This window comes from Crossiella sp. NPDC003009 (assembly GCF_053591555.1).
The window spans coordinates 1-55,723 of sequence record NZ_JBSFUA010000047.1; the positions used below are offsets into that span (position 1 = coordinate 1).

The following is a 55,723-nucleotide window of genomic DNA, read 5'->3' on the forward strand; positions in this document are numbered from 1 at the left end:
TTGAGGTTCCCCATGCCCGTCAACCCTCCGAAATCAAACCACATCCCAGCCCACGGCCGCCCTTGCGTTGCGTGGCCTTGGCGGCGGTTGCTGTGTGCGTCCGTGGGCTGGGATGTGGTTCGTTTTCTCCAGGTTGACGGGCATGGGGAACCTCAAGACTTCGGACAGGTTTTCGAAAAGCCAGCCCGCCGCGAGTCCGTCGCTGGTCCTTGCTCGCTACCGCTTCGCTTTTCGCGTGCGGCTAACCAGGAAAACCACTGCGGCCGCGCCAACTCCGGCCAGCAGGATCGCGCCCCAAGACGTGCCGCCTCCGCCGCCCTCTTCTGTGGGTTGGCCCGCTGCCTGGTTCCCGGTGCCGTTCGGTGCCTTCGTCTCCGACTTCTGGGCCGGGGCGGGGGCATTGCCACTGGCGAACTTCACCGCGCCGGGGACCGCTCTGATGGGGTCCATTTCCTCGGAGCCGGAGAGCAGGGTGCCGTCTGGTTCGAATGCGATGGCTTCGCCCTGGGACTCGTTTGGCAGGGGGACTCGCACCGGGTCGCGTTTCAGGGCTTCGGCCAGGTCGCCGTCGGGGGCTGGGAACAGGAGGGCGTCCGTATAAGTGCGCAGGGCGGCCATGGTGCCGTCTTGGTTTACCGCGCCGCCGGTTACCAGGACTGAGCCGATGCCGCCTACTGGGCCGCCGGGGGTGCTGGTGGTGGTGATGCGGATGGTGCCGACCTTTTCCAGCGCGGTGGGGCCGGGAGCCGTCAGTGCCTTGCTGGGGCGGTAGATGCCCGCCGGGGCGAAGGGCTCCTTGGTGACGATGTACGGGGTGCCTTTGCGGTCCAGCAGCAGGGCCTCGGCGTCGTGGGGGCCGTCGGGGTAGGTCAGGCGGTAGAGGGTCGCCTTGCCGTTGGGGGTCAGGGCGTGCAGGGCGATGTTGTCGCGTTTTTTGCCGTTGTCGCCGGTGTCAGCCAGCCAGAGGGTGCCGTCGGCGGCTCGGGCCAGGTCTTCGACGTCGAAGGGGTCGGTGGCGTTGGTGATGGCGCGCTCGACCTTGCAGTCCGGGGTGAGCACCAGGACCTGGAGACGGGAGCCGCCGTCGGCCATGGCGTACCAGCGTTTGCCGTCGCTGGCCAGGCCGCTGAGCTCCTTCAGGCGTTTGTCGGTGTAGCGGCACTTCTCGACCGGGGCTGGGGGGTCGGCGGCCAGGGCCGGGGCCGCCGACATGCACAACAGCGCTGCCATTGTTGCCAGCAGCGCTGTTGTGCGGGTCAGCAGCCTTCTCATCACGCCCGGTGGTCCGCGAACTCGCCGAGTTGACCTGCCAGTTCCGGCTTGACCCTGGCGCGCAGCTCGGTGCCGTCCTCGGTGTGCTTCTCGGTCAGCACCTCGCCCTCGGTGTGCACCCGGGAGACCAGCTCGCCCCTGCTGTACGGGATGAGCAGCTCCACCAGGACCTCCGGCCGCGGGATGCGGTCGGCGAGCAGGGCGCGCAGGGAGTCGATGCCCGCTCCGGTGTGCGCGGAGACGAACACCGCGTCCGGGAACAGGTGGCGCAGTCGCGTCGCGGTCAGCTCATCGGCCTGGTCCAGCTTGTTCACCACCAGGATCTCCGGCGGCATCGGGGTGTCCCGGTTGGCGATGATCTCGGTGAAGACCTCGCGCACCGCGGAGACCTGACGCTCCGGCAGCGGGTCCGAACCGTCCACCACGTGCAGGATGAGGTCCGCGTCGGCGACCTCCTCCAGGGTGGAGCGGAAGGACTCGACCAGCTGGTGCGGCAGGTGCCGCACGAAGCCGACCGTGTCGGTCAGGGTGAAGCCGCGGCCGTCCGGGGTCACCGCGCGCCGGGTGGTCGGGTCCAGGGTCGCGAACAGCGCGTCCTCGACCAGCACACCGGCGTTGGTGAGCGCGTTGAGCAGGCTGGACTTGCCCGCGTTGGTGTACCCGGCGATGGCCACGTTCGGCACCAGGTTGGCCACCCGCATGCCGCGTTTGGTCTCCCTGACCGTGCCCATCGCACGGATCTCCTTGCGCAGCTTGGCCATCCGCTTGGTGATCCGCCTGCGGTCGGTCTCCAGCTTGGTCTCACCGGGACCACGCAGACCCACACCGGCGTTGCCACCGGCGCGGCCACCGGCCTGCCTGGACAGCGACTCACCCCAGCCGCGCAGCCTGGGCAGCAGGTACTGCAGCTGGGCCAGCTCGACCTGCACCTTGCCGGCCCGGGAGCTGGCGTGCTGGGCGAAGATGTCCAGGATCAGCGCGGTCCGGTCGACCACCTTGACCTTGAGCTTCTCCTCCAGCTGACGCAGCTGGCCGGGCGAGAGCTCACCGTCGCAGATGACCGTGTCGGCGCCGGTCGCGATGACCGACTCGCGCAGCTCCAGGACCTTGCCCGAGCCGATGTAGGTGGCCGGGTCCGGTTTCTGGCGGCGCTGGATGAGTCCTTCCAGGACCTCCGCGCCCGCGGTCTCGGCCAGCCGGGCCAGCTCCGCGAGCGAGGCTTCCGCCTCCTCGGCGTCGCCCTCGGTCCACACGCCGACCAGCACTACCCGCTCGAGCCGGAGCTGCCGGTACTCGACCTCGCTGATGTCCGCGAGTTCGGTGGACAGCCCGGCGACCCTGCGGAGCGCGGCACGGTCGGCCAGTTCCATCTCGCCGGTCGAGAGGATGTCCGTCTCGTCGGCCTGTGTCATGAATTCCGTCATACGCCACCCAGTGTCCCACGTTCCGCCAGCGATTTCCGGGGCGAAGCGAGGGTTTTGGGTCACCCACCACCTGATGGGTGACCCAAACGGGTGACTCAGGGGGCCAGCACGATCCGGCCGCGGTACCCACCGGCGGCCAGCTTGGTGTAGGCCTCGGTGACCCGCTCGAACGGCAGCACCTCGGCCACCCGCACGCTCAGCTCGCCCTTGGCCACCAGCTCGGACAGCTCGGTCAGCCGGGCCCCGTCCGCGGTGACCAGCACCGCGAGCAGCCGCACGTCCCGGTCACTCTCCGGCTTGCTGCCGTCCACGCTGACAAAACCGCCGCCGTCACGCACCGCGGCGAGCGCCGCCTCCCCCACCTTCGCCGCGTCGATCACGCCGTCCACCTGCCCGAACGTGGTCAGCGACGCGCCACGCGGGATGAACTCGGCCGCGCCGAAGCCGCGCACCAGCTCCTCGTCGGCCGCGCCGGCGGTGGCGATCACCCGCAGCCCGCGCGCCGTGCCCAGCTCCACCGCGTACCCGCCGACCCCGCCCGCCGCGCCGGTGACCAGCAGCGTGCTGCCCGCCGGCAGCTCCAGCAGGTCGATGGCCTGGTCCGCGGTCAGCGAGTTCAGCGGCAGGCTGGCCGCCTCCGCGGCGGTCTTGCCCGCCGGGAACGGGGCCAGGTCGGTCGCGGGCAGCACCGCGTACTCGGCCTGCACGTCCGGCACCCGGTCCAGCTGGTCGGACAGGCCGATCACCCGGTCGCCGGCCGCGTAGCCGGTGACGCCCTCGCCGACCGCGTCCACCACCCCGGCCACGTCCCAGCCCACGCCGTAGGCATCCAGCTGCGCCAGCCGGTTCAGCTTCACGAAGAACCCGTTCGCGCTGAGCAGGTCCACCGGGTTGAGGGCGGCCGCCTCCACCTTGATCCGCACCTGGCCCGCGCCGGGCTCGGGCACGGCCACCTCCGCGACCTCCAGCACCTCGGGGCCGCCGAACTTCTTGATCAGAATCGCTCGCATGACCCAAAACTTAGAGTGAGCTACTCTCCATCGGGAAGTACGTACCTCAAAGTGCGTACCTAACCCGAAGGAGAGCGATGGCCACGCTGACCGCGGCCCAGCGCAGAGAAGCCGAGCGCGAGGCCTACGACGCCTATCTGTCGGCCTGCCCGACCCGGAACCTGCTGGACCGGATCAGCGACAAGTGGGTCACCCTGCTGCTGTGCGCGCTGGAGGACGGGCCGCGCCGGTACAACGAGCTCTCCCGCAAACTGGCCGGGATCAGCCAGAAGATGCTCACCCAGACCCTGCGCACGCTGGAGCGTGACGGCCTGGTCACCCGCGAGGTGACCCCGTCGGTGCCGGTGCGGGTGGACTACTCGCTGACCCCGCTGGGCGCCAGCCTGCGCGCCACCGTGCAGCAGCTCAAGCTGTGGGCCGAGGCCAACATGGACGAGGTGTACCTGGCCCGCGCGGGCTACGACGCGCGGACCGAGTCCCACCAGGACTGAGCCAGCGCACCCCTGGCGACCTCGACCGCGGGGCCGGTGAGCGTGGCCCGCTGGGCCTCCACCGCGACCCTGACCTGGCCGCCGGGGATGTCCACGGTGACCTCGCCGGTGCTGCGCCCGGTCAGGTGCAGCGCGGCGGCCGCGGTGGCCACCGTGCCGGTGCCGCAGGAGCGGGTCTCCCCCACGCCGCGCTCGTAGACCCGCATGCGCAGCGCGCCGGGGGCCAGGGTGCGCACGAACTCCACGTTGACCCCGCGCGGGAACACCGCGGGGTCGTGGCCGGGCGCGGTGCTCAGGTCGAGCTCGTCCAGCCCGCCGTCCAGCGGGCAGACCAGGTGCGGGTTGCCCACGTCGACCGCGACCCCCGGGTACTCCCGGCCGCCCAGGGTGGCGGTGGAGCGGCCGAACACGGTGACCGGGCCCATGTCCACGGTGACCGTGCCGTCGGCGTGCGTGCGCACCGGCCGGATACCGGCCCTGGTGCCCACCGCGAACTCGCCTGCCTCGGCCAGACCCTGGTCGACCAGGTAGCGGGCGAAGACCCGGACGCCGTTGCCGCACATCTCGGCGATGGAGCCGTCGGCGTTGCGGTAGTCCATGAACCACTCGGCGGCGTCGACCCCGGCCGGGGCGTCGGTGAGCTTGGCGGTGCGCACCACGCGCAGCACCCCGTCCGCACCCAGCCCGCGCTGCCGGTCGCACAGCGCGCGCACCAGCGCCTCGGTCAGCTCCAGTTCCCCGTCCTCATCGGGCAGGACCACGAAGTCGTTCTCAGTGCCGTGCCACTTGGCGAACTCCACACCAGCCACCCGTTCAGACTACGTCCAGCACGGCCTGGTCAAGGCCGGGGTCCGCCGGGTCGAACCAGTGCGTGCGCTTGTCCCTGCGGAACCAGGAACGCTGCCGCCGGACGAACCGCCGGGTGGCCCTGGTGGTGAGCTCGGCCGCGGTCGCCAGGTCGTGTTCGCCGTCGAAGGCGGCCAGCACCTGCTGGTAGCCCAGCGCCCTGGACGCGGTGAGCCCCTCGCGCAGCCCGACCGCCTCCAGCTTGCGCACCTCCTCGACCAGCCCGGCCGCGAACATCCCGGCCGTGCGCTGCTCGATCCGGGCGTCCAGCGCGGGTAACTCCGGGGCCAGGCCGATGATCACCGTGTCGTAGCGGGGCGGCCCCGGCGTGGGCAGGGTCGCGGAGAACGGCTGCCCGGTGAGCCGGATGACCTCCAACGCGCGCACCACCCGCCGCCCGTTGCTGGGCAGGATGGCCGCGGCGGCCACCGGGTCCTGCTCGGCCAGCCGGTCGTGCAGCACCGCCGAACCGGCCTCGGCCAGCTCGGCCTCCAGCTCGGCGCGCAGGTCGGGGTCGGTGCCGGGGAACTCCAGGTCGTCCAGCACGGACTGCACGTACAGCCCGGACCCGCCGACCAGGATCGGCACCCGGCCCGCCGCCAGCAGCTGCTCCACACACGCCCTGGCCGCGCGCTGGTAGGCCGCCACCGCGGCGGTCTCGGTGACCTCCAGGACGTCGAGCAGGTGGTGCGGCACGCCCTCCCGCTCGGCCTCGGTGAGCTTGGCGGTGCCGATGTCCATGCCCCGGTAGAGCTGGGAGGCGTCCGCGTTGACCACCTCGCCGCCCAGCCGCTGAGCCAGCCGCACGCCCAGCCCCGACTTGCCGGAGGCGGTGGGGCCGACGATCGCGAGCGGACGCAGTGGAGGCACCCGGACAGCGTAAATCTAGCTCCAGGTCGCCACGTGGTAGCCGACGCCGTAGGGACAGCCGGAGTACAGCAGCTCGGCCCGCCAGTCCCGCCCGGCGGTGGCCGCCGCGGCGACCTGGTAGGCGGCCCGGCCGTGCGCCCACAGCTCGACGGCCAGCTCCGGGTCCAGCGCGGCCAGCGGGGCCGGGTCGCCCTCGGCCAGCGCGCCGGAGACCGCCGCATCGAAGGCCGGCGCGCGCTCGTCCGGCGGGACCGGGGAGCGCGGGGTGAGCCGGGCCGAGGAGTCGGCGAGCACGAACAGGCCGGTCCGGGCCGGGCCCGCGGCCAGCCGGGTCCCCAGTTCGTGGCACTCGGCCGGGGACAGCTGGGGCGGTAACAGGCGCACCTCCGCTGAACGTGCGCCCGCGTGCGCGCGCAGCCAGCCCGCGACCAGCGCCGGGACCGGCAGCATCGGATCGGCCGGGCCCTCCCCCGCGCCCAGGTCGACCGCCAGCTCGACGCCGAACCCGGCGAAGGTGCCCTTGGACGCGGGCCCGAGGGTGGCGGGTCCGGCCTGGTCAACCGCTATCACCAGCCAGTCCTCGGCCACCTCGGTGAGGGTGCGGGCGGCGCGCAGGCAGGCTTGGCGCAACGTTTCGGTCTCGGTGGCGGCGCCGGTCACCAGTTCGGGTACCAACAGGGGTGGATGGGGCGCGAAGGCGACTCGGGCGATCACGAGCATCAAGGCTAGTGGGGCTCGCCGAGGGCCGACCGTAGGCAAAAGCAAGGTCACAACCTGGCCCAGGAGTACCACGGGCGGCCCTGACCTGTTTGAATGCGGCGTCGAGGACCGCGAGTGCCGGTCCTCGGCGACGTGCACTGGCCCCGCTGCTGCGGGGCGCCCGCGATCAGACGCGGGCGAGCGAGGCGGGCAGTCAAGGAGGAGCCGGCGATGACGGACCAGGACACGAACCTGGCGACTGTAGCTGCGGCCACACCGGCGCAGCACCCAGGCGGCGCGGGCCCGGCACCATCGGTGCCGGTCGCGTCCGACGATCCAGGCCGCTGGGGCAGGGTCGATGCCGATGGCACCGTGTACGTGCGCACCGAAGAGGGCGAGCGTTCGGTCGGGTCGTGGCAGGCGGGCGAGCCCGCCGAGGGGCTGGCGCACTTCGCGCGCCGCTTCGACGACGTGCGCACCGAGGTCGAGCTGCTGGACACCCGGCTGACCTCCGGCGCCGGTGACCCGAAGCAGGCGCTGGCCAGCGTGCGCACGATCAAGGACAGCCTGGCCGAGGCGCACGTGGTCGGCGACCTGGCGTCGCTGGCCGCGAAGCTGGAGACGCTGATCGTCAAGGCCGAGGCCGCGGTCGAGGCGGGCAAGGCCGCCAAGGAGGCCGCGCGGATCGAGGCGGTGGCCAAGAAGCAGGCGCTGGTCGACGAGGCCGAGCAGATCGCCAACGACTCCACCCAGTGGAAGGTGGCCGGGGACCGGCTGCGCCAGATGCTGGACGAGTGGAAGGCCGTGCGCGGGGTCGACCGCAAGACCGACGAGCAGCTGTGGCGGCGCTTCGCCAAGGCCCGCGACGCCTTCAACCGGCGGCGCGGCTCGCACTTCGCGGACCTGGACCGGCAGCGGGCCACCGCGAAGCAGCGCAAGCAGGAGATCGTGGAGGAGGCCGAGCGGATCGCCGACTCCGACGACTGGGGCGACACGGCCACCCGCTACAAGGACCTGATGACGGAGTGGAAGGCCGCCGGCCGGGCGCCCAAGGACGCGGATGACGTGCTCTGGCAGCGTTTCCGCGGCGCGCAGGACCGCTTCTTCGCCCGCCGCTCCGAGGCCTTCTCCGAGCGGGACGCCGAGTTCGGCGAGAACGCCCGGCGCAAGGAAGAGCTGCTGGCCGAGGCCGAGCAGATCGACCCGGCCGGTCCCGGTGGCCTGGAGGCCGCGCGCGCCCAGCTGTACAAGCTGCAGGAGCGCTGGGACGAGATCGGCAAGGTGCCCAGGGAGCGGGTCCGCGAGCTGGAGGGCCGGCTGCGCGCGATCGAGGAGAAGGTGCGCGGCGCGGTGGACGCGCAGTGGCGCCGCTCCGACCCGGAGGCCGAGGCCAGGGTCGCCCAGTTCCGCGAGCGGGTCGAGCAGTTCGAGTCGCAGGCGGCCAAGGCACGCTCGGCGGGCAACGACCGCAAGGCCAAGGAGGCCGAGGCCCAGGCCGCGCAGTGGCGTGAGTGGCTGGCCGCCGCCGAGGACTCCCTCGCGAGCCGCTGACCAGCGACTACTAGACCCCCGGTCCACTGCGGACCGGGGGTCTTTTTAGTCTGCGCCAGTCCGGTTCGAAAACCTATACATCCGATCTCTTACCTGGTCGGCGCATTGACTCGCCGGGGCCACCCTCCTAGCTTCGTGCACGACAATGGGGTCGAAGCCGCCATCGGCCCATCCACGTCAGCGGAAGAGGCTTGTCGATGGATGAGCAGAGATGGGATCTTTCTCGGCGGACCTTCCTGGCGGCCACCGCGGCGGCCGGAGTGGCGGGCGCGGCCGCGCCGGGAGTGGCGACTGCTGCGGCGGTGGCCGACAGCGCTGGGTCCGAAGTGGACTGGGCGAGGTTCCTGGCGGCGCAGGACCCGGTGTGGCGGACGCTGCCCGCCGAGTGGTGGCAGGGGCCGTTCCTCGGCGACGGCAGGCTCGGCTCGATCATCCGCAAGGAGCCCGGCCGCAACGCGATCCGGTTCAGCGTGCAGCACGCCGAGGTGCAGGACCACCGGCCGCAGTTCGGCAGCGGGCACGGGGTGTGCCGCCTGCCGGTGGGCCACCTGACCCTGGAACCGGCGGGCGCCATCACCGGCGTGGACTGGCGGCTGGACCTGTGGAACGGCGAGTTCACCGGCACCATCACCACTTCCGCGGGCACGCTGAAGCTGCGCGCGTTCGTGCACACCACCCGCTCGGTGCTGCTGGCCCAGGTGACGCCCAGCGGCGGTGAGCGGGTGCGCTGGGTCTTCCACCCCGAACCCGCGGTCAGCACCCGGCCCGGCCCGCCGTCGGGCTACACCCCCAACCCGGACCCGGTGCCGGACACCAGCGGCGCGGAAAACGTGGTGCGGCAGGAGATGCTGGCCGGTGGGCAGACCGCGACCGCCTACCGGGACCCGGCCTGGACCTCCGGCGAGCACACCTTGCTGCTCGCGGTGGCGCACAGCTTCCCGGCGCGCACCGCCGAGGCCGAGGCGCTCACGCTGGTCAGGGCGGCGGCCGCGAGCGGGGTCGCCGGACTGGTCGCCAGCCACCGGGAGTGGTGGCACGCCTTCTACCGCAAGAGTTTTGTCTCGCTGCCGGACCAGCGGTTGCAGAGCTTCTGGTGGATCCAGCTGTACAAGACCGCCACCGGCACCAGGGCGGGCGGCACCGTGATGGCCACCTGCGGGCCGTGGTTCGAGCCGACCGGCTGGCCCGCGGTGTGGTGGAACCTCAACGTGCAGCTGGAGTACTGGCTCATCCACGGCAGCAACCACGTCGAGCTGGACGCGATCACCAGCACACTGCGGGACAACCAGGCGCAGCTGATCAAGAACGTTCGCCCGGAGTACCAACATGATTCGGCCGGTGTCGGCCGCAGCACGGACCGCACCACGCTCAAGGGCAGCTACGTGGCCAGGCCCGGCGACGGCGGCGGCAGCCCCGAGGTCGGCAACCTGACCTGGGCGTTGCACAACGTGTGGCTGACCTACCGGCACACCATGGACAGCTCGATCCTGCGCGAGACGATCTTCCCGATCCTGCGCCGGGCCATCAACTACTACCTGCACTTCCTCAAGCCGGGCACCGACGGCAAGCTGCACCTGCCGGAGACCCACTCCCCCGAGTACGGCAACGCGCCGGACTGCAACTACGACCTGGCGCTGATCCGCTGGGGCTGCCGAACCCTGTTGTACGCCAACGAGAAGCTCGGCAAGAACGATCTGCTGGCGGCCAAGTGGCGGCAGGTGCTGCGCGAGCTGGTGCCGTACCCGAAGGACAAGAACGGGTTCATGATCGGCGCGGGGGTGCCGTATGAGAAGTCGCACCGGCACTACTCGCACCTGCTGATGGTGTACCCGCTCTACGAGGTCACCGGCGAGGACCCGGCCCAGCGCGCGCTGATCGAGACCTCCATCAAGCACTGGCACGCCTTGCAGGGCGCGCACCGCGGCTACAGCTACACCGGGGCCGCTTCCATGCTGGCCGGGCTCGGCCGCGGTGACGAGGCGCTGGCCTACCTGCTGAAGTTCTTCGACCCCAGCACCAGGTACCCGGTCACCGAGAACACCATGTACCGCGAGGGCAGCCCGGTGGTGGAGACGCCGCTGTCGGCCGCGCAGTCCTTGCACGACATGCTGGTGCAGAGCTGGGGCGAGCTCATCCGGATCTTCCCGGCGGTGCCGCGCGGCTGGGCCGATGTCACGGTGGACAAGTTCCGCACCGAGGGCGCGTTCGAGGTCAGCGCGGTCCGCAAGGGCGGGCGGACGCGGTGGGTTTTGTTGCACAGCTTGGCGGGTTCGCCGTGCCGGGTGCGGCACGGGATCCTGCGGCCGATCCAGGTCAGCCGCCCGGACGGCTCACCGGTCCTGTTCCGCGAGCGGCCCGGCGGGGTGGCCGAGATCGACCTGCCGCGCGGCGGCACCGCGGTGGTGCACCCGCAGGGCGCGCTGCCGGACCTGACCATCGCACCGGTCAAGATTTCCAGCCCCGGCAAGCCGTGGGGCCTGCCCTAGTCACCTCGCCGCCGCGAAACCCGTTGCCGGACAAGGAGTTATCGTGCGCAGAAGACTGACGGCCGTGCTGGCCGCGGCGTCCACCGTGGTCGCCGCGACCGGGTTCGTGCTGACCACCGTGGCCGCACCGCAGGCCGAGGCACTGGAGAACGGACTGGCCCGCACACCCCCGATGGGCTTCAACAACTGGAACACCACGCACTGCCGCGCGGAGTTCAACGAGAAGATGGTCATGGACATGGCCGACATCTTCGTCAGCAAGGGCCTCAAGGACGTGGGCTACTCCTACGTCAACATCGACGACTGCTGGGCCAAGACCAGCCGCAACGCCCAGGGCGACCTGGAACCCGACCCGAAGCGGTTCCCGCGCGGCATCAAGTTCGTCGCCGACTACGTGCACGGCAAGGGGCTCAAGTTCGGCATCTACACCAGCGCGGGCACCAAGACCTGCAACGCGCTCGGCTTCCCCGGCGGCCTCGGCCACGAGGAGCAGGACGCCAAGCTGTTCGCCTCCTGGGGCGTGGACTACCTCAAATATGACAACTGCAACAACCAGGGCGTGGACGCCAAACAGCGCTACCGCAAGATGCGCGACGCGCTGAAGGCCACCGGCCGCCCGATCGTGTTCTCCATCTGCGAGTGGGGCCAGAACAAGCCCTGGGAGTGGGCGCAGGACGTGGGCAACCTGTGGCGCACCACCGGTGACATCAACGACACCTGGGCCAAGATGGTGCAGATCTTCAAGAAGAACCTGCCGCTGGCCCAGTACGCCAAGCCTGGCGCGTGGAACGACCCGGACATGCTGGAGGTCGGCAACGGCGGCATGACCCCGACGGAGTACCGCTCGCACTTCAGCCTGTGGGCGATCATGGCCGCGCCGCTGCTGATCGGCGCGGACCTGCGCAAGGTCAGCCAGGAGAACTTCGCCACCCTGCTGAACAAGGACGTCATCGACGTCGACCAGGACGTCAAGGGCGTGCAGGGCAGGCAGGTCAAGGCAGCCGGCGGCACGTACGTGATCGCCAAGCCGCTGGCCAACGGCGATGTCGCGGTGGCGCTGTTCAACGAGAACTCCTCGGCCCGGACCATCAGCACCACCGCCGCGGAGATCGGCCTGTCCGGCAACAACTTCCGGCTCAAGGACCTGTGGTCCAAGGCCACCAGCACCAGCACCGGCGCGATCAGCGCCTCCGTTCCCGCGCACGGCACGGTGATGTACCGGGTCAGCAGGACCGGCGCGCAGACCCCGCCACCGGCGGGCACCTCGCAGGTCTCGGACCTGGACTGGCAGGGCGTGGCCAACGGCTGGGGCCCGGCGGAGCAGGACCGCAGCAACGGCAACCAGGCCGCCGGTGACGGCAAGCCGCTGACCATCGGCGGCACCGCCTACGCCAAGGGCCTCGGCGTGCACGCGCGCAGCGAGGTCACGGTGTACCTGGGGCGCAGGTGCTCCACGTTCACCGCGCAGGTCGGCATCGACGACGAGGTGGCGGGCGGCAACGGCTCGGTGGTGTTCGAGGTGCACGCGGACGGGGTCCGGAAGGCGGCCACCGGGGTGCTCACCGGGGCCGGCGGGCCGACCGCGGTCACCGCGGATGTCGGTGGCGCGGAACAGCTCCGGCTGGTGGTCACCGACGGCGGGGACAACATCAACCACGACCACGCGGACTGGGCGGAGGCCAAGCTGACCTGCGCCTGATGCGGATGGCGTAACCACATCACTCGGATGGCCCGCATCGATCGTCGGTGCGCTGGCCCAGGATTGTGGTCTCCCGCCGCCACGGGAGAGCGCATTCCCCGCCGCCACTGGGCCGTCTGGCGAGCCTGGCTGCGTACCTGGCCACCAGGAACGCGGCCAGGCGTCCAGGGACTGAGAGCCCGTTGACACCCCGAAACGATCGCCCCTAGCGTCAAACCCATGGCACCGCAGGCATTCCTGACCACCCGGGGTCACATCGACCTCGTCCGGGTGGCTTCCGCGGCCTGTCGCTGATCCCGTAGCACAAGTCTCCCCTGCCACCAGAGACCCACGGGACCAACTCCATGACGCTGGCCGTTTCCCCCGACCTGCCCACCCTGCTCCGCACCGGCCCGTTCCCGGCCGCGCTGCGCGCCGCGATCCAGGCCAGCGGCCTGAGCCTGGACCGGGTGCAGCACCGATTACGCGCCCGCGGCGCCGCGGTGAGCGTGGCGACCCTGAGCAACTGGCAGTCCGGCCGCCGCCAGCCCGAACGCGAGGACTCCTTCCTGGTGCTGGCGCACCTGGAGTCCGTGCTCGGGCTGCCCGAGGCCGCGCTGCGCATCCTGGTCGGCCCGCCCCGCCCGCGCGGCAGGCACGCCATGACCCCCGTCCCTGCTCCCCCGGTGGAACAGCTCTGGTCCCGCCCGGATCGCCTCGGCGCTCTACTGTCCACTGTGGACACCAACTCGGACGGCCTGCTGACCAGGCTGAGTCAGCACGACCTGGTGGAAGTCGGCGCGGACGGACGGCAGCGGAGCCTGCGGGTCAAGCAGGTGCTGCGTGCCGACGCCGACGGCGCGGACCGCTGGCTGGTGGTCTTCGACCCCCGGCACCCGCGCGGCCTGGCCGCCGGCCTGGTCCCCTTGCGGCACTGCCGGTTGGGCACGGTCGCGGTCGACCCGGAGAGCGGGCTGATGGCCGCCGAACTGCTCTTCGACGCCCCGCTGGCCAGGGGCGAGACGGTGATGATGGAGTTCGAGATCCTCAGCCCGGCAGGCTCGCCGCCCCGCCAGGGCGAGATGTTCTGCCGCAAGTTCCGCCGCCCGGTCCGCGACTACCTGGCCGAGATCCGCTTCCACCCGGACGCCCTGCCACAGCGCGCCTACCAAGTCACCAGCCCGCTCAGCTCGCCAACCGGCACCCGCCGCCGGGCCCTCACCGTCTCGGCCGCCGGCTCGGTGCACGCCACCGCCCAGGACGTCGGCCCCGGCACCTTCGCCATCCGCTGGGACGGCATCCCGGTCTGACCCACGACAACGCCCCCGGGACCGGGTCCCGGGGGCGTTTCCCTTCGTCGTGGCTCAGGAGCCGGTGTGCAGCAGGCGGTTGGGGCTGCCCGCGCCGGGACTGGTGACCTTGTTCGGGGTGGCGGCCGCGACCAGGGCGTCGCGGACCTGTTGCGGGGTGGCGGCCGGGTTGGCGGACAGGTACAGGGCAGCGGCGCCGGTGACGTGCGGGGCGGCGAAGCTGGTGCCGCTGCCGGTGTAGGTGGCGGTGTCGCCGGAGCGCCAGGACGAGGTGATGTCCACGCCGGGGGCGAACAGGTCGACCCTGGGACCGAAGGCGGACCAGCTGGCCCTGGTGTCGGTGCGACTGGTCGCGCCGACCGTGATGGCCTGCTCGACCCTGGCCGGGGAGTTGTTCACCGCGTCCACGCCGTTGTTGCCGGCGGCGATGGAGTAGGTCACCCCGGAGGTGATCGAGCGCTGCACGGCGGCGTCCAGGGCGGCGGACACGCCGCCGCCCAGGCTGACGTTGGCGACCGCGGGCTTCACCGCGTTCTTGGTGATCCAGTCCACGCCCGCGATCACGCCCGCGGTGGTGCCGCTGCCCTGGGCGTTGAGTACCCGGACGCCGTGCAGCCTCACGTCCTTGGCCACGCCGTAGCCGGTGCCGGCCGCGGTCCCGGCGACGTGCGTGCCGTGGCCGTTGGCGTCGTCCGGGTCGGTGTCGTTGTCGACGAAGTCGTAGCCATTTCCGACCCGGCCGGAGAACTGCTGATGAGTGGCCCGAATTCCGGTGTCGAGAATGTAGATGTGCACATTCGCGGCGGTGTTGGAGTAGGTGTAGGAGTTGTTCAGGGGGAGGTTGCGCTGGTCGATGCGGTCCAGGCCCCAGGACGGCGGGTTGGGCTGGGTGGCGGTCAGCGACACCACCTGGTTCTGCTCCACGTAGGCCACGTTCGGGTCCGCGGCCAGGCGGCGGGCGGCGCGGGCGTCGGCGGTGACCTCGAAGCCGTTGAGCGCGGCCGAGAATGTTCGTCTGACCTGGGCGTTCACCTTGGCTGACAAACCGGCCGGGGCGGCGTGGCCGTTGAGCACGACCAGGTAGCTGCCGGGCACCGCGGTGGCCGAGTCAGCGCCCCGGACCGCGCCCTCGGCGGCCTGGGCGGGCAGGGCCGCGAGGCCGCTGACAGCCAGTGCGGACAGCGCTGCGAGGCTGAGCGCACGGGTGGTTTTCGACATGTTTTCTCCTTGGCAGGGAATTGCTTGGTGGCAAATCCGAGCCTAGGAGAAATCCGCACGGCCGAACAGAATTTACAATTTACGGCGTTGACGTTTTACGGGCGGGACCAGGCCAGCCGGAACCACTGGATGCCGAGCACCACCAGCGGCAGCACCGCCACGTAGAGCCCGGCCCCGGGGCCGGGGGCCTGGAACACGGTCTGCCGGGTCCACACCGACAGCAGGCCCAGCATCACCGACAGCCAGCAGCCCAGCGTGGACACCCAGGCCAGTGCCCACAGGCGCAGGCTGAGGGTGGCCGCGGTGAGCAGGACGCCGAAGAAGACCGCGAAGCCGCCGAACAGCCTGGGCAGCACGCCGATCTTGAGCGCGGGGTCGGTCTGGCCGAGCAGCACCTGCCAGCCCGCCGCGTCGCCGACCCAGGGCAGCAGGGCGGAGACCAGCAGCACCAGCACCGCGCCCGCGATCACCATCGCGCTGCGCGGCGCGGGCTCGACCCTGCGCACCACCCGGCGCTCGACCTGCTTCAACTCCTCGGCGAACTCAGCCATGTCATCCCGTCCGTCCTGCGCCCCGGCGTTCATCGGCTGCCGCATCCGCCCACCACCGCGGGCTGGGGCGTGGCCGGGGCGCCGAAGGACGGCAGGCCCAGGGTCACGCCGGAAGTCTTGGGGCGCTTGCCTTCCGCCCAGTTGTCACCGGCCCTGGTGCGGCGGTGGGAGAGCAGGTCGCCGTCGGCGATCAGGTTGTGCGGGGCGCCGTAGGTGATCGCGGTGGTGACCACGTCACCCGGCCGGATCTCCCCGTCGGCCGCGCCGACCGGGTTGAAGTGCACCAGGCGGCCGTCGCGGGCCCGGCCGGACAGACGGCGGGTGGCGGTGTCCTTGCGGCCCTCGCCCTCGGACACCACGACCTCGACCACGCGGCCTTCCTGCTCGCGGTTGAGGTCCCAGGAGATCTGCTCCTGCAACGCGATCAGCCGCTCGTAGCGCTCCTGCACGACCTGCTTGGGCAGCTGGTCGTCCATGGTCGCCGCGGGGGTGCCGGGGCGCTTGGAGTACTGGAAGGTGAAGGCGGAGGAGAACCGGGAGGCCGCGACGACGTCCAGGGTGCCCTGGAAGTCCTCCTCGGTCTCGCCGGGGAAGCCGACGATGATGTCGGTGGTGATCGCCGCGTCCGGGATCGCGGCCCGCACCTTGTCCACAATGGACAGGTAGCGGTCGCTGCGGTAGGAGCGGCGCATCGCCTTGAGCACCCGGTCGGAGCCGGACTGCAGCGGCATGTGCAGCTGCGGGCAGACGTTCGGCGTCTCGGCCATGGCGGCGATGACGTCGTCGGTGAAGTCCCTGGGGTGCGGGGAGGTGAACCGGACCCGCTCCAGGCCCTCGATCTCACCGCAGGCGCGCAGCAGCTCGGAGAAGGCGGTGCGCTGGCCGAACTCGGCGCCGTAGGAGTTGACGTTCTGCCCGAGCAGGGTCACCTCCAGCACGCCCTCGGCGACCAGGGCCTGCACCTCGGCCAGGATGTCGCCGGGCCTGCGGTCCTTCTCCTTGCCGCGCAGCGCGGGCACGATGCAGAAGGTGCAGGTGTTGTTGCAGCCCACCGAGATCGACACCCAGGCCGAGTGCGCGGAGTCGCGCCGGGCGGGCAGGGTGGACGGGAAGGTCTCCAGCGACTCCAGGATCTCCACCTGGGCCTCGGCGTTGTGCCGGGCGCGTTCCAGCAGCACCGGCAGCGAGCCGATGTTGTGCGTGCCGAAGACCACGTCCACCCAGGGCGCGCGCTTGACGATCTCGCCGCGGTCCTTCTGCGCGAGGCAGCCGCCGACCGCGATCTGCATGCCGGGGTGCGCGTCCTTGACCGGGCGCAGGTGCCCCAGGTTGCCGTACAGCCGGTTGTCCGCGTTCTCGCGCACCGCGCAGGTGTTGAACACGACGATGTCGGCGTTGTCATCGGCGGCGCGCACGTATCCCGCGTCCTCCATCAGGCCCGCGAGCCGTTCGGAGTCGTGCACGTTCATCTGACAACCGTAGGTACGGATCTGGTAGCTGCGTGTCACCCGCTCGTCCTTTCCCGGTTTCCCGGTTCAAGAGTCCAGGGTAGAGCGCTTCGCCTGGCAGGATGAACCGGTGTCCCGCCGACTCCTGAGTCTGCTGCTCGCCATGGCCACCGCGCTCGCCCTGGGTGGCTGCGGTGGGCAGCTGGAGGGCGTGCGGCTGACCATCGCCACCGGTGGCACCGCGGGCGTCTACTACCAGCTGGGCAAGGCGCTGTCCGGGGCCTGGGAGCGGGACCTGGGCATGCCGAGGCCGACCGTGCTGCCCACCGCGGGCTCGGTGGACGCGCTGGGCAAGCTGGAGTCCGGCGAGGCCGACCTGGCCTTCGCCGCCGCCGACGCCGCGGTGCGCGCCTTCGACCAGCAGCGCCCGAACCGGCGGCTGCGCGCGCTGGCCCGGATGCACGACGACTTCTTCCACGTGATCGTCCGCGCGGAGATCCCGGCCACCAGGCTGGCCGACCTGCGCGGGCTGCGGATCGCCACCGGCTCGGCCGAGTCGGGCACCCGCTTGATCGCCGACCGGCTGCTTGAGCAGGCGAAACTCTCCGCGGCGGACCTCCGCCAGGCACCGACCGACCTGCAGGACTCGATCATCGCGCTCAAGCGCGGCGAGCTGGACGGGTTCTTCTGGTCCGGTGGCCTGCCCACGCCCACGGTGCGCGAGGCGGCGGCGGGCATGTCGCTGCGGATGATCGACCTGAGCGATGTGCTGCCTGGACTGCTGGACAAATATTCCTCGGTATACGGCAGCGCCACGGTGCCCGCCTCCACCTACGGCATGCACAACGGCCCGGTGACCACGCTGGTGGTGCGCAACTTCCTGCTGACCACCGAGGCGCTGGCCGCCGACACCGCGGCCGCGCTCACCGAGGGCATGTTCGCGGCCAGGGACGACCTGATCAGGGCGAACCAGGTGGCGCTGTCCCTGGACACCCGCTCGGCGATCGAAACAGCCCCGATCGACCTGCATGAAGGGGCCCTGCGCTACTACCGGGGGACCAAGGTCTAGGGCACTGCCCGCGGTCGACGTCGGCCCCGGCCTGAACCCGGCGGTAGTCGCCGGCTAGCCCTCTTCGAGCGACTCGAACTCGATCACCGGGAGCTCGACCACCACGGCCAGGCCGCCGCCCTCGGGCAGTTCCAGCCGGACCGCGCCGCCCGCCCGTTCCACCACCCGGCGCACGATCGCCAGGCCCAGGCCGGAACCGGTGATGTTCTGGTGGCTTGGCGAGCGCCAGAACCGGTCGGTGGCCCGCTCCAGCTCCTCCGCGGTGAGCCCCGGCCCGTGGTCGCGGACGGTGAGCACCACCCGCTGCCCGGCCTGCTCCGCGCTGACCACGACCGAGGAGTGGTCGGGGCTGAACTTGAGCGCGTTGTCCAGCAACGCGTCCAGCACCGTCTCCACCCCGCGCGGCGGGGCCAGCGCGAACAGGTCCGGTTCGGTGCGGGTGGACAGCGCGATGCCGCGCGCGGCCGCGACCACCCGCCAGGCGTCCACCCGCTCGGCCACCGCCCCGTCCACCTCGGCTGGCACCGGCTCCACCGAGCTGGCCTCGGCCCGCGCCATGGACAGCAGCTCGTCCAGGATCTGGTTCAGCCGGACGGTCTCCTCCATGGCCGCGTGGTGCTGCTCCACCGAGTCCTCGTGCACGTGCCCTTCGAGGTTGCCCAGCCGCAGCCGGAGCGCGGTGAGCGGGTTGCGCAGCTGGTGCGAGGCGTCGGCGACGAAGGCGCGCTGGGCGGCCAGCACATCGCTGACGCTGGCGGCCATCTGGTCGAAGGAGCGGGTCAGGTGCCGCAGCTCGGGCGGGCCGGTCTCGCCGCCGACGGCCTCCACCGGGCGGCCGCTGACCACGCTGGCCACCATCCGGCCGGTGGCCTCGTCCAGGCGGCGCACCGGGCGCAGGATCCAGCGCACCACGGGCAGCGCGAGCAGCACGCCGAGGCTCAGCACGGCCACGCTGGCCAGCGCCAGCACGCTCCACCAGACCAGCACCCGCAGCCTGCTCGCGTCGGTGGGCGAGACGGTGACCACCGCGCCGCGGACCTCGCCGCCCACCCGCACCGGCTCGGCCAGCACCAGCGGGGTGCGGTCCCAGGGCATCAGGGTGGACCCGGTCTCCGGCACCCGCCCGGCCAGGGCCAGCTTCAGCCGCTCGGCGATCCGGGGGTCGTCCACCTTGACCGAGTCGTCGGAGGTGACCAGGAAGTGGTTCTCCCGGTCGGTGACCAGCACCGAGATGCCGTGCACCTGCTGGTAGCGCTGGAGCTCGGGCCGCATCAGGTCCGGTTTGTCCGCCAGCAGCGGGTTCTGCGCCAGGCTGGCGAACCGGCTGGTGTCGCCGACCCGGTCCAGGAACAGCCGCTGCTGCTCGGTGCCGGCCACGTTCAGCGCCAGCGGCACGCCGAGGCCGAGCAGCACGAGCACCAGCAGCGACAGCATGATCACCAACAGCCGGGAGCGCACCCGTCAGCCCTCGGCCGGGCTGGCCAGGCGGTAGCCGACCCCGCGCACGGTCTCCACCAGGTCAGGGCGGCCCAGCTTGGTGCGCAGGGTGGCGATGTGCACGTCCAGCGTCCGGTTCGCCCCCGACCAGGTGCGGCCCCAGACCTCGGCGATGATCCGTTCCCTGGTGCACACCGTGCCGCGCGCTTGGGCCAGCATGGCCAGCATCTGGAACTCCTTGCGGGACAGCGCGACCGGCGCGCCGGCCACGGTCACCTCGTACCGTCCCATGTGGACCTCGACATCACCGAAGGCCAGCGCCGCGCCAGGGGTGGCGCCGCCCTCGCCGCGCCGCCTGCGCACCGCGTGCACCCGCGCCACCAGCTCGCCGATGTCGTAGGGCTTGACCAGGTAGTCATCGGCCCCGGAGTGCAGCCCGAGGATCCGATCGTCGACCTCCCCGCGCGCGGACACCACGATCACCGCCACATCGCTGGCCGCGCGGATCGCCCGGCACAGGACGAACCCGTCGACGTCGGGCAGGCCCAGATCCAGCAGCACGACGTCGGCGTTGCCGACCGCCTCCAGCACGCCCTTGCCAGAGGGCAGGCGGGTGACCGCCATGCCGCGCCTGGTCAGCGCGGGCTCCAGCGCTTCCGCTACCCGGTCGTCATCCTCGACCAGCAGTACCCGCACGTGTGGTGCCTCCCGACTCACGTGGCTCATCCGTGACAGAGTTGAGACCCTAAGTCTTACTCAAGTGCCCTGGACTGGGGTGGTTTCCGACCCCTAGGTTTCCGCCATCGTCCACCACCCCGTGCTCTGCCGACTCTGGAGGTTTGATGACCTCGGCCGCCCACACTCCGCCGATGATCCGCATGGCGGGCGTGGACAAGTTCTTCGGGCCGCTGCACGTGCTGAAGAACATCGACCTGGAGGTGCCCAAGGGCCAGGTCGTGGTCGTGCTCGGCCCCTCCGGTTCCGGCAAGTCCACCCTGTGCCGGGCCATCAACCGGCTTGAGCCGATCAACTCCGGCGTCATCGAGGTCGACGGCAAGCAGCTGCCCGCCGAGGGCAAGCAGCTGGCCGCCCTGCGCGCCGACGTCGGCATGGTGTTCCAGCAGTTCAACCTGTTCGCGCACAAGACCATCCTCGAGAACGTGATGCTGGCGCCGGTCAAGGTGCGCAAGCTGAACAAGGCCGAGGCGCGGACCAAGGCGATGGAGCTGCTGGAGCGGGTCGGCATCGCCAACCAGGCCGAGAAGCACCCGGCCCAGCTCTCCGGCGGCCAGCAGCAGCGCGTGGCCATCGCCCGCGCGCTGGCCATGCGCCCGAAGGTGATGCTCTTCGACGAGCCCACCTCCGCCCTCGACCCGGAAATGGTCCAGGAAGTCCTGGACGTGATGACCACCCTGGCCAAGGACGGCATGACCATGCTCGTGGTCACCCACGAGATGGGCTTCGCCCGCAAGGCCGCGGACCGGGTCATCTTCATGGCCGACGGCGAGATCGTGGAGGACTCCACCCCGGAGGACTTCTTCACCAACCCGCGCTCGGCGCGGGCAAAGGACTTCCTTGGCAAGATCCTCACTCACTGAAACGCCGCGGCGACTCAGCGAGATGAATGGTCGAGGCACCCGCCTCGCAGTAGTTGAGATGATCCGAAAGGGACAGCAGATGCGCGTTACCCGAGTTCTGCAGGCAGGCGTGGCCGTCGCCGCCGCGGTCGCGCTCCTCTCCGCCTGCGGCGGGGGCGGCAACAGCGGCAGCGGCGGGGACAAGAAGCTCACGATCGGCATCAAGTTCGACCAGCCCGGCCTCGGCCAGAAGACCGGCACCGGCTACGAGGGCTTCGACGTCGACGTCGCGACCTACGTCGCCAAGGAGCTTGGTGTCGACGCCAAGAACATCAACTGGGTCGAGGCCAAGTCGGCTGACCGGGAGAGCCTGCTGAAGAAGGGTGACGTCGACTTCATCGCCGCCACCTACTCGATCACGGACAAGCGCAAGACCGAGGTCGACTTCGTCGGCCCGTACCTGGTCACCGGCCAGGACCTGCTGGTCAAGGCGGACAACACCGACATCGTCGGCCCGGAGTCGGTCAACGGCAAGAAGCTGTGCTCGGTGAAGGGCTCCACCTCGGCTGACACGGTGAAGACCAAGTTTGCCAACCAGGCGCAGCTGCAGCAGGTCGACGGCTACTCCCAGTGCCTCAACGGCCTGGACACCGGCACCATCGACGTGCTGACCACCGACGCCACCATCCTGGCCGGTCTGGCCGCCAAGCAGCCGGGCAAGTACAAGCTGGTCGGCAAGACCTTCACCACGGAGAACTACGGCATCGGCCTGAAGAAGGGCGACAACCGCCGCGCGGACATCGCCAAGGCCGTGGAGAAGATGTACTCCTCGGGCGAGTGGCAGAAGGCCATCAAGAAGAACCTCGGCGACATCTTCAAGGCGGGCGAGCCCCCGGCCCTGACCGAGAAGTGAGCTGACCTCTAGTTGAGCCCGGAGTGCCGGGCGCGGCGCAGCCCGTGCCCGGCACTTCGTTTACCCAGGTCGAGGAGACCATGCTGGACTTCCTGAGCGAGTACGACGTGCTCGGTGCCTTCTGGCTCACCGTGCAGCTCACCGTGTACTCGGCCATCGGCTCCCTGGTGTGGGGCACCGTGCTCGCGGGCATGCGGGTCAGTCCGGTCCCGATCATGCGGGCGTTCGGCACGGCCTATGTGAACATCATCCGGAACACGCCGCTGACGCTGATCATCGTGGCGATGTCGCTGGCGCTCTACAGCGTGCTCGGCCTGAAGCTGGCGCGTGAGCTGCCCGGTGACCTGACCTTCACCGACACCAACAACTTCCGGCTCGCGGTGCTCGGCTTCGTCATCTACACCTCGACCTTCGTCTGCGAGTCGATCCGGGCGGGCATCAATACGGTGCCGGTCGGCCAGGCCGAGGCCGCCAGGGCACTGGGGCTCGGTTTCGGGCAGACGCTGGGCATCGTGGTGCTGCCCCAGGCGTTCCGGGCCGTGGTCGCCCCGCTGGCCAGCGTGCTGATCGCGCTCACCAAGAACACCACCGTGGCCAGCGCGATCGGCGTGGCCGAGGCGGGGCTGCTGATGTACGACATGATCGAGAAGGAAAGTGACAAGATCATCCTGGTCTTCACGATCTTCGCACTGGGCTTCGTGCTGCTCACCTTGCCGACCGGACTGTTCCTCGGCTGGGTCAGCAAGAAGGTGGCGGTGAAGCGATGAGCGCGCCCTCGGTTCTCTACGACGCGCCCGGCCCCAAGGCCAGGGCCCGCAACGTCGCCTACTCGATCCTGTTCGTCGTGGTCCTGCTGGCGGCGATGTACTGGATCTTCGTCCAGCTCGGCGCCAAGGACCAGCTGCGCCCGGAGCTGTGGACGCCGTTCTTCACCGAGAGCACGGTGTGGACCGTGTTCCTGCTGCCCGGCCTGCTGAACACGCTCAAGGCCGCGGCGCTGTCCATCCTGATCGCACTGCCCATCGGCGCCCTCTTCGGCATCCTGCGGCTGTCCGACCACGTGTGGATCCGGGTGCCGGCGGCCACCGTGGTGGAGTTCTTCCGCGCCATCCCGGTGCTGCTGCTGATGGTGTTCGCGAACGAGTTCTACGCGGCCTTCACCGACGTGGGCCGGGACGAGCGCCCGCTGTTCGCGGTGGTCACCGGCCTGGTCCTGTACAACGCCTCAGTGCTGGCCGAGGTGGTGCGCGCGGGCATCCTGTCCCTGCCCAAGGGCCAGACCGAGGCGTCCATGGCGCTGGGCATGCGCAAGACCCAGACCATGCGGATGATCCTGCTGCCGCAGGCGGTGACGCTGATGCTGCCCGCGATCGTCAGCCAGATCGCGGTGATCGTGAAGGACACCGCGCTCGGCGGTGCGGTGCTGTCCTTCCCCGACGTGATGCGCCAGTTCCGGATCCTGCCGAACGAGTACGGCAACAACCTGATCCAGACCCTGCTGGTCATCGCGATCATCTACATCGCGATCAACAGTCTGCTCAGCTGGGTGGCCCTGCTGCTGGAGAAGCGGCTGTCCCGCCGCAACCGCCCGCCTCGCGGGGCCAAGGCCGACCACATGGAGCCGGTTGGCCCGGACCCGATGGCCGCGACCGGCATGCGCACCGGCAACGGCGTCTAGCTCCCCGATCTCGCCGACGGCCCGTCCCCATCCCGGGGGCGGGCCGTCGCCGTTAGGCTGGCCTGGTGCAGCGGATCGCCATCGTGGCCCTGACCGGTCTCCTCGTCCTGTCCGCCTGTGGCGGCGAGGACCCCGCCCCCGGCAGCACCGGCTCCCCTGGCACCAGCGTGTCCATCCCGCCGAGCTCCGAGCAGGCCAGTGGCTCCCCCACCATCGACAAGATCAAGGCCCGAGGGCGGATGGTGGTCGGGGTGGCGGACAACCTGCCGGGGGTGAGCAAGTACCACCAGGACGGCGGCAAGCACAGCGGGTTCGACATCAAGCTGGCCGAGGTGATCGCCACCGGACTCGGCCTGGCCAAGGACTCGGTCCGCTTCCGCAGCACCACCGAGGCCACCCGTCTGTCCACTTTGGAGAGTGGGGACGTGGACCTGGCCTTCGGCGGCATCAAGGCCAGCACTCAGCCGCAGATCGGGCTGGTCGGACCGTACCTGCCGGTGCACCAGGACCTGTTGGTGCGCAAGGAAACCAGCTCGGTGACCAGTGGCCAGCCGGTGTGCGTGGCGGCCAACTCCAGCGCGGCGGCGAAGGCCGAGACGGTCAGCCCCCGGGTGATCTCCGAACGCAACGGCGACACCTGCGTCGCGGCCCTGCGCGCGGGCACGGTGACCGCGTTCTCCGGTGACGACCTGGTGCTGCGCGGCTACGCGGCCGAGGAGAAGGGCGGCTTCACCGTGCTCGGCCGGGAGCTCACCAGCGAGGGCTACTTCATCGGCATCCCGGCCCGGGACCGCGCGCTGCGGGCGAAGCTGGCGGAGATCCTGACCAAGGCCATGGCCGACGGGTCCTGGGCGAAGCTGTTCCAGGAGAGCTTCGGCATCCCCGCGCCCACCCCGCCGAGCGTGAAGTAGTCACGGTCCGCTCTCGAACTCATCACCAGCGGCGTTCCGGGTTAACAACGGGCTGACCAGGGGCGACCCTGGAAGCATGCGTCCCGACCGGTACACCCCGATGGGCCAGGCAGGCCTGCTCGTCGGCGCCGCCACCATCGCGGTCGCCCTGGCGCTCTACCTCGGCGACCCGTCCCGCCTCCCGGGCGCGGCCGCCACCGCCGTGGCCGGCCTGGGCGCGGTCGCGCTCGGCCTGACCTTCCTGCGCCGCAGCGACCACCAGCGCCAGGCCCAGCTCCAGGAGGCCCGCGCCACCATCGAAGCCATCACCGACGACAACCTCCGCGACGCCCTGCACGCCAGCCTGGCGCTGAACCTGGCCGGAGTCCGGATCAGCCTGGCCGAACTGACCAAGCTGGCCACCCCGGAGCAGGCAGGAACGGGCAAGGGCACGATCACCGTCATCGGGCCGCATTCGCAGGCCCGCAAACGTTAGTCGAACCGCCCCGCCTGAGCCCGCCGCACCGCGGCCGGGGTGCCCAGTTCCGCCCGCAGCCCCGGCCGGGCCGCGTAGAAGTCCAGCATCCGGTAGGCCAGCACCGGATCCACCCCCAGCGCCCGCCCCTCGAGGAGTACCCCCGGCTCCCGCGGTGGCCCGCCGGAGAGCCAGGCCAGCCGCTGGTGCTCGATCCGGTTGTCGTACGCGCCCACCCACACCCGCGGACCGTCCCCGGCCACCGCGGTCACCAGCCGCACGCCGTCCCAGCCCAACCGGGAACGGAACCCCCAGCCGCGGTGCTCGATCCCCTCCGGCGTGAGCAGCAGCCACCCGCGCACGATCCGCCGGGTGAGCACCTGCGCCGGGTAGATCAGGAAGAACAGCCCGGCCAGGCCGAAGACCGCGGCGGCGGCCGAGGGAGCGACCACCTCCGGGCTGCGGCCGAGGTCGTGGGCGGCCAGGCCGAACAGCAGCGCCATCAGCACCGTGAGCAGGACCGGGCCCGCGAAGCCCAGCCAGGAGTACGGCAACAGGGTCCCCGGCCGGCCGGCCAGGTCCGTTGCCGTGCGCACGCCTCGCACCCGGCCCCGGCGGGTGCGCACCCGGCTGTCGTAGCCGACCAGCACGACCACCGCGAAGACCAGCCCGAACAACAGGAAGTACTTGACCGCCGGGTCGAACCGGCCGCCGCGCACCGCCGCCGCGCAGCCGAAGGACACCAGCGCGAGCAGCCCCAGCCAGCCCAGGGACAGGTACCAGCGCGCCCGGCCGGTGGGCCATTCCGGCGGCCAGGGCAGCGGTTCAGAAGATCGCGTCGAAGACATCACCCACCGCGTCCCCGACCGCCACCGCGGCGTTGCCGATCGCCTTACCGGTGTTGGCCACCGCCCGCGCGCCCGCCTCCACCGCGTCTCCGACCGCGCCGATCCCGTTCTCGTACAACGAGTCGATCGCACCCGAGGTGAACACCCCGACCGCCGCGCCCACCACCGCGCCGACGACCGTGCCCACCCCGGGCACCGGGATCACCGAGCCGATCGCCGCCCCGGTGGCCACGGACGCGGCGAACCCGCCCACCCCGGACACCACCGCCTGGCCAACCGGTTTGTCGGCCACCGCGATGTCGTAGACGATCCCGGCCGCCGCCAGCGCGCCGCCCACCTTCAGTCCGGTGGCCCGCGCCGCGACCTTGGTGTCGGCGGCGGCGCCGGCCAGCTGGGCGGCCCGGTGCCGGAAGGCGGTCGCGGTGTCCGCGTCCCGGTAGACCAGCGCCGGGTTCAGGCCGTCCGCGGCCTCGGCCAGCTTGGCGAACCTGGCGGCCTCACCGGCCAGTCGGGTGGACTCCGTCAGCGTGGCCGCCGCGCCCGCGGTGCGCAGTCCGTCCACCCCGCCGTTGACCAGGTCGGCGACCGTGATGAACCACTTGGTGCGCACGTCGTTCCACGCGTTGGCCAGGGTGTCCTCCAGGAACTTCTGCGCCCGCCGGGCCGACTCGGCGGCCGCCGCGGCCTCGCGGTAGGCGGTGGCCTGCCTCGGATCCGCGCCCGGCTCCGGCTCCAGCACCCGGTCCCCGTCGACCCGCAGCCCCGCCCCGCGGCGGCGGCCCGGATCCTGACCATGTCCTCCTGCACCCGGTGCAGACCCGCGGCGTAGTCGTCCAGTTGCTGGGCCACCCGCTGGGCGCCGGCGGCCAGGTCGTCGGCCTTGCGCGCACCGCCGGTCAGCTTGCTCCGGAACGCCTCGCCCGCCGTGCCCTGCCAACCCGCGTCGGTGTGGTTGCGGGCCTGGTAGAGCCGGTTCGCCGCCTCGGTCACGGTGGCGCCGAAGTGCGCCCGCAGCCAATGCGCGGCCCCGCGCACGCTGTCCGGCCGCCCCGGCACCCTGGTGTCCACGGGCATCCGGCTCACCTCGGCCGGTTGGGCTCGCCGCGGAGGGAGTCGGCGGCCTGGGTGTCGGTCTCGGCGTAGTCGGCGTTCCCGGTGGCGACCTGCTCGGCCGCGCCCGCCGCGCCCAGCACCAGCGCGCCCGCGTTGTCCAGGAACCTGGCCAGCATCCCGGTCACCACGGCGGTGGCGTTGCCCGCATCCGGCGGGCCGGGCACCGAGCGGGCCAGCCCATCCACATCCGCGCTGGTCTGCCGCAGGGTGCGGGCCACGCCGGCCAGCACGCCGAGGTCCACGACCTGCTTGCCGCCGGTCATCACCCAGCACCCCCGTGGCGCAGTTCCCCGGGAATGGCCACGTCCAGCAGCACCAGCTCAAACGGTCTGCTCTGCCGCAGGCGCTCCAGGTTCGGCGTCGGCACCACGACCCACGGCTGGTCCGGTCCGCAACAACGGATCAGGCGGTCCAGCGCCGAGTAGGCCAGCAGCGCCACCCGGCCGTCTTTCGTCTCGCGCATCTCCACGGTGATGTTCCCGCCGACTGGCTCCGCCTCCGCGCACGGCAGGTAGAGCATCGGCGGAAACTCCGGTGGGATCGGTGTCCCCGTTTCCGGCATGAGCGTCCCCCCTCCCGGTCTCGATTGAAACAGGAAGGAACACGCTCCGCAATCGTGTGATTACTACAGGTAATTAGCCGCTTGAACTGGCTTTTGTCATTCGTCCTTGCGCCGCCGGAACAGCTTGAGCAACGGGTCGTACCTCCGGTCCGCGACCCGTTCCTTCAGCGGGATCAGCGCATTGTCAGTGATCTTGATGTTTTCCGGGCAGACCTCGGTGCAGCACTTGGTGATGTTGCACAGTCCCAGCCCGTGCTGCGTCTGCGCGTCCTGGTGCCGGTCCGCCGCGTCGAGCGGGTGCATCTCCAGCTCCGCGATCCGCATCAGGAACCTCGGCCCGGAGAACGACTCCTTGTTCTCCTCGTGGTCACGCACCACGTGGCAGGTGTTCTGGCACAGGAAGCACTCGATGCACTTGCGGAACTCCTGGGAGCGTTCCACGTCGACCTGCTGCATCCGGTAGTCGCCGGCGGCCACGCCCTCCGGGGGCTTGAACGCCGGGACCTCGCGGGCCTTGGTGTAGTTGAACGAGACGTCGCAGACCAGGTCCCGCATCACCGGGAAGGTGCGCATCGGGGTGACGGTGACCGTCTCGTCCTCGGTGAAGGTGGACATGCGGGTCATGCACAGCAGGCGGGGTTTGCCGTTGATCTCGGCGGAGCAGGAACCGCATTTGCCCGCTTTGCAGTTCCAGCGGACGGCCAGGTCCGGGGCCTGGGTGGCTTGCAGGCGGTGGATGATGTCGAGGACCACCTCGCCCTCGTTGACCTCCACGGTGAAGTCGGTGAGGCCGCCGCCCGCGCTGTCGCCGCGCCAGACCCGGAAGTGCGCCTGGTAGCTCATCTCAGCTCCGCTCTTCCTGGCCGCCCGGATGCCCGGTCAGCTCGGCCTCGGTGTAGTACTTGCGCAGCTCGCCGATGTCGAAGAGCTCCAACAGGTCCGGGCGCATCGGCTGCGGCTGCTCCCTGGTCACCGCGACGGTGCGGCCTTCCTCGGAGCTGTCCGCGGTGCACACCAGGGTGGTGTCACGCCAGGCGGAGTCCATCGCCGGGTAGTCGTCGCGGGTGTGCCCGCCCCGGCTCTCCGTGCGCTCCAGGGCCGCCCTGGCCACGCATTCGCTGACCAGCAGCATGTTGGACAGGTCCAGTGCCAGGTGCCAGCCGGGGTTGAACTGGCGGTGGCCCTCCACGCCCGCCTGGGCCGCGCGGCGGCGCAGGTCGTCCAGCTTCTTCAGGGCCAGGGTCATCTCCTCGCCCTTGCGGATGATGCCGACCAGGTCGTTCATCACCTGCTGGAGCTCGGTGTGGATGGTGTACGGGTTCTCCACCGGGCCGTCCACGGCGGCCGCGGTGAACGGGGCCAGCGCCGCCTCCGCCGCACCGTCCACATCGGACTGGAGCACGGCGGGACGCACCGCGCCCAGACCCTCCACATAGGACGCCGCACCGGCGCCGGCGCGCTTGCCGAAGACCAGCAGGTCGGACAACGAGTTGCCGCCCAAGCGGTTCGAGCCGTGCATGCCGCCGGAGACCTCGCCGGCGGCGAACAGGCCCGGCACCCTGGACTGGCCGCTGTCCGGGTCGACCTGCACCCCGCCCATCACGTAGTGACAGGTCGGGCCGACCTCCATCGGCTCCGCGGTGATGTCCACATCGGCCAGTTCCTTGAACTGGTGGTGCATGGACGGCAGCCGCCGGATGATCTCCTCGGCTGGCAGCCTGCTGGAGACGTCCAGGAAGACCCCGCCGTGCGGCGAGCCCCTACCGGCCTTGACCTCGGAGTTGATCGCCCTGGCCACCTCGTCGCGGGGCAGCAGCTCCGGTGGGCGGAGGTTGTTGTCCGGGTCGGTGTACCAGCGGTCGCCCTCCTCCTCGGTCTTGGCGTACTTGTCCTTGAAGACCTCTGGCACGTAGTCGAACATGAACCGGCGGCCCTCGGAGTTGCGCAGCACGCCGCCGTCCCCGCGCACCGACTCGGTGACCAGGATGCCCTTCACGCTCGGCGGCCAGACCATGCCGGTCGGGTGGAACTGCACGAACTCCATGTTGATCAGCGAGGCGCCCGCGCGCATGGCCAGCGCGTGGCCGTCGCCGGTGTACTCCCAGGAGTTCGAGGTCACCTTGAACGACTTGCCGATGCCGCCGGTGGCCAGCACCACCGCCGGGGTCTCGAACAGCACGAACCGGCCGGACTCGCGCCAGTAGCCGAACGCGCCGGAGATCCGGTCGCCGTCCTTGAGCAGCTCGGTGACCGTGCACTCGGCGAAGACCTTCAGCCTGGCCTCGTAGTCACCGGACTCGGCGAAGTCCTCCTGTTGCAGGGACACGATCTTCTGTTGCAGGGTGCGGATCAGCTCAAGCCCGGTGCGGTCGCCGACGTGGGCCAGCCGCGGGTACTCGTGGCCGCCGAAGTTGCGCTGGCTGATCCGGCCGTCCTTGGTCCGGTCGAACAGCGCGCCGTAGGTCTCCAGCTCCCACACCCGCTGCGGCGCCTCCTGGGCGTGCAGCTCGGCCATCCGCCAGTTGTTCAGGAACTTGCCGCCGCGCATGGTGTCCCGGAAGTGCACCTTCCAGTTGTCCCCGGAGTTGACGTTGCCCATGGCCGCGGCGATACCGCCCTCGGCCATCACCGTGTGCGCCTTGCCGAACAGGGACTTGCACACGATCGCCACCCGCATGCCGTGTTCCCTGGCCTCGATCGCCGCGCGCAGGCCAGCGCCGCCGGCACCGATCACCACGACGTCGTAGCTGTGCCGTTCGACTTCACTCATGCCGTGTCAGATTCCCTTGGTTGTCAGAAGCCCGGGATGGTCAGTTGAACAGGCGCAGGTCGGTCAGCACGCCGCTGGCGACCAGCGAGACGTAGAGGTCCGCCAGGCCGACCGAGGCCAGTGAGGCCCAGGCCAGCTGCATGTGCCTGCTGTTGAGCTTGGACACCTTGGTCCACAGCCAGTACCGCACCGGGTGCTTGGAGAAGTGCGTGAGCCTGCCGCCGATGATGTGCCGGCAGGAGTGGCAGGACAGGGTGTACGCCCAGATCAGCACCACGTTGGTGACCAGGACCAGGGTGCCCAGTCCGATGCCGAAGCCGCCGTCCTTGCCGGTGAAGGCGATCACCGCGTCCCAGGTGAGGATGCTGGCCACCGGGATGGCCGCATAGAAGAAATAACGGTGGATGTTCTGCACGATCAGCGGGAACCGGGTCTCGCCGGTGTACTTCGCGTGCGGCTCGGCGACCGCGCAGGCCGGGGGCGAGAGCCAGAACGCCCGGTAGTAGGCCTTGCGGTAGTAGTAGCAGGTCAGCCGGAAGCCCAGCACGAACGGCAGCACGAACAGCGGCGGGGTGACCAGGAAGCCGAGATCGGGGAACCAGCGGCCGAAGTGGGCCGAGCCCTCCACACAGGCCTCGGACAGGCAGGGTGAGTAGAACGGCGCCAGGTACTGGTACTGGGGCACCCAGTACGCGCTGTTCATGAAGGTGCGGACCAGCCCGTAGATGACGAACGTGGCCAGTCCGGCGAAGGTCAGCAGCGGGGAAAGCCACCACCGGTCGGTGCGCAACGTGCGTGCGTCGATGCGCGCCCGACCGGCGGCGTTGTCGGAAACCGTCATGGTGTCCCTTGTTCGCTGGAGTCCGCGTCGTTGCGAGTCAGCGGGTGGTGCCCCGTCTCGACCGAGACGGTCCGGTCGTCCTTACCGGTGTGCCCGGTAGCCGCCGACGCCCTCGTCATCGGCCCCGCGCCACAGGTCGGGGTCGTACGGGGTGTCGGAGACGACGACCATCTCCCGTTCGCCCGCGGTGCGCGGGATCGGCAGGGAAGACAGTTCGGCGGCATCGATGTCGAGCCGGTCGACATCGTTGGCGATCCGCCGCACCGCGGTGGTGTCGCCATAGCGAAGCCGCAGCTGGGTGAGGCTCTGGCGGAGCTCGCCGATAGCTCGCTGCAGGGCGGCCAGTTCCGTGTCCGGCATACCGAACACCTCCCTCGACGCGTCGTGGTGGTCTCGCAGACTCTGCCTGGAAACTGGACCTTGTGACAAGGCCCACACGCCAGGTTTCATCCAGTGGCCTCAAACGGGCGAAATTGTGCGGCCTCACGCTTCTGTATCGGTTTTGCTGTTACCGGGGAGTTACGCCTAACGTGTGAGCCGTACTGACTGCCAGCTACGCGGCGCCAAGGTCGTCTCCGCGGGGCCACTCCGGTGGCCCAGTGACCGACGAGGAGCCACGGCATGAGCCAGCTGCATCCCGTGATAGCGGATGTGACCGCCAGGATCGCCGCCCGCAGTGCGCGTTCCCGCGCGGCCTACCTGCGGCGACTCGCCACCGCGGCCGGTGAGGGACCGGCGCGCGGCGGCCTGGGTTGCAGCAACCTGGCGCACGGGTTCGCGGGCATCACCGGCCCGGACCGGGCGTTGCTGCGGGCCAACCGGGCACCCGGGGTGGCCATCGTGAGCAGCTACAACGACATGCTCTCCGCGCACAAGCCGTTCGCCGACTACCCGGAGATCATCAAGGCCGCGGTGCGCGAGGCCGGTGGGGTGGCCCAGTTCGCCGGCGGCGTGCCGGCCATGTGCGACGGGATCACCCAGGGCCGGGGCGGCATGGAGCTGTCCCTGTTCAGCCGGGAGGTCATCGCGATGGCCACCGGCGTGGCGCTCTCGCACGAGATGTTCGACGGCGCGCTGCTGCTCGGCGTGTGCGACAAGATCGTGCCGGGCCTGCTGATCGGCGCGCTGGCCTTCGGGCACCTGCCGACCGTGCTGATCCCGGCCGGGCCGATGGCCTCCGGGCTGCCGAACAAGGAGAAGGCCAGGATCCGGCAGCTCTTCGCCGAGGGCAAGGCCACCCGCGAGGACCTGCTGGAGGCCGAGTCCGCCTCCTACCACTCGCCGGGGACCTGCACCTTCTACGGCACGGCCAACTCCAACCAGCTGGTCGTCGAGGTGATGGGCCTGCACCTGCCCGGCGCGAGCTTCGTGCCGCCGGACACCGGCCTGCGCCGGGCGCTGACCGAGCACGCCAGCCGCCGGGTGGTGGAGCTGGCGCACGGGCGCGGCGAGTACACCCCGATCGGCGAGGTGGTGGACGAGCGCAGCGTGGTCAACGGCGTGGTCGCGCTGCTGGCCACCGGCGGGTCCACCAACCACACCCTGCACCTGCCGGCCATCGCCGCGGCCGCGGGCATCCAGCTGACCTGGGACGACTTCAGCGACCTGTCCCGGGTGGTGCCGCTGCTGGCGCGGGTCTACCCCAACGGCAGCGCGGACATCAACCACTTCCACGCCGCGGGCGGGGTGCCCTACCTGGTCGGCGAGCTGCTGGCGGCCGGTCTGGTGCACGCCGACGTGCGCACCATCGCCGGTCCCGGCCTGCACCGCTACCGGCAGGAGCCGACCCTGCTCGACGGCGTGCTGACCTGGCGGGACGCGCCGGCGCACAGCCAGGCGCCGGAGGTGCTGACCTCGGTGCGCGCGCCGTTCGCCGCCGACGGCGGGCTGCGCGTGCTGCACGGCAACCTGGGCACCTCGGTGATCAAGGTGTCCGCGGTGGCGCCCGAGCACCGGGTGGTGCACGCGCCGGCGCGGGTCTTCACCGACCAGCACGCCGTCACCGCCGCCTTCGCCGCCGGTGAGGTGGACGGCGACGTGGTCGTGGTGGTGCGCAACCAGGGCCCGCGCGCCAACGGCATGCCGGAGCTGCACGGGCTGACCCCGGCGCTGGGCGTGCTGATGGACCGCGGCCACCGGGTCGCCCTGGTCACCGACGGCCGGATGTCCGGCGCCTCCGGCAAGATCCCGGCCGCCATCCAGCTCACCCCGGAGGCCGCGGTCGGCGGCATGCTGGCCAGGGTCCGCGACGGCGACATGATCCGCCTGGACGCCGAGGCGGGCATCCTGGAGGTCCTGGTGCCCGACGCCGAGCTGGCCGCCCGCGCGGTCGTGGACGGCCCGCCCGCCGAGGAGGAGTGGGTCGGCGTCGGCCGGGAGCTCTTCGGCGCGTTGCGCACCGCGGTCGGCCCGGCCAGCCAGGGCGCCAGTGTTTTCCCCCTGCCCGCGACCCCGGGCCTGCCGATGGAGGTAGTTCAGTGACCACCGCACGGGAGCTTCTCGCCGTCTCCCCCGTCATCCCGGTCGTCGTCATCGACGAGGTCGACCACGCCGTGCCGCTGGCGAAGGCGTTGGCGCGCGGCGGGATCGGCGTCATCGAGGTGACCCTGCGCACCGCGGCCGGCCTGCCCGCGATCGAGCGGATCGCGGCCGAGGTGCCGGAGATCCTGGTCGGCGCGGGCACCGTGATCACCCCGGACCAGGTGGACGCCTCGCTCAAGGCGGGCAGCCGGTTCCTGGTCACCCCGGGCACCACGGACAGCCTGCTGACCGCGCTGGAGGGCTCCGGCGTGCCGTTCCTGCCCGGCGCGGCCACCATCTCCGAGGCGCTGAAGCTGGCCGAGCGCGGGCACGACACGCTGAAGTTCTTCCCGGCCGAGCAGTCCGGCGGCACCACCTTCCTCAAGGCGCTCTCCGGTCCGCTGCCGCAGCTGCGGTTCTGCCCGACCGGCGGCATCACCGTCACCAGCGCCCGCGGCTACCTGGCGCTGCCGAACGTCTCCTGCGTCGGCGGTTCCTGGCTGACCCCGAAGGCCGCGCTGGCCGCCGGCGACTGGGCCGCGGTGGAGAAGCTGGCGGCGGAGGCCGCGGCGCTGGGCTGATGTTGCTGGGCTGATGTTGTTGCCCAGTCCGGGTTCTCGCCGGGGCCAGTCCCCGGCGAGCCCGGACACTTCACCGGTTCGGGTGGCCACCGCACCTCGGTCACCGGCGGCAAAGCCTTGCCCGCCAACAACTTCGCGCCAACCATCGCCCGCAGCGCCACCCGCGGCGGCGACCACCCCGCCCCGCCCCCGGCACCCCGGCACGCGCAGTGACTGTTTTCCCGCTTCTCGCTGTGCCACCCCGGCACACCCCCACACCTTTCAGCGATTCCCCCGCGCCACCCCACCCTCCGCCCCCACCCCCCAATACATTCGGTCCCATGCCCTCCCAACCCCCCTCCATCCGCGCCCGCGCCCTCGGCGCCGAACTGCGCCGCAAGCGCGAACAGGCCGGGTACACCGGCATGGACCTGGCCCGCCGCACCGGCTGGTCGCACAGCAAGATCTCCCGGCTGGAGACCGGCGACCGCGGCACCACCATCGCCGACGTGGCCTACGTGCTCGGCTTCTACGGCGCCAACGACACCGAGACCACCCGCCTGCTCGAACTGCTGCGGGACGCCCCCGAGGGCGTGTGGGCCTGCCCCCGCCCGCGCGCCTCGCAGGAGAACCAGGCCCGCTCGATCCAGACCTACGCCCCGGCGCTGATCCCGCCGCTGCTGCGCACCGAGGCCTACGCCGCGGTGCTCGGCCAGCCGCCGGAACGACCATCGCCGCTGCGCAGGGCCTATCCACCGACCGCGCTGTTCCACCTGGACGAGTCCGCGCTGCGCCGCACCGTCGGCGACGCCAAGGTGATGAACGACCAACTGCGACGCCTGGTCTCCCTCGGCAACTGGGAGCACGTGACGATCCGGGTGGTGCCGCTGTCCGCGGGCGCCCACCCCGGCCTGGCCGGCGCGTTCACCCTGCTGCACTACGGCGACGACCGCCCGGTGGTGCACCTGCCCCAGGAGACCCAGGACCTGTACCTGGAGTCCGAGGAGGACCTGGCCACCTACCGCCGCATCCTGACCGACCTGGACGAGATCTCCCTGTGCCAGAACAGGTCCCGCGACCTGATCACCCGCATGGCGCACGCCCTGAGCTGACCCGCCCCGTCCCTGCCGCCCGCCGCGGGCCTCAGCTGCTCAGCCGAGGCCCAGGCCGGGCCTCCGCGGCGGTCTCGTGCACCAGGTAGTCCGCCACGTCGAACTCCCCTACCCTGCGGGTCAGCTCACCGGTCGACCACGGCCAGGAGAAACTGTTGCGCCCGTTGGCATCCAGGTAGTAGCTGGAGCAGCCGCCCGCGTTGTACACGGTGCCGGCCAGCGCCCGCTGCGCCGCCGCGTTGAACCGCTCCTGCAGCTCCGGCCGCACCGACAGCGCGGGCCAGTCCCGCTCGGCCAGCAGCCGCACCGCGGACAGCACGTGCGCCAGCTGCGCCTCGATGATGGCCATCGCCGAGGAGTGCCCGGTGCCCAGGTTGGGGCCCAGCAACAGGAACAGGTTCGGGAACCCGGCCACCGAGGTGCCGAGATAGGCCCGGGGGCTGCCGCCCCACACCGCGGCCAGGCTGCGGCCCTGGGCGTCGAAGACCCGGTCGGCCACCGGCATGTCGGTGATGTGGAAGCCGGTGCCGAAGATGATCGCGTCCACCTCGCTGCGCCGCCCGTCCGCGCCGATGACCACGTTGCCCTCGATCCGGCTCAGCTCGGTCGGGTGCACGGTCACGTTGGGCTTGGTCAGCGACCGGTAGTAGGTGTTGGACAGCAGCAACCGCTTGCAGCCCAACGTGTAGTCCGGGGTCAGCACCACCCGCAGCGCGGGGTCCGGCACCGTGGCGCGCAGGTGCAGCCGTCCGGCCTGCTGCACGATCCGCAGCAGCCAGGGATGCCGGAAGCCCACGCCCAGCGCCTCCATCCCGGCGTACTCGGCCGCCCGCAGCGCCCGCTGCGCGCGCGGGAAGGTCCGCAGCAGCCAGCGTTCCAGCCGCGGCACGTGGTGGTCCGGCTTGGGCAGCACCCACTGCGCGGTCCGCTGGAACAGGTGCAGCTCGGCCACCTCGGGCGCGATCTTGGGCACGAACTGCACCGCGGAGGCCCCGCTGCCGACCACCGCGACCCGTTTGCCGGTGAGGTCGTAGTCGTGGTTCCAGCGCGCCGAGTGGAAGCTCTCGCCGGGGAAGTCCGCCAGCCCCGGGATCTCCGGCATCTTCGGCTGGTGCCACGGCCCGGCCCCGGCGATCAGCACCCGCGCGGTGTAGCGGCCCCCGGTGGTCTCCAGCACCCAGCGGGCGCCGTCCCAGCGCGCGGCCAGCACCTCCACCCCGAACCGCAGGTGCCCGGTGACCCGGTAGCGCACCGCCACGTCGGCCAGGTAGCGGCGGATCTCCGGCTGGGTGGCGAAGGCCCTGCGCCACTCCGGGTTGGGTGCGAAGGAGTAGGAGTACAGCGCCGAGGGCACGTCGCAGGCGCAGCCGGGGTAGGTGTTGTCCCGCCAGGTGCCGCCCAGCTCGGCGGCCTTCTCCAGCACCGCGAAGTCGGTGAAACCGCTCCCGCGCAGCCGCACCGCGGCCCCGATGCCCGAGGCGCCCGCACCCACCACGATCACGGGAAAGTCCCTGGTCAACCGGTTCGTCATGCGCTGACACCTCATTCCAGACAGCTGCCGTCCCACTTCCGCAACGAGCGGCGGCCGGTCGAGGTTCGCGCGCGCCGATCGTCACCTGATCGGGGGAAGTGGCAAAAAAGGTCCGGAAGATCGGCAACCAGCCGCGCCGCCGGGACGTGTCAGAAGTGTCAGCGCCTTTCTTCTGCCACGGGGGTGGACCATGACCGAGCTCGCGGAGTCCGTAGCGGCAAGCACGGACCTCGCTCAACGACTTCTGCACGCGCACGGCTACCGGGCGCTGCGACTGGGCATGAGCGAGGCGGACGCGGTGGCCACCGGGCTGCTCACCTCAGACGACACCAGCGGGGTGTGCCGCTTCTACCGGTTCGCCGGCTCCGAGGGCAGCCAGCCGAAGACCAGCGGGGTGTTCATCTCCCCGACCAACGGCGTGGTCATGATCGGCGGCACGTCCAAGATGCTGACCCCGCAAGGCATCTGGCGCGGCAGCGAGCTGGCCGACCTGCGCGACGCCTACCCGGTGCTGCGCCGCGACCGGCTGTGCGACTGGATCTACCGCGCGGCCGCGCCGGGAAATCCGCGCGCGCACTACTGGTTCACCGTGGACGGCGGCCGGGTCACCGACTTCGGCCTGCAGGCCAGCCAACTCTGAGAGAAGTTCCTCACCGACCAGCGCAGGGAGCGCCGGAGCATCATCAATCCTGTTGGGGGACAACGGAATGCACAAGCTCGTGCGTACGCCCGCGCCCGCGGTCGCCACGGCCGCGGCGCTCACCGTCCTGGGTGGCGCCACCGCCTCGGCCGCCCCGGACACGCTGCCCTTCCTCGGCCCGGACGGGTACAAGAGCCTGAAGCTGAACCAGAGCGAGGCGGAGGCGGCGGCCACCGGTCTGCTCACCGACAAGCAGCGGATGGGCAGCTGCACCACCTACCGGTTCGTGGCCAGCGAGGGCACCGGCTCCGAGTACGGCGACGTGGTGATCGGCTTGAACGGCAAGGTGCACTCGATCAACGCCACCTCGCGGATGCTCACCCGCGAGGGCGCCTGGGAGAACATGCACGTCAACGACCTCAAGGCGATCTACCCCGAGCTCGTCCGGGACCCGCGGCCCGCCCTGTACCGCGCCCCGGTCCCCGGCAACAGCGCCGCGATCTACGTGTTCACGGTGAACAACGACCAGGGCATCGCGACCGACATCTCGCTGCAGAACGACGAGGACCCCGGCTGCGGAGCCTGACCGGCCGTTGTCCCCCCGATGAGGGCGAAAAGTTCTCGTCCCCGAGGCAACCTCCGGCGGGAGCTGAACGTGTTTGATGGTGGAGCCGGTGCCAGGGGGGTGCCGGGCACAACTGAAACCCTCTGGGGGGACAAGTTCATGAAGGCGCTCGCGCGCAGGCTCGTGTCGGATGTCGCACTCCCCGCGGCGGCCAAGGTGCTGGGCAGCTTCTCCGCGCTGTCGGCGGCCCGGTCCGCGCTGCCCTACCTCGGTCCGGACGGCTACAAGTCGGTCAAGCTGAACATGACCGAGGCGCAGGCCGTGGCCACCGGGCTGCTCATCGGGCGGCGGGCGGCGGACGGCTGGGTCACCTACCGGTTCGTCGCGGGCGAGGGAACCGGCGCCGAGTCCGGTGACGTGGTGATCGGGCGCGACGGCCGGATCCAGTCCATCAGCGCGACCGCGCGGGCGCTCACCCGCGAGGGCGCCTGGAACAACATGCCGCTGAGCGACGTCAAGGCGATCTACCCTCGGCTCGCCCAGGACGAGCGGCAGCACCACCTGTTCCGGACGCCGGTGCCGGGCAGCGAGCACGCGAGCTACACCTTCGCGGTGAACGACGACAGCGTCGCCACCCGCGTCTCACTGCACCGAAACGACGCCCCGGGCTTCGTTTCGGTGCAGTGAGGAACCGGGCTCGGACTAGGGCCGCTGGAGCAGGGCCAGCGCCTCTGGGATCGAGTCCACCACCGGGCGGCCGGTGGCTGCCAGCTTCCGTCGGCTCATCACTCCCGTGGTGACCAGGACGCAGGCGGCGCCGGCCGCTTCGGCGGCGTCGGAGTCGTCGACCACGTCCCCGATCAGCACCACCTCGGCCGGGTCGAGCTGCTGCGCGGCCAGGTGCTCGATGAGGTGCTCGGCCTTGGAGCCGCCGCCGGTGTCCACCCGCAGCCCGTCCACCCTGGCGAACAGCTCCAGCAGGCCGAACTGGGTGATCAGCGGGACCAGCTCGTGGTGGAACCACATGGACAGCAGTGACTGGGTGCCGCCGGTGGCCGCCCAGCCGTGCAAGGCCGTCGGCACCCCGGTGGCCAGCGCGCAGGTGTCCAGCACCGCGCGGTAGGCCTCGTGGTAGGTCTTGTCCAGCTGGACCCAGTCCTCCACGCTCAGCTGCCGGTCCAGCAGCCGCTCGTAGCAGGCGACCAGCGGCCGGGAGAAGGTGTCCCGCCAGAAGTCCATGGTGATCGAGGGCCGCCCGAACCCGGCGCAGACCTGGTTCACCGAGTCGAGCACGGCCTGGTTGTCATCCAGCAGGGTGCCGTTCCAGTCCCAGACAACGTGGGTGGCGCGAAGTGTGTGGTCCCGAGTCGTCACGGCCGGATAGTAGGCGGTCGCACCGACAGCGCTCGCGCGATTATCCGGCCCTCGGGGCATGATGGGGTGATGGATCTCGCTGAGGCACGCCAGATCATCAGGGAGCAGCCGCGCGCGGTGCTGGCCACCACCCGCGCCGACGGCAGTCCGCAGATGTCGCCGGTGCTGGCCGCGGTCGCCGAGGACGGCGCGATCGTGGTCAGCAGCCGGACCACCGCGTTCAAGGTGAAGAACCTGCGCCGCGATCCCCGGGTGTGGCTGTGCGTGCTGCCGGATGCCTTCTTCGGGCGGTGGATCCAGGTCGAGGGCACGGCGAGCGTGCTGGAGCTGCCCGAGGCGATGCCCGGCCTGGAGGACTACTACCGCCGCGTGTCCGGCGAGCACCCGGACTGGGCGGAGTACCGCGCCGCGATGACCTCGGAGCAACGGGTGCTGGTGCGCATCGAGCCGACCCGCGCCGGCCCCGACCGCAGTGGCTGAACCACTCACCGAACTGGGCAGGCGGTACGGCCGGGACTGGACACCGGTCACCCTCGGCGAGTCCGGCGCCCAGGTCTGGCGGGCCGGCGAGGTCTATCTCAAGGTCGCCCTCACCCCGCCACACCCCGACCCGACCGCCGCCCCCGCCGCCGAGGCCGCCCGCTGCGCCTGGCTGGCCGCCCAGGGCTTCCCGGCCCCGGAGGTGGTGGAGCACGGCGACCGCGACGGCTTCTCCTGGCTGGTGACCCGGGCGCTGCCGGGCCGCCCGGTCAGCGACCCGTGGCCGGTCGAGCAGGCCGGGGGCGTGGTGGGCGCGGTGGCCGGCCTGGCCCGCGCGCTGCACGCCCTCCCGGTCGCCGACTGCCCGTTCGACCGCCGCCACGCGGTCACCGTGCCGCTGGCCAAGGCCGCCGCCGCGGCGGACCTGATCGACCTCACCGACCTGGCTCCCGAGTACGTGGGCTGGTCCGCCGCGGACCTGGTGGCCGAGCTCGACCGCACCCTCCCGGCCGACGAGGACCCGGTGGTCAGCCACGGTGACCTGTGCACCCCGAACGTCCTGCTCGACCCGGACACCCTCGCCGTGACCGGCGTGCTGGACCTGGGCCGCCTCGGCGTCGCCGACCGCCACCTGGACCTGGCGCTGGCCACCCGGAGCCTGACCCGCGCGGGCCTGGACCCGGCGCGTTTCCTGGCCCGCTACGACTTCACCGGCCTGGACCCGTCCCGGATCCGCTTCCACCGCCTGCTGGACGAGTTCTTCTGAACCCGGTCACTCCTCCGGCACGATCCGCCGCACCAGCTCCGGGACCAGGTCCTTGGCCGCGAACGGCCGCATCGCCTCCGGCAGGGTCAGGTGCTCGATCACCAGTCCGGTCATCGCCAGGTAGAGCAGGGCCACCGTCTCCGCCCCGCCCGGCAGCCCGCTGTCGGTGTGGAACTGGACGGAGGAGTCGAAGTTGGCCTGCAAGGTCTCGGTCAGCGCCGCCCGCAGCTCCGGCCGCCGGGTCGCCTCCAGCCGCAGCTCCTGCAACGCCAGGTACCCGGCCGGATCATGCTCGATCCGCGCCACCAGCTGGTGCATCAGGGTCTCCACCAGCTCCCGCCGCCGGGGCGCCCGCATGGTGACGGCCAGCTGCGCCGGATCCGGCCCCAGCCGCAGGTGGATCTGCCCGCCGACCTGGTTGAGCAGGTCGTCCCGGTTGGCGAAGTAGTTGGACGCGGTCCCGTTCGGCACCCCGGCCTCGACATCCACGGCCCGGAACGTCAACCCCCTGGCCCCCTCCCGCGCCAGCACCTCCACCGCCGCGTTGACCAGCGCCGCCCGCCGAGCCGGGTTCTGAACCACCAAGCCTCCCCCGCTAACCACTACAGGCATAGTACTGCGGGAACAGTAGTTGCCGCTACGCCCCATCCAGTCGAGCGATCAACGTTTTTGGCGCCACCACCCGGAAAGCGTCCTCGACCAGTTCCCCAACCTCGGCCCAGTCCAGCCCACCCACATCCAGGTAGACCCCGAGCCACCCCCGGTGCCCGACATAGGGCGGCCGGAAATAGCGCTCCGGCTCAGCCCCGACCAGCGCTTCCTGGGCGCCGAGCGGGGCCGCGCACCAGAAGGCGAGGCGGTTGTCGTGGTGGTGGTTGGCGTACATGACGAAGGTCTTCTTGCCACGGATGAACCAGGTCGGCTCGCCGTGGCTCAGGCGCTCGGTGGTCTCGGGGAGGGCGAGACACAGGGCGCGCAGGGACTCCAGTGGGTCGGGCGGCGGCTTCGGCGGCTTCGGCATGGGTGGCGGCTCCCGGGTTCCGGTGGGTTGGGTGGTTCCGGTGGCGGGGTGGGGCGGGGCGGTGGGGCTGGGCTGCGCGGTGGGGGAGCGAAGGCGGGGCGCAGTGGAAGCGCGGCTGAGGCGGGAAGGCGGCTGGGGCAAGTCGGAGGCGGGGCTGGCACGGCGGGGCGGGGCGAGGCTGGGCGGGGCTGGCACGGCGGGGCGGGGCGGGGCTGGCGGGGCTGGGCTGGGCGGGGCTGGGCTGGGCTGGGCGGGGCGACGTTCGGCGAGAGCGGCCTCGGCAACGCGGCTTCCCCAGTGGTGCGTCTTCCCCGGCGGCGCAACTTCCCCAGCGGTGCGGCTTCCTGGGCTGCGCAACTTCCTGGGCGTCGCGGCTTCGTGGGTGACATGGCTCCTGGGCGGCGGGCTGGAGCAGAAGCGCGGCTCGGGCGGAGTGCAGTTGGGCGAGCTGCGGTGGGGGCGGGAGCGCGCTGGGAACGAAGCTGCGACGAGTCGGAGGCGGGGCTGGCAGGGGCGGGCGGCGTTCGGCGGGAGCGGCTTCGGCAGTGCTGCTTCCCCGGCAGCGTGGCTTCTCCTGGCAGCATGGCTTCTCGGACGCCGGGCCGGAGCGGCACGCTTCTCGCCGGAGTTGCCGCCAACGGCGCTGGCCGCCCGGAATCGCCGCTCCGCCAACGCAAACCATGCGCCCGCACGATTCGGGCCGCCCACGCAACCTGCGCGCCCACGCGATTCGGGCCGCCACGCAACCCGCGCCCACGCGATCCATTCCGCCCACGTGCTCCGCTCCGCCCGCGCAGACCGCGCCCACGTGCTCCGACCGCCCGCGCAAACCGCGCGCCCGCGTGCTCCGACCGCCCACGCAAACCGCGCGCCCGCGTGCTCCGACCGCCCACGTGCTCCGACCGCCCACGCGATGCGCTCCGCTCACGTGTTCCGGCGGCCAAGGCGGTCCTGCCCCGCCGGCGCGATCCGCCGTGCCGGGGTGAGCCACGCCGCCGGGGCCAGCCAGGCCGGCCGGGGTTTCCGGCAGCCGCGGTGTGGTGCGGGGTGGCGGCATGGGCTGGGTGGGTCAGTCTGGGGGGTTGTCCAGGAGGGTGGCGTCCAGGTCGGCTTCGCGGAGTTCTTCGCGGACCACGCGGAAGGCCAGGCCCTCGGAGTAGCCCTTGCGGGCCAGCATGCCGACCAGGCGGCGGATGCGGGTTTGTTCGTCGGCGGACTGGAGGCTGCCGCCGCGGAGGCGTTTGCGGACCAGGTCCCTGGCTCGGGTTTCCTCGGCCTCGGGGTCCACCGCGGCCACCGCTTCGGCGGCCACCTCGTCGGCGACGCCCTTGCGGCGGAGCTCGACGCTCAGGGCGCGGCGGGCCATGCCCTGGTAGGCGTGCCGGGAGCGGACCCAGACCTCGGCGAAGGCGGCGTCGTCGACCAGGCCCACCTCGTCCAGGCGGGCCAGCACCGTCTCCGCGACCTCCGGCTCCACTCCCTTGCGCGCCAGGCTCTGCGCCAGCTCCGCCTTGGTGCGCGGGCGGGCGGTGAGCAGCCGCAGGCACACATCCCTGGCGTAGGCCACGGGATCCTGCGGCTGCTCCTGCCTGCCCTGTTCGGAGCGCACGGTCAGAAGTCGACCGGAGCGGGCGCGGTGTCGTCGGCGTCGAGCTTGGCGCCGATGCCCAGCTTCTCCTTGATGCGCTTCTCGATCTCGTTGGCCACGTCCGGGTTCTCCCGCATGAACTTGCGGGCGTTCTCCTTGCCCTGGCCCAGCTGGTCGCCCTCGTAGGTGTACCAAGCGCCGGACTTGCGCACGATGCCCTGCTCGACGCCGACGTCGATCAGCGAGCCCTCGCGGCTGATGCCGACGCCGTAGATGATGTCGAACTCGGCCTGCTTGAACGGCGGGGCCACCTTGTTCTTGACCACCTTGACGCGGGTGCGGTTGCCGACCGCGTCGCCGCTGTCCTTGAGCGTCTCGATGCGGCGCACGTCCAGGCGCACCGAGGCGTAGAACTTCAGCGCCTTGCCACCGGTGGTGGTCTCCGGGCTGCCGAACATGACGCCGACCTTCTCGCGCAGCTGGTTGATGAAGATCGCGGTGGTGCCGGAGTTGTGCAGCGCACCGGTGAGCTTCCGCAGCGCCTGGCTCATCAGCCGGGCCTGGAGGCCGACGTGGCTGTCGCCCATCTCGCCCTCGATCTCGGCGCGGGGCACCAGCGCGGCCACCGAGTCGATCACCAGCACGTCCAGCGCGCCGGAGCGGATCAGCATGTCCGCGATCTCCAGCGCCTGCTCGCCGGTGTCCGGCTGGGAGACCAGCAGCGCGTCGGTGTCCACGCCGAGGGCCTTGGCGTAGTCGGGGTCGAGCGCGTGCTCGGCGTCGATGAAGGCGGCGATGCCGCCGTTCTTCTGCGCGTTGGCCACCGCGTGCAGGGCGACCGTGGTCTTACCGGAGGACTCCGGACCGTAGATCTCCACGACCCGGCCACGCGGCAGGCCGCCGATGCCCAGGGCCACGTCCAGGGCGATGGAGCCGGTCGGGATGACCTCGATCGGCGGGCGCCCCTCTTCACCGAGGCGCATCACCGAGCCCTTGCCGAACTGCTTGTCGATCTGGGCCAGCGCGAGTTCGAGGGCCTTGTCTCTGTCGGGTGCTGCGGGTGGCATCGCTGTGGTCCGCCTTCTCGTCCGGGCTGGTCTTTGTGGGTCGCGCTCACGCTAGCGGGCAGGACCGACAATCCTCCGCGAGGTAGTCGCCGTCTGTGGATAACCGGCCCGATGTGGACAACAGGCTAACCGAACAGGTGTTCGATCCGAAAACCGACACGCCGACTGGTACGGTGCCGCGCCCCGAGAGGGTTTCGGCCTGACCGCGGCCACACTTGAGGCAGCCGCACTTGAGGGCGTCAGAGCCAGCCGTGCCGGATCGCCTGGACACCGGCCTGGAACCGGGTCTGCGCGCCGCACCGGTCCATCAGCTGCCGGACCCGGCGCTGCGCGGTCCGCGGCGCCATGCCCAGCTGCCGGGCGATGCTCTCGTCGGTCAGCCCGGCGGCCAGCAGCGCGAGCAGCTGCGGGTCCACCTCCGGCTCGGGTTCGGCCGCGGCCGCGCCGGTGAACGGGATGCTCCGGTCCCAGTACAGGTCGAAGGTGGAGTGCAGCACTTCCAGCAGCGGCGACGGGCGGATCACCAGCACGCTGTCGATGCCGGTCGCGCCGACCACCGGCAGCACCGCGCCGCGCCGGTCCACCAGGCCCAGCTTGAACGGCAGGTCCGGGGTGACCCTGGCCTTCTCGCCGCCGGCCACCAGGCTCAGCACCTCCGCCAGCCGCCCCGGCAGCTCAAAACTGGACCTTTCATAGACCACGCGCCAGCAGACATCACGTTCGCTGCTGTCGTTCTCCAGCCCGATGAACTCCTCGGAATGGGACAGATAAGGCGGTTTGTCGAGAACGCGGACCTCGTCCCTGGCACTGAGCAACAGGGCCCGCCACTGGGACAGCGCGGCATCCGCGCCCTTCACCACCTCGACAATGGAGTCGTCATCCGGACAACCGTTGCCGGCCTGCCGGTAGAGCTCCATCAGGCGGGCGGTCTCGGCGCGGGCGCGGCGGTGCTCGTTCTCCCGGTCGGCGATGAGCAGCTCCACCGCGAGATCGGGCGCGACCGCGCACCAGCGGGCCGTCGCACCGGCCACCCTGCGGACCAGGCCCCGGCTCTCCAGCTCCAGCAGCACCTCGGCCAACCTGCGCGGATCACGTTCCGACCCGGCCATGGCCAACTCGGCGGCGCTGCTCGTGCCGCCGCGCAGCAGCAGCTCGTAGACCGCCGACTGGGCCGGGTCGACCCCGAGGTTCTCGAGCACTCGTCCTCCCGCCTGTGCCGGTCATTGTGACCCCCGGAAAGCGAAAAGGCACTGCCGAAGCCGATTGTCCGGATCACCTGTATTCAAGTGATTATCCGACTACGCGGCCATCAGGTCGGCAATCGATTAGACCATTCGCCGCAGGTCGTGAACGCATCGTAGTCAGTTGACGACGGAAACGTGACCGACTAATGGCGTGAACACGGTGCTGACGTAAAGCAGCCGCCGCGAACCCTGTGCTTGCGATCACACCAATGCCTACCTTCCGAGTCCCCTGCTTTGGAAGGAAGCCCCCTGTGAACCGTGTGTTCCGCACGGCGCTGGCCACGGCGTCCGTGCCCGCCGCCCTCGTCAGCAGCCTGATGCTGCTGCCCGTGACCGCCCAGGCCGCCCCCAGCGGCGCCCAGCCCAGCCAGCCGGTGACCGAGCGCCCGTTCGAGCGACTGATCGTGGGCTACCAGTCCAGCTCGCTGGAGGCCAGCTCCGACGACGCGGCCGCCAGCGACGCCCGTGGCAAGGCCGCGAAGGTCGGCAAGGACCTGCGGCTGCACCGCCGCATGTCCACCGGCGCGGCCGTGGTCGACCTCGGTGGCAAGACCACCAAGGCCGAGGCCGCGCGCACCATCGAGGAGTTCCGGGCCGACCCGAAGGTCGCCTACGTCGAGCCCGACCTGTTGATGCAGCCGCTGGCCGCGCCCAACGACACCGAGTACCACCGGCAGTGGGACCTGTTCGAGGCCAACGCCGGCATGAACGTGCCGGGCGCCTGGGACTCCGCCACCGGCACCGGCGTGACCGTCGCGGTGATCGACACCGGCTACGTCGCGCACTCCGACCTGGCCAGCAACATCGTCAGCGGCTACGACTTCGTGGCCGACGCCGCCCGCGCCAGGGACGGCAACGGCCGGGACAGCAACCCGGCGGACGAGGGTGACTGGGTCAAGCGCGGCGAGTGCGGCACCGACGCCAACGGCCAGCCGGTGCCCGCCAAGGACACCGACTCCAGCTGGCACGGCACCCACGTGGCAGGCACCATCGCGGCCAGCACGAACAACAGCAAGGGCATCGCGGGCATCGCCTACAACGCCAAGATCCAGCCGATCCGGGTGCTGGCCAAGTGCGGCGGCGCCACCTCCGACATCGCCGACGCGATCATCTGGGCCTCCGGCGGCTCGGTCACCGGCGTGCCGGCCAACCAGAGCCCGGCCAAGGTCATCAACATGAGCCTGGGCGGCAAGTCCAGCTGCTCGAGCACCTACCAGAACGCGATCAACGCCGCGGTCTCCCGCGGCACCACGGTGGTCGTGGCCGCGGGCAACAGCAACGACGAGGTCTCCGGCTACACCCCGGCCAGCTGCAACAACGTCATCTCGGTCGCCGCGAGCAGCCGTGAGGGCAACCGGACCTGGTACTCCAACTACGGTGCCAAGATCGACGTGGCCGCGCCGGGCGGCGAGACCCGCAGGGCCAACGACACCCCCGGCACCATCACCACCCCGGAGAACGGCATCTGGGCCACGCTGAACAACGGCGCGAGCACTCCCGGCGCGGAGAACTACGAGCCGTACCAGGGCACCAGCATGGCCGCCCCGCACATCGCCGGCCTGGCCGCGCTGATGGTGGGCAAGGACAAGGCGCTGACCCCGGCCTCGGTGGAGCAGCTGATCAAGGACAACGCGCGGGCGCTGCCCGGCACCTGCACCGGCGGCTGCGGCGCGGGCCTGGCCGATGCCACCAAGACGGTGGCCGCGGTCGGCGGCACCACTCCCCCGCCCGCAGGCACCTTCAGCAACACCGAGGACGTGGCGATCCCGGACCGCGGCGCCGCGGTGACCTCCGCGATCACCGTCAGCGGCCGCACCGGCAACGCCTCCAGCGCGCTGAAGGTCGCGGTGGACATCAAGCACACCTTCCGCGGCGACCTGGTGGTCGACCTGCTCGCCCCGGACGGCACCGTCTACCCGCTCAAGCGCTCCTCGGCCACTGACTCGGCGGCCAACGTGCTGGCCACCTACACCGTGAACGCCTCCAGCGAGGTCGCCAACGGCACCTGGAAGCTGCGCGTGCAGGACGTCGCCAGCTACGACACCGGCAAGATCGACTCCTGGAGCCTGACCTTCTGACCACCCGGTTGAAGTAATGCTGACCCGCCCGGTCCCTGCTCCGGGCGGGTCAGCGCCGTTCTGGCGGCACGTCGAAGTCCTCGCACACCGCGCGCCACACCTGCTTGGCCGGGAATCCCGCGTCCAGCGCCTGGTTCGGGGTCCGTCCGCCGAGTGCGGAGAAGACGTGGTCACGAGCCAGCATGTCGGCGCGGACCTCGCCGAACTCCTCGGCCATCAGACTGCGGAACACCGTGTTTCTCATCGCGGACCAGAGTACGGCCCCTGCCGGTAGGCTCGGCGCGTGTTCGACTTCGGCGACGACCCCACCGGTCTGTCCTCCCCGATCGCCACCATCGCGACCATCGGCGCGCTGGTGGCCATGATCGTGCTCTACCTCCGGTACCTGCGGAACTCCCGCGGCCGCGACGACGACTAGGCCGGTCGCAGCGCGGTGAGCGCGCAGACCACCAGCAGTGGCAGCGCGGCGAAGCCGACCACCAGCCCGAGCGCGGCGTAGGACCCCGCGGTCACCAGCACTCCGGCCAGCACCCCGCCGCAGGCGCCACCGGCGTTCATCAGCAAGTCCGACAGGCCCTGCACGGCGGGCCGCTCGGCGGCGGGCACGCTCTCGGTGAGCAGTGCCGACCCCGCGACCACGCCCGCTGACCAGCCGAACCCCAGCACGGTCAGGGCCAGCGCGAGCTGCGGCGCGTCCTGCCCGTCCGCGGTGCCCGCGATGCCGGCCGCGGCGACCACCAGGGCCGCGCCGAGTCCCAGGATCGGCACCCGGCCGTGCCGGTCGGCCAGCCAGCCGAAGACCGGGCTGGCCACGTACATCGCGGCCGCGTGCAGGCTGATCACCACGCCGACCACGGCCAGCGAGTGGCCGCCGTGGTCCAGGTGCACCGGGGTCATCGCCATCAGGCCGACCATGGCCGCGTGGCAGAGCACGATCCCGGCCAGCGCCAGCCCGGCCTGCCCGCGCAGGTGCCGCCAGGCCGACCAGGCCCCCGGCGGCACCACCGGCGCGCCGCCGTGCGCCGGGCAGCTCACCCCGGCCGGCGCGAAGGACCTGGCCAGCACCAGCGGGTCCGGGCGCAGGCCGAGGCCGGCGCACAGCGCGGCGGCCAGGAACACCAGCGCCGCCACCAGGTACGCCCCCGCCGCCGCGGGCAGCCCGAGCTCACCGGCCACCTGCCCCGAGGGTCCGGCCAGGTTGGGTCCGACCAGCACCCCCGCGGTGCTGGCCCACACCACCACCGACAGCGCCCGCGCCCGGCGTTCCGGCAGCGCGAGGTCGGTGGCGGCGTACCGGGCGGCGAGTCCGGCCATCGCGCCGCCGCCGAAGAGCACCAGCGCGCCCAGCAGCAGCGGCCAGCTGCCCAGCACCAGCGCGAGCACCGCCAGCACCGAGCCGAGCACGCCGGTCCCGTAGCCCAGCACCAGCGCCGGACGCCGTCCGCGCCGCTGCGCCAGGGTGGCCGCGGGCACCGCGAGCAGCGCCGAGCCGATGGTGGAGGCGGTCGCGGCCATCCCGCCGACCGCCGCGCTGCCGGAGAGCGCGGCCCCGGCCAGCGCGCTCACCGCGACTCCGGCGGCCACCCCGCCCGCGCCGAGCACCTGGGTCGCGGTCAGCACCCCGAGCACCCGGCGCTGGGCGGCGGCGACCGCGGTCACCGCGGGCCGTCCAGCCGGAGCGACCGGCCAATGATCTCCTTCATGATCTCGTTGGTGCCGCCGTAGATCGCCTGCACCCGGCCGTCCAGGAAGTACTTGGAGATCGGGTACTCGCTCATGTAGCCGTAGCCGCCGTGCAGCTGCAGGCAGCGGTCGGCCACCCTGCGGTCGATGTCGGTGGCCCACCACTTGGCCATGGCCGCGTCCTCCGCGGTGAGCCTGCCCGCGACCAGGTCCAGCACGCAGCGGTCCACGAAGGTCTGGGTGACCCAGTACTGCGTCTCCATCTCGGCCAGCTCAAACCGGGTGTTCTGGAACGCGCCGATGGAGCGGCCGAAGGCCTTGCGCTCGCGCACGTACTCCTCGGTGAGGTCGAGCATCGCGCGCACCGCCGCGGCCGAGCCGACCGCCATGGACAGCCGTTCCTGCGGCAGGAACCGCATCAGGTGGTAGAAGCCGCGGTTCTCCTCGCCGATCAGGTTCGCCGCCGGCACCCGCACCTCGTCGAAGAACAGCTCGGCGGTGTCCTGCGCCTTCTGCCCGATCTTGTCCAGGTTCCGCCCGCGCTCGAACCCCGGCATGCCCCGCTCCACCGCGAGCAGGCTCAGCCCCTTGCTGCCCTCGGCCTCCGGGTCGGTGCGCGCGACCACGATGACCAAGTCGGACAGGATGCCGTTGGTGATGAAGATCTTGGACCCGGAGAGCACCCAGTCCGAGCCGTCCCGCCGCGCGTAGGTACGGATGCCCTGCAGGTCAGAGCCGGCGCCGGGCTCGCTCATGGCGATCGCGGTGATCAGCTTGCCCGCGCAGAAGTCCGGCAGCCAGCGCTGCTTCTGCTCCTCGGTGGTCAGCTCGCGCAGGTACGGCCCGACGATGTCGTTGTGCAGCCCGAAGCCCAGCCCGGAGGCCCCGGCCCGCACCACCTCCTCGTCCTGCACCGCGTAGAAGCGGTAGTCCGATTCGCCCCCGCCGCCGTAGCGCTCCGGCATGTCGATGCCGAGCAGGCCGAGCTTCCCGGCCTCCTCCCACACCTCCCGCGCCACGATGCCGTCCCGCTCCCACTGCGCGTGGTGCGGCAGCACGGACCTGGCCAGGAACTCCCGCACCGTCGCCCGCAACGCCTCGTGCTCGTCCCCGTACAGCTGACGCTCCATGCCTCGATCGTGACATGGGGTTCTGCCCGGCGGAACCGCTCAGTGGATCACTCGCGGTGGGCGACCGAACGGGCAACCGAAGACCGCCATTCAGGTAACGGTTTGCCCCGGCGACATCACATTCCGTCTCCGTCCCCGTCCCACCGTGCGTTGCGTCACAGAACAAGTCGAAAGTTGAAGCAAGAGTTCGTCCGAACGCAGGAATCCGTGTCGGCTGGGGCGACTAGAGAGGGGACGACACAGTGTCCGCACAGGCGCATTCCCTAGGGGGACTCGGCGGGGTGCTACGCCGGGACATCGCCAGGCGCACCGCCACCATCTTCACCCCGGTCCGCCCAGAGTCCAGGGACGCCGAGCTCGACGGGGTGGTGTCCGCGGCCATCGCGGGGGACCGGCAGTCGGTGTCCTGGCTGCTCGGCTACATCCGGCCGATCGTGGTCCGCTACTGCCGCACCCGGATCGGCCGCCAGGAGCGTTCCTTCGCCTCCGCCGACGACGTGGCCCAGGAGGTCTGCCTCGCGGTGCTGACCGCGCTGCCCACCTACCGCTCGCAGGGCCGCCCGTTCCTGGCCTTCGTCTACGGCATCGCCGGGCACAAGGTGGCCGACGCCTACCGGCACGCCGCGCGCAACATCTCCGAGCCGGTGCCCGAGGTGCCGGACACCGTGATCACCGAGGGCGGACCGGAGCAGCAGGCGCTCTACCGCGAGCTGTCCACCGAGATGGGCAAGCTGCTGGACGTCCTGCCGCCGAAGCAGCGGGAGATCCTGGTGCTGCGCGTGGTGGTGGGTCTGTCCGCCGAGGAGACCGCCAGCGCGGTCGGGTCCACGCCGGGCGCGGTGCGGGTGGCCCAGCACCGGGCGATCAGCCGGTTGCGCACCCTGCTGACCAGGTCGAAGCGCGCCTAGACCTAGGGTCGGCGGCATGAGCGTGTTGCGTGCCGAGATCGACGGACAACCGGCCACGGTCGAGCAGCTGCTGACCACGACCACGGTCAACTACGGCCACTTCACCGGCATGACCGCGGTGGACGGCCGGGTCCGCGGCCTTGACCTGCACCTGGCCCGGCTCGGCTCGGCGACCAGCGCGCTGTTCGGCACCACCCTGGACCTGGACCGGGTCCGCGCCCTGCTGCGGCAGGCACTCTCCGGCCTGCCCGGCCCGGTCAGCGCCAGGATCAACGTCTTCCCGGCCGCGCTCACCTGGGACGGGCTCGGCGCGCCGATCGAGCCGAGGGTGCTGGTGCTCATCCGCCCCGCGCCGGAGCCCGCGACCACTCCCCTGCGCACCCGCACCGCGCGGTACACCAGGGACGCGCCGGAGTTCAAGCACGTGGGCACCTTCGGCCTGTTCCAGCAGCAGCGGCTGGCCCGGCTGGACGGCTATGCGGACGTGGTGTTCCTGGACGAGCGCGGCAGGCTCAGCGAGGGCTCAATCTGGAACCTCGGCCTCTTCGACGGGGAGCACGTGGTGTGGCCGGAGGCGGCCGTGCTGCCCGGCATCGCCTACCAGTTGCTGCGCCGCGGCCTGGCCGAGCTGGGCGTGCCCGAGCTGGACCGGCCGGTCGAACCGGCTCAGCTGCCCGGTTTCCGGGCCGCCTTCTTCACCAACGCGCCCACCGGCGCCCGCGCCCTGAGCAGCATCGACGAGGTCGAGTTCACGGTGGACCACGAGCTGATGGACCTGCTCCGCCGGGCCTACGAGCTCGCTCCTTGGGATGAGGTCTGACCCGCCGATCGTTGTCGGTGGATCGCACGAAAAAGTGGAACTCTCACCAGGTTTCGGCCACTAAGGAAAAGGGGCTTCCCTTCCTGCCCCGTTCCTACCGAGGGGTCCAACGAGATGAACCGAAGATCACGGACGTTGGCCGGGCTGGTGGCGCTGGCCACCGCGAGCGCCACACTGGCGGTCTCGCCATCAGCCGCCGCGGCACCCGCTCCCGCACCTGGTGCGGGCACGCAGCACCAGGTCACCCTGATCACCGGCGACACGGTGCGCGCCACCCAGCGCGCCGACGGCGACTGGCAGCTCAACGTCGACCCGGCACATCGCTCAACGTCGTTCGGCTTCCGGCAGTTCCCGGTCACCCGCGACGGCAAGACCGACTGGTACCTGGTGCCGCAACGGGCCGAGCGGCTGCTGGCCGAGGGGCTGCTGGACCGCGAGCTGTTCAACATCACCGGCCTGATCCGGCAGGGCTACGACGACGCGCGCAGCAAGGTGCTGCCGCTGCTGGTGCAGTACCCGGAGGCCGCGGCCACCCGCCGTGCCGTGGCACTGCCGGGCGTCACCGCGCAACGCGAGCTGCCCAGCCTGAACCTGGCCGCGGTGGACGGGCAGAAGGCGGCGGCGAGCGACTTCTGGCGTGAGCTGACCCAGCAGGGGCCGGCCGCGCTCGCCGGTGGGGCCAGCAAGATCTGGCTCAACGGCAAGGTGAAGTCCGCACTGGACACGAGCGTGCCGCAGGTCGGCGCACCGGCCGCCTGGCAGGCCGGGTTCACCGGCAAGGGTGTCACGGTGGCCGTGCTGGACACCGGGATCGACGACACGCACCCCGATGTGGCCGGGAAGGTCAAGCACAGCAAGGACTTCAGCGGCAAGGGCAACGTCAAGGACGGCGACGGGCACGGCACGCACGTGGCCGCGACCGCCGTGGGCTCGGGCGCGGCCGAGGGCGGCAAGTTCAAGGGCGTCGCCCCGGAGGCCGACCTCGCGGTCGGCAAGGTGCTCAACGACAACGGCAGCGGCCAGTTCGACGACATCATCGCGGGCATGGAGTGGGCCGCGGGCGAGGTCAAGGCCAAGGTCATCAGCATGAGCCTCGGCGGTGGACCGACCGACGGCAGCGACCCGATGGCGCAGGCGGTGAACACGTTGACCCGCAAGCACAACGCGCTGTTCGTGATCGCCGCGGGCAACTTCGGCTCGCCCGGTTCGGTGTCCAGCCCGTCCAGCGCCGACCTGGCGCTGACCGTGGGCAGCGTGACCAAGTCCGGCGGCCGCTCGGACTTCTCCAGCCAGGGACCGCGAGTCGGCGATGGCGCGGTGAAGCCGGAGATCTCCGCGCCGGGCAGCGACATCGTGGCCGCTCGCGCTACCGGCACCGCCATGGGTGAGCCGGTGAACGAGCGCTACACCAAGGCATCCGGCACCTCCATGGCCACTCCGCACGTGGCCGGTGGGGTGGCGATCCTGGCGCAGCAGCACCCGGACTGGACCGCCGAGCAGCTCAAGTCGGCGCTGGTGTCCACCTCGGTCCCGGTCGCGGGCAGCGGCGTCTTCGCCGTCGGCGGCGGCCGGATGGACCTGGGCAAGGCGGTCGCGGCCAAGGTGCTGGCCGGGCCGAGCGTGGTCAACGCGTTCCTGAAGTGGCCCAGCACCAAGGCGGAGACCCGCACGGTCACCTACAGCAACCCGGGCACCGCGCCGCTCACCCTGAACCTGAAGCTGGACCTGGCCGACACCGCGGGCGCTCCGGCTCCGGCGAACCTGGCCAAGCTGTCCGCGAGCTCGGTGACCGTGCCCGCGGGCGGTCAGGCCTCGGTGACACTCACGCTGACCCCGCGCACGGCCAAGCAGGGCAGCTACGGCGGCGTGCTGACCGCCACCGACGGCAGCACCACGGTGCGTTCGCTGGTCGGCGCGCACGAGGAAGGCGAGCACTACGACGTCACCGCCAAGGTGCTGCGGCAGGACGGCAAGCCCGGCACCGCGGGCAACGGTGAGGTCTTCCTGACCCGCCACCAGGACGGTGTGGCCTACCAGATATCGCTCGGCGGCAGCGCCAGGGTGCCGCCCGGCACCTACACCGCGACCGGCTCGATCATCACTCCCCAGCCGGACGGCGAGCCGACCCTCGCGATGGTGGCCAACCCCGTGGTGAAGATCAGCAAGTCGGCCACGCTGAACTTCGACGCCCGGCAGGCCAAGCAGGTCAAGGTCAGCACCGACCAGGCGGCCGCGCGGGGTGGTTCCTGGCTGGTGCAGATGCGGCAGCAGATCAAGGACACCGGGCGGACACACAGCTTCGGCTGGTTCCTCAACCCCCAGTTCTCCCACTTCTCCGCCTACTCCACCCCCGGGGTCAGCTCCCCGTCGTTCAGCTTCGCCAACAACTTCCGGCTGGAGGAGCCGGAGATGGAGCTGTTCACCGAAGGCGCGCAACGCCAGGAGCTGGCCGCCGGCTGGCTGCGCGGCTCCGCCGAGGACCCGATGAACACCAAGCTGCCGTCGGTGTACGCGGGCAGCGGCACGGTGGAGGAGCTGGCCAAGGTCGACGCCAAGGGCAAGTTCGTGGTGATCGGCCTGCCCGGCCAGACCACCTATGACGAGGTGTACCAACGGATCCGCAACATCAAGGCGGCCGGTGGCGTGGTCGCCGGCCTCTACGTCAGCGACGAGCAGCCCTTCCGCGCGGCCGCGAAGCTGGCCGAGGAGGAGAACCCGGCGGTGCTGCCCTCGGTGCGGGCCTTCGGCCAGTACGGGCCGAAGCTGGCCGAGTTCGCCAAGACCGGCGGCCAGGTGTCGCTGATCGCGCGCAAGGGCAGCAAGTTCCGCTACGAGCTGGCCTACCCCGCCGCGGGCAAGGTCCCGGCCAAGCTGGAGTACCAGGCCAAGCCCGCCGAGCTGGCCACGGTGAACTCGGTCTACTACGGCTACAGCCAGAACGAGCCACCCATCGTCGGCGGCTACTACCAGACGCCCAGCGGCTGGATCAGCACCCAGAGCTTCACCGAGGGCGTGGCCTCGGCCGAACGGGTCGAGTACTTCACCCCCGGCAACTGGGACCTCAGCGTCGGCGGCTGGTGGGGCGCCTCCGGTGACCTGACCGCCAAGGTGAAGCTGGAGGCGGGCAAGTCCTACCGGCACGAGTGGAACAAGGCGGTCAACGGGCCCGCGTTCCACGGCACCACCAGCAGCACCCTCGGCGAGAACCACCCGTGGGCCTGGATCAAGGGCGACCTGGTCGACGTGACCGTACCCTGGTGGTCCGACGCGGCAGGGCACCCCAGGGTGGCCGACCCAAGCTGGGAGATCGACAAGGGCAGCACGGCGCTGTTCGCCGACGGCCAGGAGGTGGCGCGGCACAACCTGCCCGGCCGCGGGGTGTTCGTCCGCCCCGGGGCCCGGGAGTACCGGCTGGAGTCCGACGTCAGCAGGGATGCGCCGTGGTGGACCACCTCCACCAAGGTCAGCTCGGTGTGGACCTTCGCCCCGCCCAGGGTGGAGACCGGTCCGCTGCCGCTGTACACCGTGCGGTTCGCGCCGCCGGTGAGCCTGCGCAACGTGGCCCCCGGCGACCGGGAGTTCGCCATCCCGGTGACCGTGCCGCGGCAG

Annotated in this window: 55 protein-coding genes (1 of these 55 cut by a window edge); 26 read left to right on the forward strand and 29 right to left on the reverse strand. The window is 71.3% G+C overall.

The genetic code is table 11. The features are described 5' to 3' along the window. Positions 1–216: 216 nt before the first annotated feature. The 3 genes from ACWDY5_RS33560 to ACWDY5_RS33570 all read right to left on the reverse strand — a co-directional run bounded on the left by ACWDY5_RS33560 (position 217) and on the right by ACWDY5_RS33570 (position 3,706). Complete coding sequence (locus ACWDY5_RS33560; protein WP_449726160.1) at positions 217–1,212, reverse strand: hypothetical protein; 996 nt, start codon at positions 1,210–1,212, stop codon at positions 217–219. Between the two features lie 59 nt (positions 1,213–1,271). Further along, a complete protein-coding gene (hflX, locus tag ACWDY5_RS33565) occupies positions 1,272–2,684 on the reverse strand; it encodes a GTPase HflX (RefSeq protein WP_252486312.1) in 1,413 nt (470 codons plus the stop codon). A gap of 107 nt (positions 2,685–2,791) precedes the next feature. Beyond that, positions 2,792–3,706, reverse strand: coding sequence for an NADP-dependent oxidoreductase (locus ACWDY5_RS33570; protein ID WP_449726161.1), 915 nt, complete (start codon positions 3,704–3,706; stop codon positions 2,792–2,794). Between the two features lie 77 nt (positions 3,707–3,783). Between ACWDY5_RS33570 and ACWDY5_RS33575 the strand changes: the two genes are divergently transcribed. Then, the gene (locus ACWDY5_RS33575; RefSeq protein ID WP_449726162.1) at positions 3,784–4,197 is read left to right on the forward strand and encodes a winged helix-turn-helix transcriptional regulator; all 414 of its coding nucleotides are present in this window, start codon (positions 3,784–3,786) and stop codon (positions 4,195–4,197) included. Here ACWDY5_RS33575 and dapF read toward each other — a convergent pair. The 3 genes from dapF to ACWDY5_RS33590 are packed head-to-tail and all read right to left on the reverse strand — an operon-like array spanning position 4,164 to position 6,633. Continuing rightward, positions 4,164–5,006, reverse strand: a complete 843-nt coding sequence (dapF, locus tag ACWDY5_RS33580; RefSeq protein ID WP_449726163.1) for a diaminopimelate epimerase — start codon at positions 5,004–5,006, stop codon at positions 4,164–4,166. The two genes, ACWDY5_RS33575 and dapF, sit on opposite strands and share 34 nt — an antisense overlap. A gap of 4 nt (positions 5,007–5,010) precedes the next feature. Beyond that, a complete protein-coding gene (miaA, locus tag ACWDY5_RS33585) occupies positions 5,011–5,904 on the reverse strand; it encodes a tRNA (adenosine(37)-N6)-dimethylallyltransferase MiaA (RefSeq protein ID WP_449726208.1) in 894 nt (297 codons plus the stop codon). Positions 5,905–5,928: 24 nt separating this feature from the next. Further along, on the reverse strand, positions 5,929–6,633 hold the full coding sequence (locus ACWDY5_RS33590; RefSeq protein ID WP_449726164.1) for a hypothetical protein: 705 nt from the start codon (positions 6,631–6,633) through the stop codon (positions 5,929–5,931). 210 nt (positions 6,634–6,843) lie between these two features. Between ACWDY5_RS33590 and ACWDY5_RS33595 the strand changes: the two genes are divergently transcribed. The 5 genes from ACWDY5_RS33595 (at position 6,844) to ACWDY5_RS33615 (ending at position 13,637) form a co-directional block, all read left to right on the forward strand. Then, positions 6,844–8,163, forward strand: coding sequence for a DUF349 domain-containing protein (locus tag ACWDY5_RS33595; RefSeq protein WP_449726165.1), 1,320 nt, complete (start codon positions 6,844–6,846; stop codon positions 8,161–8,163). A 197-nt stretch (positions 8,164–8,360) separates the two neighbouring features. After that, positions 8,361–10,649 (forward strand): glycosyl hydrolase family 95 catalytic domain-containing protein, encoded by a 2,289-nt coding sequence (locus tag ACWDY5_RS33600; RefSeq protein ID WP_449726166.1) that lies wholly within the window; start codon positions 8,361–8,363, stop codon positions 10,647–10,649. 172 nt (positions 10,650–10,821) lie between these two features. Beyond that, a complete protein-coding gene (locus ACWDY5_RS33605; RefSeq protein ID WP_449726209.1) occupies positions 10,822–12,348 on the forward strand; it encodes an NPCBM/NEW2 domain-containing protein in 1,527 nt (508 codons plus the stop codon). Between the two features lie 219 nt (positions 12,349–12,567). Beyond that, entirely contained in the window at positions 12,568–12,642 is a 75-nt protein-coding gene (locus ACWDY5_RS33610) for a putative leader peptide (protein ID WP_374213349.1), read from the forward strand. Positions 12,643–12,692: 50 nt separating this feature from the next. Further along, on the forward strand, positions 12,693–13,637 hold the full coding sequence (locus tag ACWDY5_RS33615; RefSeq protein WP_449726167.1) for a helix-turn-helix domain-containing protein: 945 nt from the start codon (positions 12,693–12,695) through the stop codon (positions 13,635–13,637). Positions 13,638–13,691: 54 nt separating this feature from the next. Here the strand turns inward: ACWDY5_RS33615 and ACWDY5_RS33620 are convergent, their stop codons facing one another. The 3 genes from ACWDY5_RS33620 to miaB form a co-directional block, all read right to left on the reverse strand. Next, a complete protein-coding gene (locus tag ACWDY5_RS33620) occupies positions 13,692–14,855 on the reverse strand; it encodes a S8 family peptidase (RefSeq protein WP_449726168.1) in 1,164 nt (387 codons plus the stop codon). A 95-nt stretch (positions 14,856–14,950) separates the two neighbouring features. Continuing rightward, complete coding sequence (locus ACWDY5_RS33625; protein WP_449726169.1) at positions 14,951–15,451, reverse strand: Rv2732c family membrane protein; 501 nt, start codon at positions 15,449–15,451, stop codon at positions 14,951–14,953. Continuing rightward, positions 15,436–16,914, reverse strand: coding sequence for a tRNA (N6-isopentenyl adenosine(37)-C2)-methylthiotransferase MiaB (gene miaB, locus ACWDY5_RS33630; RefSeq protein WP_449726170.1), 1,479 nt, complete (start codon positions 16,912–16,914; stop codon positions 15,436–15,438). The genes ACWDY5_RS33625 and miaB overlap by 16 nt, the downstream gene beginning before the upstream one ends. A gap of 70 nt (positions 16,915–16,984) precedes the next feature. Between miaB and ACWDY5_RS33635 the strand changes: the two genes are divergently transcribed. Continuing rightward, on the forward strand, positions 16,985–17,923 hold the full coding sequence (locus ACWDY5_RS33635; protein WP_449726171.1) for a TAXI family TRAP transporter solute-binding subunit: 939 nt from the start codon (positions 16,985–16,987) through the stop codon (positions 17,921–17,923). Between the two features lie 54 nt (positions 17,924–17,977). On the opposite strand, the gene ACWDY5_RS33640 is transcribed toward ACWDY5_RS33635, so the two are convergent. Then, positions 17,978–19,381, reverse strand: a complete 1,404-nt coding sequence (locus ACWDY5_RS33640) for a HAMP domain-containing sensor histidine kinase (RefSeq protein ID WP_449726172.1) — start codon at positions 19,379–19,381, stop codon at positions 17,978–17,980. A 3-nt stretch (positions 19,382–19,384) separates the two neighbouring features. Next, positions 19,385–20,056, reverse strand: a complete 672-nt coding sequence (locus tag ACWDY5_RS33645) for a response regulator transcription factor (protein ID WP_449726210.1) — start codon at positions 20,054–20,056, stop codon at positions 19,385–19,387. A gap of 173 nt (positions 20,057–20,229) precedes the next feature. On the opposite strand from ACWDY5_RS33645, the gene ACWDY5_RS33650 reads away from it, so the two are divergent. The 6 genes from ACWDY5_RS33650 (at position 20,230) to ACWDY5_RS33675 (ending at position 24,914) form a co-directional block, all read left to right on the forward strand. Beyond that, entirely contained in the window at positions 20,230–20,958 is a 729-nt protein-coding gene (locus ACWDY5_RS33650) for an amino acid ABC transporter ATP-binding protein (RefSeq protein WP_252486744.1), read from the forward strand. A gap of 79 nt (positions 20,959–21,037) precedes the next feature. Further along, positions 21,038–21,850: a glutamate ABC transporter substrate-binding protein gene (locus ACWDY5_RS33655; RefSeq protein WP_449726173.1), complete on the forward strand. Its 813-nt coding sequence runs from the start codon at positions 21,038–21,040 to the stop codon at positions 21,848–21,850. Between the two features lie 80 nt (positions 21,851–21,930). Continuing rightward, positions 21,931–22,617 carry an amino acid ABC transporter permease gene (locus ACWDY5_RS33660; protein WP_449726211.1) on the forward strand — a complete coding sequence of 229 codons (687 nt, stop codon included), beginning with the start codon at positions 21,931–21,933 and terminating at the stop codon, positions 22,615–22,617. Continuing rightward, entirely contained in the window at positions 22,614–23,528 is a 915-nt protein-coding gene (locus ACWDY5_RS33665) for an amino acid ABC transporter permease (protein ID WP_449726174.1), read from the forward strand. Before ACWDY5_RS33660 ends, ACWDY5_RS33665 begins: the two co-directional genes overlap by 4 nt. Positions 23,529–23,593: 65 nt before the next feature. After that, complete coding sequence (locus tag ACWDY5_RS33670) at positions 23,594–24,439, forward strand: transporter substrate-binding domain-containing protein (protein ID WP_449726175.1); 846 nt, start codon at positions 23,594–23,596, stop codon at positions 24,437–24,439. Between the two features lie 76 nt (positions 24,440–24,515). After that, positions 24,516–24,914: a hypothetical protein gene (locus ACWDY5_RS33675; protein ID WP_449726176.1), complete on the forward strand. Its 399-nt coding sequence runs from the start codon at positions 24,516–24,518 to the stop codon at positions 24,912–24,914. Here ACWDY5_RS33675 and ACWDY5_RS33680 read toward each other — a convergent pair. The 8 genes from ACWDY5_RS33680 to ACWDY5_RS33715 form a co-directional block, all read right to left on the reverse strand. Beyond that, complete coding sequence (locus tag ACWDY5_RS33680) at positions 24,911–25,741, reverse strand: hypothetical protein (RefSeq protein ID WP_449726177.1); 831 nt, start codon at positions 25,739–25,741, stop codon at positions 24,911–24,913. The genes ACWDY5_RS33675 and ACWDY5_RS33680 overlap by 4 nt on opposite strands. Beyond that, positions 25,719–26,480: a hypothetical protein gene (locus ACWDY5_RS33685; protein WP_449726178.1), complete on the reverse strand. Its 762-nt coding sequence runs from the start codon at positions 26,478–26,480 to the stop codon at positions 25,719–25,721. The genes ACWDY5_RS33680 and ACWDY5_RS33685 overlap by 23 nt, the downstream gene beginning before the upstream one ends. A 340-nt stretch (positions 26,481–26,820) precedes the next feature. Further along, positions 26,821–27,117: a hypothetical protein gene (locus ACWDY5_RS33690; protein WP_449726179.1), complete on the reverse strand. Its 297-nt coding sequence runs from the start codon at positions 27,115–27,117 to the stop codon at positions 26,821–26,823. Next, positions 27,117–27,374, reverse strand: coding sequence for an SAV_915 family protein (locus ACWDY5_RS33695; RefSeq protein WP_449726180.1), 258 nt, complete (start codon positions 27,372–27,374; stop codon positions 27,117–27,119). The genes ACWDY5_RS33690 and ACWDY5_RS33695 overlap by 1 nt, the downstream gene beginning before the upstream one ends. A 138-nt stretch (positions 27,375–27,512) precedes the next feature. Beyond that, complete coding sequence (locus tag ACWDY5_RS33700; protein WP_449726181.1) at positions 27,513–28,259, reverse strand: succinate dehydrogenase/fumarate reductase iron-sulfur subunit; 747 nt, start codon at positions 28,257–28,259, stop codon at positions 27,513–27,515. Position 28,260: 1 nt separating this feature from the next. After that, positions 28,261–30,186, reverse strand: coding sequence for a fumarate reductase/succinate dehydrogenase flavoprotein subunit (locus ACWDY5_RS33705; RefSeq protein WP_449726182.1), 1,926 nt, complete (start codon positions 30,184–30,186; stop codon positions 28,261–28,263). A gap of 40 nt (positions 30,187–30,226) precedes the next feature. Beyond that, positions 30,227–31,027 (reverse strand): hypothetical protein, encoded by an 801-nt coding sequence (locus ACWDY5_RS33710; RefSeq protein WP_449726183.1) that lies wholly within the window; start codon positions 31,025–31,027, stop codon positions 30,227–30,229. 81 nt (positions 31,028–31,108) lie between these two features. Beyond that, positions 31,109–31,387: a hypothetical protein gene (locus tag ACWDY5_RS33715; protein ID WP_252486756.1), complete on the reverse strand. Its 279-nt coding sequence runs from the start codon at positions 31,385–31,387 to the stop codon at positions 31,109–31,111. 261 nt (positions 31,388–31,648) lie between these two features. Here ACWDY5_RS33715 and edd point away from each other — a divergent pair, with 261 nt between their 5' ends. The 3 genes from edd to ACWDY5_RS33730 all read left to right on the forward strand — a co-directional run bounded on the left by edd (position 31,649) and on the right by ACWDY5_RS33730 (position 35,219). Then, the gene (gene edd, locus ACWDY5_RS33720) at positions 31,649–33,508 is read left to right on the forward strand and encodes a phosphogluconate dehydratase (RefSeq protein ID WP_449726184.1); all 1,860 of its coding nucleotides are present in this window, start codon (positions 31,649–31,651) and stop codon (positions 33,506–33,508) included. After that, complete coding sequence (gene eda / locus ACWDY5_RS33725) at positions 33,505–34,128, forward strand: bifunctional 4-hydroxy-2-oxoglutarate aldolase/2-dehydro-3-deoxy-phosphogluconate aldolase (protein ID WP_449726185.1); 624 nt, start codon at positions 33,505–33,507, stop codon at positions 34,126–34,128. Before edd ends, eda begins: the two co-directional genes overlap by 4 nt. Positions 34,129–34,448: 320 nt before the next feature. Then, on the forward strand, positions 34,449–35,219 hold the full coding sequence (locus tag ACWDY5_RS33730; protein ID WP_449726186.1) for a helix-turn-helix domain-containing protein: 771 nt from the start codon (positions 34,449–34,451) through the stop codon (positions 35,217–35,219). A 31-nt stretch (positions 35,220–35,250) separates the two neighbouring features. Here the strand turns inward: ACWDY5_RS33730 and ACWDY5_RS33735 are convergent, their stop codons facing one another. Further along, on the reverse strand, positions 35,251–36,750 hold the full coding sequence (locus tag ACWDY5_RS33735; RefSeq protein ID WP_449726187.1) for a flavin-containing monooxygenase: 1,500 nt from the start codon (positions 36,748–36,750) through the stop codon (positions 35,251–35,253). Between the two features lie 190 nt (positions 36,751–36,940). Here ACWDY5_RS33735 and ACWDY5_RS33740 point away from each other — a divergent pair, with 190 nt between their 5' ends. The 3 genes from ACWDY5_RS33740 (at position 36,941) to ACWDY5_RS33750 (ending at position 38,642) form a co-directional block, all read left to right on the forward strand. Then, positions 36,941–37,390, forward strand: coding sequence for a hypothetical protein (locus ACWDY5_RS33740; RefSeq protein ID WP_449726188.1), 450 nt, complete (start codon positions 36,941–36,943; stop codon positions 37,388–37,390). A 67-nt stretch (positions 37,391–37,457) separates the two neighbouring features. After that, a complete protein-coding gene (locus tag ACWDY5_RS33745) occupies positions 37,458–37,976 on the forward strand; it encodes a hypothetical protein (protein ID WP_449726189.1) in 519 nt (172 codons plus the stop codon). Positions 37,977–38,114: 138 nt separating this feature from the next. After that, positions 38,115–38,642, forward strand: a complete 528-nt coding sequence (locus ACWDY5_RS33750) for a hypothetical protein (RefSeq protein WP_449726190.1) — start codon at positions 38,115–38,117, stop codon at positions 38,640–38,642. 15 nt (positions 38,643–38,657) lie between these two features. On the opposite strand, the gene ACWDY5_RS33755 is transcribed toward ACWDY5_RS33750, so the two are convergent. After that, positions 38,658–39,329 carry an HAD family hydrolase gene (locus ACWDY5_RS33755; protein WP_449726191.1) on the reverse strand — a complete coding sequence of 224 codons (672 nt, stop codon included), beginning with the start codon at positions 39,327–39,329 and terminating at the stop codon, positions 38,658–38,660. Between the two features lie 69 nt (positions 39,330–39,398). On the opposite strand from ACWDY5_RS33755, the gene ACWDY5_RS33760 reads away from it, so the two are divergent. Together ACWDY5_RS33760 and ACWDY5_RS33765 are read left to right on the forward strand one after the other, a co-directional pair. Next, positions 39,399–39,809, forward strand: coding sequence for a PPOX class F420-dependent oxidoreductase (locus ACWDY5_RS33760; protein WP_449726192.1), 411 nt, complete (start codon positions 39,399–39,401; stop codon positions 39,807–39,809). Further along, entirely contained in the window at positions 39,802–40,575 is a 774-nt protein-coding gene (locus ACWDY5_RS33765; protein ID WP_449726193.1) for an APH(3') family aminoglycoside O-phosphotransferase, read from the forward strand. The genes ACWDY5_RS33760 and ACWDY5_RS33765 overlap by 8 nt, the downstream gene beginning before the upstream one ends. 6 nt (positions 40,576–40,581) lie before the next feature. Here ACWDY5_RS33765 and ACWDY5_RS33770 read toward each other — a convergent pair whose 3' ends face one another. The 5 genes from ACWDY5_RS33770 to ACWDY5_RS33790 all read right to left on the reverse strand — a co-directional run bounded on the left by ACWDY5_RS33770 (position 40,582) and on the right by ACWDY5_RS33790 (position 45,450). After that, positions 40,582–41,157 (reverse strand): TetR/AcrR family transcriptional regulator, encoded by a 576-nt coding sequence (locus ACWDY5_RS33770; RefSeq protein WP_449726194.1) that lies wholly within the window; start codon positions 41,155–41,157, stop codon positions 40,582–40,584. A gap of 55 nt (positions 41,158–41,212) precedes the next feature. Beyond that, complete coding sequence (locus ACWDY5_RS33775) at positions 41,213–41,596, reverse strand: MmcQ/YjbR family DNA-binding protein (protein WP_449726195.1); 384 nt, start codon at positions 41,594–41,596, stop codon at positions 41,213–41,215. A gap of 1,069 nt (positions 41,597–42,665) precedes the next feature. Then, entirely contained in the window at positions 42,666–43,205 is a 540-nt protein-coding gene (locus tag ACWDY5_RS33780) for a regulatory protein RecX (protein WP_449726196.1), read from the reverse strand. Between the two features lie 2 nt (positions 43,206–43,207). Further along, on the reverse strand, positions 43,208–44,251 hold the full coding sequence (gene recA, locus ACWDY5_RS33785) for a recombinase RecA (protein WP_449726197.1): 1,044 nt from the start codon (positions 44,249–44,251) through the stop codon (positions 43,208–43,210). A 239-nt stretch (positions 44,252–44,490) separates the two neighbouring features. Continuing rightward, positions 44,491–45,450 (reverse strand): hypothetical protein, encoded by a 960-nt coding sequence (locus ACWDY5_RS33790; protein WP_449726198.1) that lies wholly within the window; start codon positions 45,448–45,450, stop codon positions 44,491–44,493. 296 nt (positions 45,451–45,746) lie between these two features. Between ACWDY5_RS33790 and ACWDY5_RS33795 the strand changes: the two genes are divergently transcribed. After that, positions 45,747–47,573, forward strand: a complete 1,827-nt coding sequence (locus ACWDY5_RS33795; RefSeq protein ID WP_449726199.1) for a S8 family serine peptidase — start codon at positions 45,747–45,749, stop codon at positions 47,571–47,573. A gap of 49 nt (positions 47,574–47,622) precedes the next feature. Here ACWDY5_RS33795 and ACWDY5_RS33800 read toward each other — a convergent pair whose 3' ends face one another. Beyond that, positions 47,623–47,817, reverse strand: coding sequence for a DUF3046 domain-containing protein (locus ACWDY5_RS33800; protein ID WP_252485842.1), 195 nt, complete (start codon positions 47,815–47,817; stop codon positions 47,623–47,625). A 39-nt stretch (positions 47,818–47,856) separates the two neighbouring features. On the opposite strand from ACWDY5_RS33800, the gene ACWDY5_RS33805 reads away from it, so the two are divergent. Then, entirely contained in the window at positions 47,857–47,991 is a 135-nt protein-coding gene (locus tag ACWDY5_RS33805) for a hypothetical protein (RefSeq protein WP_256510466.1), read from the forward strand. Here ACWDY5_RS33805 and ACWDY5_RS33810 read toward each other — a convergent pair. After that, positions 47,988–49,232, reverse strand: a complete 1,245-nt coding sequence (locus ACWDY5_RS33810) for an MFS transporter (protein WP_449726200.1) — start codon at positions 49,230–49,232, stop codon at positions 47,988–47,990. The genes ACWDY5_RS33805 and ACWDY5_RS33810 overlap by 4 nt on opposite strands. Next, positions 49,229–50,386 (reverse strand): acyl-CoA dehydrogenase family protein, encoded by a 1,158-nt coding sequence (locus ACWDY5_RS33815; RefSeq protein ID WP_449726201.1) that lies wholly within the window; start codon positions 50,384–50,386, stop codon positions 49,229–49,231. Before ACWDY5_RS33815 ends, ACWDY5_RS33810 begins: the two co-directional genes overlap by 4 nt. A 296-nt stretch (positions 50,387–50,682) precedes the next feature. Here ACWDY5_RS33815 and ACWDY5_RS33820 point away from each other — a divergent pair, with 296 nt between their 5' ends. The 3 genes from ACWDY5_RS33820 to ACWDY5_RS33830 form a co-directional block, all read left to right on the forward strand. Then, positions 50,683–51,294 (forward strand): sigma-70 family RNA polymerase sigma factor, encoded by a 612-nt coding sequence (locus ACWDY5_RS33820; protein WP_449726212.1) that lies wholly within the window; start codon positions 50,683–50,685, stop codon positions 51,292–51,294. A 16-nt stretch (positions 51,295–51,310) separates the two neighbouring features. Continuing rightward, on the forward strand, positions 51,311–52,114 hold the full coding sequence (locus ACWDY5_RS33825) for an aminotransferase class IV (protein ID WP_449726202.1): 804 nt from the start codon (positions 51,311–51,313) through the stop codon (positions 52,112–52,114). Positions 52,115–52,228: 114 nt separating this feature from the next. Further along, a protein-coding gene (locus tag ACWDY5_RS33830; protein ID WP_449726203.1) for a S8 family serine peptidase crosses the window boundary here: on the forward strand, positions 52,229–55,723 show its 5' portion. The gene runs 210 nt beyond the window's last position; 3,495 of the gene's 3,705 nt are visible here — the first part of the coding sequence; the start codon lies at positions 52,229–52,231; its stop codon lies beyond the right edge, outside the window.

Coding starts and splice junctions, on each gene's coding strand:
- ACWDY5_RS33740 (WP_449726188.1), top strand. CDS start 36,941: ATGACCGAGCTCGCGGAGTCCGTAGCGGCAAGCACGGACCTCGCTCAA.
- ACWDY5_RS33625 (WP_449726169.1), bottom strand. CDS start 15,451: ATGCGGCAGCCGATGAACGCCGGGGCGCAGGACGGACGGGATGACATG.
- edd (WP_449726184.1), top strand. CDS start 31,649: ATGAGCCAGCTGCATCCCGTGATAGCGGATGTGACCGCCAGGATCGCC.
- recA (WP_449726197.1), bottom strand. CDS start 44,251: ATGCCACCCGCAGCACCCGACAGAGACAAGGCCCTCGAACTCGCGCTG.
- ACWDY5_RS33675 (WP_449726176.1), top strand. CDS start 24,516: ATGCGTCCCGACCGGTACACCCCGATGGGCCAGGCAGGCCTGCTCGTC.
- ACWDY5_RS33800 (WP_252485842.1), bottom strand. CDS start 47,817: ATGAGAAACACGGTGTTCCGCAGTCTGATGGCCGAGGAGTTCGGCGAG.
- ACWDY5_RS33825 (WP_449726202.1), top strand. CDS start 51,311: ATGAGCGTGTTGCGTGCCGAGATCGACGGACAACCGGCCACGGTCGAG.
- ACWDY5_RS33705 (WP_449726182.1), bottom strand. CDS start 30,186: ATGAGTGAAGTCGAACGGCACAGCTACGACGTCGTGGTGATCGGTGCC.
- ACWDY5_RS33775 (WP_449726195.1), bottom strand. CDS start 41,596: ATGCCGAAGCCGCCGAAGCCGCCGCCCGACCCACTGGAGTCCCTGCGC.
- ACWDY5_RS33595 (WP_449726165.1), top strand. CDS start 6,844: ATGACGGACCAGGACACGAACCTGGCGACTGTAGCTGCGGCCACACCG.
- ACWDY5_RS33600 (WP_449726166.1), top strand. CDS start 8,361: ATGGATGAGCAGAGATGGGATCTTTCTCGGCGGACCTTCCTGGCGGCC.
- ACWDY5_RS33735 (WP_449726187.1), bottom strand. CDS start 36,750: ATGACGAACCGGTTGACCAGGGACTTTCCCGTGATCGTGGTGGGTGCG.
- ACWDY5_RS33615 (WP_449726167.1), top strand. CDS start 12,693: ATGACGCTGGCCGTTTCCCCCGACCTGCCCACCCTGCTCCGCACCGGC.
- ACWDY5_RS33560 (WP_449726160.1), bottom strand. CDS start 1,212: ATGTCGGCGGCCCCGGCCCTGGCCGCCGACCCCCCAGCCCCGGTCGAG.
- ACWDY5_RS33710 (WP_449726183.1), bottom strand. CDS start 31,027: ATGACGGTTTCCGACAACGCCGCCGGTCGGGCGCGCATCGACGCACGC.
- ACWDY5_RS33745 (WP_449726189.1), top strand. CDS start 37,458: ATGCACAAGCTCGTGCGTACGCCCGCGCCCGCGGTCGCCACGGCCGCG.
- ACWDY5_RS33650 (WP_252486744.1), top strand. CDS start 20,230: ATGATCCGCATGGCGGGCGTGGACAAGTTCTTCGGGCCGCTGCACGTG.
- ACWDY5_RS33680 (WP_449726177.1), bottom strand. CDS start 25,741: ATGTCTTCGACGCGATCTTCTGAACCGCTGCCCTGGCCGCCGGAATGG.
- ACWDY5_RS33700 (WP_449726181.1), bottom strand. CDS start 28,259: ATGAGCTACCAGGCGCACTTCCGGGTCTGGCGCGGCGACAGCGCGGGC.
- ACWDY5_RS33695 (WP_449726180.1), bottom strand. CDS start 27,374: ATGCTCTACCTGCCGTGCGCGGAGGCGGAGCCAGTCGGCGGGAACATC.
- ACWDY5_RS33815 (WP_449726201.1), bottom strand. CDS start 50,386: ATGGAGCGTCAGCTGTACGGGGACGAGCACGAGGCGTTGCGGGCGACG.
- ACWDY5_RS33575 (WP_449726162.1), top strand. CDS start 3,784: ATGGCCACGCTGACCGCGGCCCAGCGCAGAGAAGCCGAGCGCGAGGCC.
- ACWDY5_RS33665 (WP_449726174.1), top strand. CDS start 22,614: ATGAGCGCGCCCTCGGTTCTCTACGACGCGCCCGGCCCCAAGGCCAGG.
- ACWDY5_RS33590 (WP_449726164.1), bottom strand. CDS start 6,633: ATGCTCGTGATCGCCCGAGTCGCCTTCGCGCCCCATCCACCCCTGTTG.
- ACWDY5_RS33730 (WP_449726186.1), top strand. CDS start 34,449: ATGCCCTCCCAACCCCCCTCCATCCGCGCCCGCGCCCTCGGCGCCGAA.
- ACWDY5_RS33655 (WP_449726173.1), top strand. CDS start 21,038: ATGCGCGTTACCCGAGTTCTGCAGGCAGGCGTGGCCGTCGCCGCCGCG.
- ACWDY5_RS33605 (WP_449726209.1), top strand. CDS start 10,822: ATGGGCTTCAACAACTGGAACACCACGCACTGCCGCGCGGAGTTCAAC.
- ACWDY5_RS33690 (WP_449726179.1), bottom strand. CDS start 27,117: ATGACCGGCGGCAAGCAGGTCGTGGACCTCGGCGTGCTGGCCGGCGTG.
- ACWDY5_RS33750 (WP_449726190.1), top strand. CDS start 38,115: ATGAAGGCGCTCGCGCGCAGGCTCGTGTCGGATGTCGCACTCCCCGCG.
- hflX (WP_252486312.1), bottom strand. CDS start 2,684: ATGACACAGGCCGACGAGACGGACATCCTCTCGACCGGCGAGATGGAA.
- ACWDY5_RS33715 (WP_252486756.1), bottom strand. CDS start 31,387: ATGCCGGACACGGAACTGGCCGCCCTGCAGCGAGCTATCGGCGAGCTC.
- ACWDY5_RS33570 (WP_449726161.1), bottom strand. CDS start 3,706: ATGCGAGCGATTCTGATCAAGAAGTTCGGCGGCCCCGAGGTGCTGGAG.
- ACWDY5_RS33660 (WP_449726211.1), top strand. CDS start 21,931: ATGCTGGACTTCCTGAGCGAGTACGACGTGCTCGGTGCCTTCTGGCTC.
- ACWDY5_RS33760 (WP_449726192.1), top strand. CDS start 39,399: ATGGATCTCGCTGAGGCACGCCAGATCATCAGGGAGCAGCCGCGCGCG.
- ACWDY5_RS33620 (WP_449726168.1), bottom strand. CDS start 14,855: ATGTCGAAAACCACCCGTGCGCTCAGCCTCGCAGCGCTGTCCGCACTG.